Raw genomic sequence first — 55619 nt, 5'->3', positions numbered from 1 at the left:
CGACGCAGGCCGACCTGGAGAACGCGATCAAGGCAGCCAAGGCCGACGGCCGCTCGGCGATCCTGCTGCGCATCCAGCCGCGCGGCCAGCAGGCGGTCTACATGCCGGTTCGCCTGCGCTGATATTCAGCCAGAAGCGATCATGAGAAACGCCCGCCGGAGCGATCCGGCGGGCGTTTTCTTTTGCGGTGGTGGCTCTTCGAAGGCGGCTTTCGCGTCCTTTTCACCCAACCTTTCGTCATCGCGAGCCCGCAAAGCGGGAGAAGCGATCCAGAGCCGCTTAGACCGCGCCTGGATTGCTACGCGACCTTCGGTCGCTCGCAATGCCGAAGAGGGGGCTACGAAGCTCGATCGACAAAGCGGGATCCTCGCCCTCCCGTGGACGACGGATAGCCTGCAACGAAAAACGCCCGCCGAGGTCATCGGCGGGCGTTTTCGTTTTCATCGGGTGTCCGGCGTCAGTCGCCCGGCGTGCGAACCGCCGCAGGCGAGCGGGTCGGTGTCGGGCGCGGATTGGGAGCGTTCTGGCGCGTCCCCGCACCGTTGCCCAGCCCCTGCCCGGCGCGGAGGCCGGGATCGTCGCTGCGCGAGCGGCCGGTAGCGCGGTCGAGGAAGTCCTCGTTCGCCGCCGGGGGCGCCTGGGCTGGGCCGTAGTCCGGCATCTGCGGCTGGCCCGGACCCGAGCCCGGCCCCACCGAGCCGTCCTCGTAGCGCGGCTGGCCGTCCGGCGCCTGCGCGCCGTCTTCCGGCCGGACGATGTTGCCGTTCTCATCGACGTAGTAATAGTCGTTCGGATTGCCCTGCATCGCCTCGTCGTCGGGTTCGAGCTGCCATTCGGGAAGCTTCACTTCCGTCTGGAACTGCTCGACCGGACGCTTGGCCACCGCGACCTTCATGTAGTCCGAGAAGGCGCGCGCGGGGGCGTGACCGCCCGAGAGGCCGGGAACCGGACGCGCATCGTCGCGGCCCATCCACACGCCGGTGGTGATGCCGCTGGAGAAGCCGAGGAACCAGCCGTCCTTGTTCGAGCTGGTCGTGCCGGTCTTGCCCGCGACCGGACGGCCGATCTGCGCGGCGCGCGCCGTGCCGGTGGCCACGGTGGTCTGGAGCAGGTCGGTTATCCCGGCGGCAACATTGGGCGGCACCAGCACCTGCCCACGCGTGGACTTGTGCTCGTAGAGCACTTCACCCGAGGCCGCCGTCACCTTGACGATACCGTAAGGCTCGACCGAAGTGCCGCCTGCCGAGATCGCCGCGAAAGCGCGGGTCATGTCGATGACGTGGACTTCGGAAGTGCCCAGCACCATGGCCGGCTGGGTGTTGATCGGGGTGGAGATGCCGAAGCGGCGCGCCATCGAGGCGACGGTGCCGAAGCCCACTTCGTTGCCGAGCTGCGCGGCGATGGTGTTCTTGGAATAGGCGAAGGCGGTGCGGATATCGATCTGGCCGGCAAAGTTGCGGCCGGCGTTCTGCGGGCTCCAGCCGTTGATCGTCACCGGCTCGTCGACCACGCGGTCGTCAGGCGTGTATCCCGCCTCCAGCGCGGAGAGATAGACGAACAGCTTCCACGCCGAGCCGGGCTGGCGCAGCGCGGTGGTGGCGCGGTTGTAGTTCGAGTTCACGTAGTCCGTGCCGCCGACCATCGCCAGCACTGCGCCGTCGCGATCGAGGCTGACGAGTGCGCCCTGCGCGCCCTTGGGCGCATTGGCGGTGATCGCATTGGTCGCGGCCTGCTGCATCTTCGGGTCGAGCGTGGTCCAGACCTCGATCGGCTCGTTGGTGTCGGGCAGCAGCATGTCGAGCTGCGGCAGCGCCCAGTCGGTGAAGTAGCGGACCGCGTTCTGGCCCTTTTCCTTCACGACCTTGACGTCGGCGATATCGGCCTGGTCGGCTTCGGACTGCGAAATCGCACCGTTCTTGACCATCAGGCCCAGCACGACGGCGCCGCGATCCTTGGCCGCCTCGACGTCGGCGGTCGGCGAATAGTTCGAAGGCGCCTTCACGAGACCGGCGATGATCGCCGCCTCGCCGGTCGAAAGCTCGGTGGCCGGATGGCCGAAGAACTTGCGGCTCGCTGCGTCGATGCCATAGGCACCGCCGCCGAAGTAGACCTTGTTGAGATAGAGTTCGAGGATCTGGTCCTTGCTGAACTTGCGCTCCAGCGCCAGCGCCAGCACCGCCTCGCGCGCCTTGCGCGTGAAGGAGCGGCTGTTGTTCAGGAACACGTTGCGCGCCAGCTGCTGGGTGATCGTCGAAGTCGCCTTGGCGCGGCCGCCCGTCGTCGTCGAGACGTAGACGGCGCGCAGCAGGCCCAGCGCATCGACGCCGATGTGCTCGCGGAATCGGCGGTCTTCCACCGAGACCATCGCGCCCTTCATCACTTCGGGAATCTGGTCGTAGCTCAGCCATTTGCCGTAGCTCGGCCCGAGCGAAACCAGTTCGGTGCCGTCGCGCGCGCGCACGACGATCATCTGGCCGTTCTCGCCGCTCTTGAGCGAATTGTATTCCGGCAGCTCGCTCATCGTGAAAACGACGGCGGTGCCCAGGAAAATCACGCCCAGAACGACAAGTGCGCTGCCCCAGATCAGGACGCCGCGCACGATTCGGCGCCAGAGAGGTTTCTTCTTGGCAGGAGAGGAAGGCCCGCTGGTCGAGCGGCGCCGGCCGGAATCATTGGCCATTTTCTAGGTACAAATCCCTTTAACAGGCCGAACGGCCCGAGCGCTTCCTACACCGTGGACGCGGCTATTGTAACCCGGCGTTAACGGGGAAATGACGGTTGCGACACACTGACACTCTACAGCGTCGCGTAGAGCGCCAGCATCCGCTGCCAGGCCTTGTCCGCGGCGTCGGGGTCCCAGGCGGGAGAATCGGGCACGCACCATCCGTGGTCGGCGGGATAGACTTCCACTTCGGCCGCGCGCCCGGCCGCGGCAGCGGCGCTTTTCAGCTCGGTCTTCTGCGCGGGCTGCTTGGCATCGTCATTTCGGGCGATGGCGAAGAGGTAGGAGGCTTGGGTGCCGGCGAGCAGGCGGTGCGGGCTGTCCGGACGGTCGGTGACCAGCCCTGCCCCGTGGAACGAGGCCGCCGCGCGCACCCGGCCGGGCACCGCCGCCGCCGTGCGCACGGTGAAGGGGCCGCCCATGCAATAGCCGTTCGAGCCGATCCCACGCTTCGTGTCGACGGCCTTCTGGTCGTCGAGGAACGCCACGTAGGCCTTGGCGTCGCGGGTGATCGCCTCGGGCGTGAGTGCGGCGCGCAGGGGCTCGACCTTGGCCTGCCCTTCCGGCGTGCGGAACCCGGCGAAGCTCTCGAAGACCGGGGCGGGCTGTCCGCGATAGTAGGGATTGACGACCAGCACCGCATAACCCTCCGCCGCGAGGGTGCGGGCCATGATCTTCTTGGCCTCACGCAGGCCCGCGATGTCCGGCCAGAGGATCACGCCGGGATGGACGCCCTTGGCGGGGTGCACGAAGAAGGCATCGGCCACGCCGTCGGCGGTGGTGATCGAGACCATCCGCTCCTGCACGGAATTGGCGGGGTGCGTCTTCATGATCCCGGCACATCCGGCCAGTGCAGCACTGGCGCCGAGGGCCGTGAAAGCCCGCCGGTCGAGCCCGCGCCGGGCCAGGTTGGCGTCTTCGGCCTCCGCCGTGAAGTCATCGCACATCGAAAGGCGCTCCGGTCTCTGGAAAATCAGCTTGTTGCGGGCAAGGCTACCGGACCGGAAGCAGGATGGCGAGCCTTTCAGTTACCCGCGAAGTTCAGTTCCAGATTCACCGCATTGGGATCGACCAGGAAAATCTGCCGCAGGCCCAGCGTGGGATGCTCGGCCACGCGGTGGGCCAGCCCGAGTTCCTCGATCTTCGCCGCGGTCTCGGCAAAGCCCGTGCAGCGCAGGGCAAAGTGGTGGAGCGCATTGGTCGGCTGGCCGGGCCGGTAGGCGTCGTAGCGGTTTCCGGCGGTGGTGCGGTCCACGAGATGGACGATGGCGTTGCCCGCCGCATCGCGCATCCAGTACCCGGCCGTGCCCTTGCCGATTGTGGAATTCGCGCTGCGCGTCAGGCCGAGGACCTGTTCGTAGAACGAGGCCGTCGCCTCAAGGTCGTCGGTGAGGATGTTGACGTGATCGACGCCGTTGACGGGCATGGCCGCTCTCCCATGGTTAGAACCGAATGACAGACTCGTCATTGCGAGCGTAGCGAAGCAATCCAGAGTCGGTCTTAAACCGCCCTGGATTGCTTCGCTACGCTCGCAATGACGAAAAAAGGCTGGCGACAATCCACCAGCCCCACAAGCCTCAGCTGCGGAACACCACAGTGCGCGAACCGTTCAGCAGCACGCGGTCTTCGAGATGCAGGCGCACGGCTTCCGCCAGCACGCGGCGCTCGATGTCGCGGCCCTTGCGAACCATGTCCTCGGGCGTGTCCGAATGGGTCACGGCCTCGACGTCCTGATGGATGATCGGGCCTTCGTCGAGGTCGGCAGTGACGTAGTGCGCGGTCGCGCCGATCATCTTCACGCCGCGCGCATGAGCCTGGTGATAAGGCTTGGCGCCCTTGAAGCCCGGCAGGAACGAGTGGTGGATGTTGATGCAGCGGCCCGAGAGGAACGCCGCCATCTCGTCCGAGAGGATTTGCATGTAGCGCGCCAGCACCACCAGCTCCGCCCGCGTCTCTTCGACGAGCGCGCGAATCTGCGCTTCCTGCTCGGCCTTGCTATCCTTGGTGATCGGCAGGTGATGGAACGGGAAGTCCCCGATCATCAGCGAGTTGATCGCCTCGCGCGGGTGGTTGGAGACGATGCCGACGACTTCCATCGGCATCTCGCCGATGCGCTGGCGATAGAGCAGGTCGGCCAGGCAATGGTCGAACTTGCTGACCAGCAACAGCACGCGGCGCGGCCGGTCGCGACGCGTCATCGACCAGGCCATGCCGTATTCGTGGGCGATCGCGCCGAAGCCTTCACTGAACGCCTCGCGCTCAGAAGTGCCCGGATCGAAGGCGACCCGCATGAAGAACTTGTCTTCCTCGAGGTCGTTGAACTGCTGCGCCTCGATGATATTGCCGCCCGCCTGCGCGAGATAGCCCGTGACCCGGGCGACGATACCGGGACGGTCGGCGCAAGACAACGCGAGGATCAGCGGTTCAGCCATCGACAGGTCCTCAGGCAGCAGAGCGGTTGGAAAGCGCGGCCTCGGATTCGGCCATGAGCGCGGCGATGATGTCGGTCACCGGCTCTTCCTTGCTGACCATGCCGACCGACTGGCCGGCCATGATCGAGCCGTTCTCGACATCGCCGTCGATCACCGCGCGGCGCAGGGCACCGGCCCAGAAGTGCTCGATCTTGAGCTGGGCCTCGCCCATGTCGACCTCACCGGCGTCCAGCAGGCGCGCCACTTCGATCTGCTTCGCGGTGAATTCCTCGGTGCCCTTGTTCTTGAGCGCACGCACCGGGATCACCGGCAGGCGCGGGTCGACCTGCACCGAGGCCACGGCATCGCGGGCATTGGCGCGGAAGAAGGCCTTCTTGAAGTCCGGGTGCGCGATCGATTCGGTGGCGCAGGCGAAACGGGTGCCGAGCTGCACGCCCGATGCGCCCATTTCGAGGTATCCGGCCATCGCCTCGCCGCGGCCGATGCCGCCTGCCACGAAGACCAGGTGATCCTCGGCCAGCGCGGGCAGGATTTCCTGCGCCAGCACCGAAGTCGAGACCGGGCCGATGTGGCCGCCGGCTTCCATGCCCTCGATCACCAGCGCGTCCGCGCCCGAGCGCAGCAGCTTCTTGCCCAGCGCCAGCGTCGGCGCGAAGCAGATCACCTTGGCGCCCGATTCCTTGATCGCCTCGACGCTGCCCTTGGGCGGAATGCCGCCGGCCAGCACGACATGGCCGACCTTGTGCTGCGCGCAGACCGCGATCAGGTCGAACAGCTGCGGGTGCATGGTGATGAGGTTCACGCCGAACGGCTTGTCGGTCAGCCCGCGCGTGGCCGCGATCTCCTTGTCGAGGAGTTCGGGGTTCATCGCACCGCAGGCAATAACGCCGAAGCCACCGGCGTTGCTGATCGCCGAGACGAGGTTACGCTCCGACACCCAGGACATGGCGCCGCACAGGATCGCATATTCGGTACCGAGAAATTCGCGTCCGCGCGTCATCAGTGCGGAAGTCTTGGAGGTGGCCATCGATGCTCCCATAGCCGGCAATTCGAGAAAATGTGGGTGCGCCATAGATGGGCGCAGCCCCGCGCACAAGCGCCGCCGCCATCGGCCCTGTTCCCACTAACTAATCGCCTGATCCGATCACACTTACATCTTCGTATAGTTTCACCGATCGCTTTCCTCCGGCTAAGCCTTTCGCATAGCCGAGGAAATCGGCTCCGATACCGAAGAGACAAGGAGTGAGACCATGACCGAGACCCCACCCAGCGGCGGCAAGTGCCCCTTCGCCCACGGCGAGACCTCGCTCACTCCGACCCCGCTCACGACTGCGTTCGGCGCGCCGGTCGTCGACGCTTCCAACTCGCTGACCGCCGGTCCGCGCGGCCCGCTGCTGATGCAGGACGTCTGGCTTCTGGAGAAGCTGGCCAACCTCAACCGCGAAGTGATCCCCGAGCGCCGTATGCACGCCAAGGGCTCCGGCGCCTTCGGCACTTTCACCGTCACCGGTGACGTCTCGAAGTACACCCGCGCCCGGTTCCTCGGCGAAGCGGGCAAGCAGACCGAGATCTTCGCCCGCTTCACCACGGTGGCAGGCGAGCGCGGCGCCGCCGACGCCGAGCGCGACATTCGCGGCTTCGCGGTGAAGTTCTACACCGAGGAAGGCAACTGGGACATGGTCGGCAACAACACGCCGGTCTTCTTCGTGCGCGATCCCCGCCACTTCGCCGACCTCAACAAGGCGGTGAAGCGCGATCCGCGCACCAACATGCGCAGCGCCACCAACAACTGGGACTTCTGGACCCTGCTGCCCGAAGCCTTCCACCAGGTCACCTACGTCATGGGCGACCGCGGCATTCCCAAGTCCTATCGCCACATGGACGGCTTCTCCAGCCATACCTACTCGTTCTACAACGAGGCGGGCGAGCGCTTCTGGGTGAAGTTCCACTTCAAGACCCAGCAGGGCCACGCCCACCTGACCGACGCCGAAGCCGCCGCCGTCGTGGCCGGTGACCGCGAATCGCACCAGCGCGACCTCTACGACGCCATCGAGCGCGGCGATTTCCCGAAGTGGAAGGTCATGGTCCAGATCATGGCCGAGGAAGAAGCGGCGACTTGCGGCTTCCACCCGTTCGACCTCACCAAGGTCTGGTCGCAGAAGACCTACCCGCTGATCGAGGTCGGCGTGATGGAACTGAACCGCAACCCGGAGAACTTCTTCGCGGACGTCGAGCAGAGCGCCTTCTCGCCCTCGAACCTCGTCCCCGGCATCGGCGTCTCGCCCGACAAGATGCTCCAGGCGCGCCTCTTCGCCTATTCGGACGCCCAGCGTTACCGCCTCGGCGTCAACCACCACCAGATCCCGGTCAACGCCGCGCGCTGCCCGGTCTTCAACAACCACCGCGACGGCCAGGGCCGCGTCGACGGCAACTACGGCGGACTGCCGCACTATCACCCGAACTCGTTCGGCCAATGGCAGGGCCAGCCGGAATTCCGCGAACCGCCGATGAAGATCGACGGCAATGCGGACTTCTGGAACTTCCGCGAGGACGACCACGACTACTACAGCCAGCCGCGCGCCCTGTTCGAACTGTTCGACGCCGACCAAAAGCAGCGCCTGTTCGACAACACCGCCCGCGCCATGGGCGACGCGCCGGACTTCATCAAGCAGCGGCACATCGACAACTGCACCCGCTGCCACCCGGCCTACGGCGAAGGCGTGGCCAAGGCACTGGGCATGAGCGTGAACCCCGCGCTCTCGCCGGAACCCGAAACCGCCGACTGACCTTCCGGCCGTCGCTCCCCTCCCCCCTCTCGCGACGGCCTCGATCCCGCCCCCTTGCCCCCGAGGGGGCGGGATCTTTCTTTTGAAGAACAAGAGAAGTCCTGGGGCCCTTCGATAAACTCAGGAGATCCCCCAGACCCTCGGAATGTCGAGGTTGCGCGCGGTCCCTGCTCCGATTTCCTTGAGACATTTTTACCCGGGTAATTTGACTTGTGTTCCATTTTAATTTATCCGGGTAAAAATATTCTCAGGACCAACCGATGACCCAGACCTGCACCGCCTTCCTCGGCATGACCCGCATCGCGCGCGGCACCCCGGATGAACTCATCACCGCCTTGCGGAGCCGCGCGGACGGCGTTCTCGTATTCGACGATGCGGATGGCAGGGCCGTCGATCTCGACTGGCACGGTGTGTCCTCGCTGCCTCAGGACGAAGCACCTCGGCGCCGGGGCCGACCGAAACTGGGCGTCACCGCCCGCGAAGTGACGCTGCTGCCGCGCCAATGGGATTGGCTCGCCCGGCAACCGGGCGGCGCCTCGCAGGTGCTGCGCCGTCTGATAGACGAAGCGCGCAAGGCCGACGGCGGCCGCATGGCACGGCGCACGGCGCAGGAGCGCGCCTATCGCGTTCTATCTGCGCTGGGCGGCGACTTGCCCGGCTTCGAGGAAGCCTCGCGCCTGCTCTTCGCAGACAGGCTGGCTGAACTAGCCGAGGCCTTGGCCTCCTGGCCCACCGACATCAGGGACCATGTCCTCGAACTCGTAGAGCCGCGCGCCGAGGACTGATACGAAAAAGGCGGCGCTTACCGCGCCGCCTTCCCGTAATTCACGCTATCACGCCCGATCAGGCGGCAGCGTCGAGTCCGTAAGCCGTGTGCAGCACGCGCACCGCCAGTTCGGTCTCGTCGGTGTCGATCAGGACCGAAACCTTGATCTCGCTCGTCGAGATGGCGATGATGTTGATGCCGCGATCGGCCAGGGTCTTGAACATGGTCGAAGCGACACCGGCGTGGCTGCGCATGCCGACGCCGACGACGCTGATCTTCGCGACATTGCTGTCGGCGATCATGCGGTAGTAGCCGATCGCTTCCTTGCGCTCTTCCAGCAGCGCCTGCGCGCGGACGAGGTCGGCCTGCGGCACCGTGAAGGTGACGTCGGTCTCGCCTTTGTCCTTGGCGACGTTCTGGATGATCATGTCGACGTTGATGTTCGATTCCGCGAGCGGCGCAAAGATCGCGGCCACTGCGCCCGGACGGTCCGGCACGCGGGTAAGGGTAACCTTGGCTTCGTTCTTGTCGGCGGCGATGCCGGTGATCAGCTGGCGTTCCATATCGCTTCCTTCGAGTTCTTCATCGCTCACGATCATCGTGCCGGGCAGGGTGTCTGCGGCCGGGGCGTTCTCGTCGATGAACGACGACAGCACCTGGACGCGCACGTTTTCCTTCATCGCCAGCGAGACCGAGCGGGTCTGCAGGACCTTCGAACCGACCGAGGCCAGTTCGAGCATTTCTTCATAGGTCACCAGCGGCAGCTTGCGCGCCTTGGCGACGATGCGCGGGTCGGTAGTGTAGACGCCATCGACATCGGTGTAGATGTCGCAGCGGTCGGCCTTGACCGCCGCCGCCACGGCCACCGCCGAGGTGTCCGAACCGCCGCGTCCCAGCGTGGTGATGCGGTTGTCGGGCGAAACGCCCTGGAAACCGGGGATCACCGCGATTTCACCGGCGGCCATCGAAGCCAGCAGGGCCTCCGAATCGAAGTCCTCGATACGGGCCTTGGCATGGGCGTCGTCGGTCTTGATCGGCAGCTGCCAGCCGAGCCACGACCGCGCCTTGCAGCCCATCGCCTGAAGCGTGAGCGCCAGAAGGCCCGAAGTGACCTGCTCGCCGGAGGCGACGACCACGTCATATTCCGCCGGATCGTAGAGGGCATTGGCTTCGCGGCAGAAGTTCACGAGGCGGTCGGTCTCGCCGGCCATGGCCGATACGACGACCGCGACTTCGTGGCCCGCTTCCTGCTGGCGTTTGACAATGCCCGCCACGCGCCGGATTCGCTCGGTTCCGGCCATGGAAGTGCCGCCGAATTTCATCACGATACGTGCCAAGGTGCCACTGCTCCCCGTCGGTTGTTGCGCAAAGAAGAGATGCGCGTGTGGATAAGAGTTGGGCGCGCTGTTAGGGGGGAGCGATGGACAATGCAACTGCTTCGAACACGCCTTCTCGCGCAACAATCGATCCGAAAGAGGCTGCTCACTTCGGTGCACTGGCAGCGGAATGGTGGGATCCCAAGGGTTCCTCGGCCATGCTGCACAAGCTGAACCCGGTGCGCCTCGGCTTTATCCGCGCCGAGATCGACCGGCATTTCTCCACCGACTCGCGCATGTTGCGCCCACTTGCGGGCAGGCGCGCGCTCGACGCGGGTTGCGGCGCCGGCCTGCTCTGCGAACCCCTCGCCCGCCTCGGCGCAGCCGTGACCGGCGTGGACGCGGCGGCGGAAAACATCGCTGCGGCTTCCGCCCATGCCGAGGCGATGGGCCTCGCCATCGACTACCGCCACGGCGAACTCGGGCAGCTTGGCCTGTCCGGCTTCGACCTCGTCTGCTCGCTGGAAGTGATCGAGCACGTCACCGACAAGGCGCTGTTCATCGGCCAGCTTGCCGAAACGCTCGCCGACGGCGGGCTGATGCTCCTCTCCTGTCCCAACCGCACCCCGGCCTCGCGCCTGCTGCTGGTCGAAGCCGCCGAACGCCTCGGCAAAGTGCCGCGCGGCACGCACGACTGGAACGCCTTCGCCACACCCGACGAACTGCGCGATCTCGCGGATGGCGCGGGGCTGGTGCTGGGCGAACCCAAGGGCATCGCCTGGTCGCCCATGGCGGGGCTGCACCTTTCGGACGACCTTTCGCTGAACTTCATCGCGACGGCTACTAAGAAGAAGTAAGGGATGAGGCAGGGGTTAACACCCCTGCACCCCATTACTGTCGATGTCGCGCGCCACCGATCCGTCTGCGCACCCCTTGCGCCGGGAGACATATTGGCTGCGCCGCAAGGAGTGCGCTACCGATAGGTAGGGTGCTACGTAGACATTCCGAGGGACCGGGGGATCATCCCCCGGGACTTCCTCTTTTTCCTAAACTCTCAATCACCGCCCGAACCTGCGCCTCACGCTCCTCCCAAGAACCACCGACCCGCGAAAACGGCACTCCCGCCCGCACCAGCATGTCCTCAGCCAGAGCGGCAAAGCGCGCGCGCCTTTCGTCCGTTCCGAAGAACCGCGTACCGTCCTCCCGCCAGGGAACGTCGGGTGCAAAGAGCAGGTAGTGGTCTGCCTTGGGGTAGTTCAGCAGCACGTCCGGCACTTCGCCGAACAGCATCTGCGCCCAGGCGGCGGTCATAAGCTGGTCGGTATCGAGGAGCAGTATCGGCGGACGCGCCGCCATGGCCTTGCGGTTCTCCTCGGCTTGGCCCTCGGCAATCGCGAGCAGGTCCGCCATCGTCAGGTCGGTACCGTGTTCCTCGCAGTAGGTCCGACCGTACTCCGGCACCCAGGGATAGCCCAGCCGCTCCGCCAGCACCGACTTTCCGGTGCTTTCCGCGCCGTGGAGGCAGACGGTGATCACGCCTCCTGCGCCTTCTCCGCGGCGATCCATTCGCGCAGGCCGAGCACCGACATCGCCAGCAGCACCACGTAGAGCGCGGCGGTCGGCCACAATTCCTTGTAGAGATAGACCCCGATCGAGGCCGCATCGATCGCGATCCACAGAACCCAGTTCTCGATCCGGCGGAAGCCGAGCAGGATCTGTGCGGCGATGCTGGCCCCGGCGATGGCGGAGTCTGCGTAAGGCAGCGAGGCGTCGGTGAACTTGTGCATCACCCAGCCGAGATTGAGCGCCAGCGCCGCCGTGCCCATCAGCCAGAGCAGCCTTGCGAAATTGCCGAGCCGCCGCACCGGCACCCGGCTTTCCCCGCCGCCCGCGCGCACCCAGAGCGCCCAGCCCCAGACTTGCGCGGCGAAGAAGAACACTTGCAGCCCGGCCTCGCCGTAGAGCTTCGCCTCGCGGAACACGACGAAGTAGAGCGCCACCATCGCCATGCCGAACGGATAGTTCCACACGCTGCGCCGCACCAGAAGCGCGATATTGGCGAGGCCCAGGCCCGCCGCCACCCATTCCACCGTGTTCATGTGCCCCCGTTCATCCGCTTTCGGTCAGCCGAGCGCGGCTTCCCATTCCGGCTCCTTGAAGCCGACCAGCAGGCCGCCCGGATATTCGACGACCGGCCGCTTGATGCAGCTTGGGTTGGCCGCCATGATCGCCACCGCCTTGGCAGGGTCGATATCGGCCTTGTCCTCGTCCGGCAGCTTCTTGAAGGTTGTCCCGGCGTGGTTGAGCACTTTCTCCCAACCGGCCTGCGCCACCCACTTTTCGAGTCGCTCGGCCTCGGCGCCTTCCTTCTTGTAGTCGTGGAAGGTGTAATCGCTGCCACGCGCTTCCAGCCACTTACGCGCCTTCTTCACGGTGTCGCAGTTGGGGATGCCGTAGAATTCAAGGCTCACGATTCGGTTTCCCTTTCGAAGTGACGCACACGCGGCTCGTTGCAGGCGAAGGCGGTGTAGCTCTGGTAGTAGTGCTCGCGCCCCTTGGCCTGAACTTCGGCATGGGCGGCGACGCGGCGCCATGCAAGGGCCGCGGCCTCGTCCTGCCACTCGGACAGCGCGATCACTTCGCCATCCTCGCTGGTGTAGCTCTTGAAGGAGAGGAAGCCGGGCTGCGCGCGGGCGAGCGCATCCATGGCCTCGGCATCGGCGGAGTAGGCGGCCGCATCGATGTCGGCGCGCTTGCGATTGCGGAAGACTACCAGGAACATAGCCGCGCTCATGGGCCTTCGCGGATCGTTCCGCAAGCATGTGACTCGCACCCCCATGCTGGACAATCCGAAGATTGCGCGCCAAGGCGCGGGGCATGAGCGTGAACACTTTCGGCCGCCTTCTGCGATTCACCACCTGGGGCGAGAGCCATGGCCCTGCCATCGGCGCCGTTGTCGACGGGTGCCCGCCGGGCCTCGCCATCGATGAGAGCGTGATCCAGCCCTTCCTCGACGCGCGCCGCCCCGGCCAGTCGAAGTTCACCACCCAGCGGCAGGAGCCGGACCAGGTCCGCATCCTCTCGGGCGTGTTCGAAGGCAAAACGACCGGCACGCCGATCAGCCTGATGATCGAGAACGTGGACCAGCGCTCGAAGGACTACTCGGACGTCGCCAAGGCCTATCGTCCCGGTCATGCCGACTATGCCTATGACGCCAAGTACGGCTTCCGCGACTATCGCGGCGGCGGGCGCAGCTCGGCGCGCGAGACTGCCAGCCGCGTGGCGGCAGGCGGCGTGGCGCGGCTGGTGATCCCGGAAGCGACGATCCTGGCCTATGTCTCCGAGATCGGCGGCGACGCCATCGACATGGCAAACTTCGATCCGGCCGAGATCGGCAACAACCCGTTCTTCTGCCCCGACGCCGAAGCGGCGAAGCGCTGGGAGAAGATCGTCGACGAGGCACGCCTGGCCGGTTCCTCGGTCGGCGCGGTGGTCGAATGCGTGGCGACCGGCGTTCCCGCCGGTTGGGGCGCACCGCTCTACGGCAAGCTCGACGCCGATCTGGCCGCCGCGATGATGGGCATCAACGCGGTGAAGGGCGTGGAAATCGGCGACGGTTTCGCCGCCGCGCGCCTGACCGGCGAGCAGAACGCCGATCCGATGCACCCGGGTGCGAATGGCCCCGAATTCAGCGCCAACCACGCGGGCGGCATCGCCGGCGGCATCTCGACCGGACAGCCGGTGCTGGTGCGCGTGGCGTTCAAGCCGACCAGCTCGATCCTCACACCGCAGCCCACGATCAACCGCGAAGGCGAGGCGACCGAGCTGTTCACCAAGGGCCGCCACGACCCCTGCGTCGGCATTCGCGGCGTGCCGGTGGTGGAAGCGATGATGGCGCTGGTGCTGGCCGACCACAAGCTGCTGCACCGCGGCCAATGCGGCTGATCCGGTCCTGATTCTCGCTGCGGGGATCAGTCCAGAAGGCTGCGCACCCGTGCCGGATTGCCGACCACCGTGGCGCCTTCCGGCACATCGCGCGTGACGACGCTTCCCGCGCCGATCACTGCATGGTCGCCGACCGTGACACCGGGCAGGACGATGGCACCGCCGCCGATCCAGACATTGCGCCCGATCCGGATCGGGCGTCCCCATTCGCGACCCGTCGCGCGCTCGGCGGGATCGCGCGGGTGGTCGGCGGTGAGTATCTGCACGCCGGGGCCGATCTGAGTGCCGTCACCGATCACGACTTCCACCACATCGAGCACGACGCAGTTGAAGTTCAGGAACACGCCGCTGCCCAGGCTGATGTTGAACCCGTAGTCGCAATGGAACGGCGGCCGGATCACGCAATTCGCACCGACCGCGCCGAAACGCTCGCGTAGCAAAGCCTCGCGCTCCGCTGGAGGGAGCGGTCCGGCGTGGTTGAAACGGTGCATCCATTCCGCTGCCGCCTGCTGGTCCGCGGCAATCTCCGGATCGCTGGCATGATAAGGCTCGCCCGCGAGCATCTTCTGCTTTTCCGAGCGTGCCATGCCTGTCCTACCTTCGCTTTTTGAGAACCACGTAGATCGCACCCTGACCGCCGTGGCGGCGATGCGCGCCGCGAATCGCGACGATGTCATGCGCATGATCGCTGGCGCCCAGCCAGTCGGTGATCTTGGCGCGGATGGCGCCGCGCGCGGTGCCCCGGTCCATCGCGTCGACCGGCCGGGGTTTGCCCGTCACGATCAGCACCACGCGCGCGCCCATGGCCTTGGCCTGGGTAAGACCGTGCATCAGCCGCACATAGGCCTGGTCGAGGTTCGAGCCGTGGAGGTCGAGGCTGAAATCAGGCGCCAGCGTGCCCTTGGAAATGCGCTTTTCCCAAGACCCGTCGAGATGGAGCGGCGCATCCGCTTTCGGCTTGGCTGCCACCGGCTTGGGCGGAAGCGGCGCCGGTATGCGGCCCGTCACTTTCTTCGGCGGCGAGACCGGCGCCGAAACGACCGCCTTGGGGGCCGTGACCAATGCAGCGGCCTGTACGGCGGCACGGCGCTTTTCGAGCGGCGTCACCGTACGGGCGACTTGCGCCCACACTTCGGCTTCCTCCGCCGTCAGTCGCCGCCCCGGTCGCCGCATCCTATCTTACACCGAGGCGCGCGAGCGTGCCCTTGGGCACCAGGATCAGCGCCTCGCCCCGGCCGCTCATGCCGCCTGCGGTGTGCCGCGCCTGCTCGCCCGAGCCCCAGAAGGTGTCGAAGCGGTTGGCGCCCTTGATCGCGCCGCCGGTATCCTGCGCCACCCACAGCCCGGTCGCCTCGCGCCGGTCGAGGCGCAGCCAGACCGGCGCGCCCAGCGGCACGAAGCGCGGATCCGCCGCGACCGAGGCATGGGCACGCACCGGCACGCCCAGCGCGCCGAGCGGGCCGTCGCCCTTGAGTTCCTTGAAGAAGACCCACGACTTGTTCTCACGCATCAGCGCGGCGCCGTCGTTGGGATTGTCGTGGATGTACTGGATGATGCCCTGCATCGAGCCGGAATACTGTCCCCGTCCCGGACCGACGAGGCCGCGATCGCGCATGACCCCGCCGATGCCGGTATAGGGCAAGCCGTTCTGCCCGGCATAGCCGATCCGCATCACGCTGCCGTCCGGCGCACGCAAGCGGCCCGAACCCTGCACCTGCAGGAAGAAGAACTCGATCGGATCGGCGACCCAGGCGATCTCCAGCCCCTTGCCGGAGAGCACGCCCTGCTCGATCGCGGCGCGGTCGTAATAGGGCACGAAGACCCCGCTCACGTCGTAGCGTCCGAGCGGCATGCGTCCGCTGGACGTCGCTGGGGCATCGCCCGGCTTCGCGCGCACGAGGTCGTCCGGCATGGAATAGACCGGAACCGCATAGCCCGGCACCGGCAGACGGGACCCGGCGATTTCCGGTTCGTAGTAGCCGGTGGCGAAGCCTTGGCCGTTACCGATGCGCGCGGTCTCGAAATAGGTGGCGAAGAACTGCGCGGCGGGCTTGCCGCTCCAGCTTGCGGCGGCGGCGCAGGCCGCGCGCCAGTCTGCGGGACGGGTGAGGCCGCTGGCGTCGGTCCGCACGGTGACACGCGGGCAGCTTTCACGGAACGAGGCAAGCGCGGCAGCGGCATCGCTACCGCCAAGCGGGAGCGAGGAAACCGCGGGTCCGGCCTTCACCCCCGCCGCGACGGCGCTGGTCGACTGGGGCTGGGCCGGCTGCGTGGGCTGCGGCCTTTGCACAGGTGGCCGTGCCGGTGGGCGCGAAGGCCCCTTGGGCCCGGGCACGACCTGCACGCAGGCCGCCAGCAGACCCGGCAGAATGAAAGCGGACAATCGGCGCCATGGAAAGCGCCATGGCGAACACCGGCCCTGACGCCGCGACATGCTTGCTCCCCGCAAGATCGATCTCCGAAAGTCTGTAACGCCGGTAACAGCGCCAATAACAACGAGGCCGGACCTTTCGGCCCGGCCTGTCGACCCTTGTGGGATCATGGGTGCGAAATCAACCGCGCGGAGCGGTCAACCGGCGTCGGTTTCGTCGAGCAGCCAGTCGGGACCGGACGAGTTGAGCTGACGGCTGAAGGTCCAGACATCCACCGCCTCGATCGCATCGTTCAGCGAACCGGCGATCACATGGCCTTCGGCATCGCGCGTGACCGCAGCGATATCCGAACGGAAACGCAGGGTGATGCGGGCGTAGCCGTTTTCGGCGCCGGCCGAGACGATCGCCACGTCCTCGATGCGGATGAGGCGGTTGTCCATGGTTTCACCCGCCGCGACGCGGGCGTCGATGGCAGCCGCGAAGCTGTCGTAGACGTCGCCATCGCAAAGCGCGCGAAGCTCCGCCTTGTCGCCCTTCCAGAACGATTCCAGAATCAGGCGATAGGCACTGCGCGCACCTTCGAGGAAGGCATAGGCGTCGAAACGACGATCCGCGCTGGAGATTTCGGCGAGACCGCGCTCGACCGAGGGCGGCGCCAGCGGCATTTCGCGCAGGCGCTGGGGCTGACCGACACGGCCGCGCTCGTCGCTCTTTGCTTCAGCCTTGGCATCTGCCTTGGGAGCGGGGACGCGCGGCGCACCGGGTTGGCCCTGGCGGCCTTCGAAGCGCCCTTGGATCGGCTCTTCCTCATGCTCGGCACGGCGGCCGAGTACCGAATAGAGCCGCAGGCCGAGGAAGGCTGCGATCATGGCCAGGATCACGATTTCCGGTGTCACGTTCCTTTGTCCATCCTTGTGTTGGACGCTTCAGGGGCACGGGTGGAGCGTTTTCGCCATCCGCCCGAAGGCGCCATCATAGACCCAGATAGGTACGGTTTTCAAATGAACAACGCGTGAGCGCCGATTACCGCGTTTTATCCGGTGTTTTTCGGCCGATATCCGCAGCCGGATTTCCGCCTTGAAACCAGCAACGCTTCACATGCCGGGCTGTTCCGCCTGCGTCATCCGGTGCCAAACGGCCGCGACGAATCACCTGGACCGGATCCTTCGCTTGCCGGGATGCGCGCCGTTTTCGAACAATTTACGGTTGCTAGGGAGTTCCACAGGCCCGCAAAATGCTTTAGGCGCGCGGCCAGACTTTCCATGCGCAAGTCCCGATCGGGGGCATCCGCGTGTTTTAACGGGAACGAAGCAAATGGCCGACGAAGGCAACGTCATCTCCGACCTCAACCTCGGCAACGGCGAGGATTCCGCGCCGGCCGCCGGCATCATCTCGCAGTACGTGAAGGATCTCTCGGTCGAGAATCCGAACGCGCCGCAGAGCTTCTCGTGGCAGGACCAGCCGCAAATCGAAGTGCAGTTCAACATCGGCGCCCGCCAGATCGACGGCGAAGTGCATGAAGTCGAACTGAAGATCACTTGCGCCTCGAAGGCGGCGGAAGGCACTGCGTTCGCTGTCGAACTCGCCTACGGCGCGCTCGTCGGCATGCGCAACCTCGACGAAGGCCAGGCTCACGCCTTCCTCTACGCCGAAGCCCCGCGCATCCTGTTCCCCTTCGCCCGCCGCGTCGTGGCCGATGCCGTGCGCGATGCCGGCTTCCCGCCGCTGATGCTGGAACCGATCGACTTCAACGGTCTCTACATCCAGCAGCTTCAGGCGCAGCAGCAGGCCGACGCCACCCAGGGCGAGCCGGTCGGCCACGCCTGAACACTCGCCAGAAGACCTGCGTGAACCGCGTATGACGCGCGTTCCGGCACTCTCGGCCCACGCCTCCCATCCGGAGGCGTGGGCCGTTGGCTTATCTGGCCACCTCCTTTCGAAGCAGCATGCCATGACGGCGATCATCGGGAACTTGCGGGCATGAACCTTACCAAGGCGCTGGCCAGCGTCGGCGGCCTCACTCTTGCCAGCCGCGTGCTCGGCCTGGTCCGCGACAGCCTCTTCGCCCGCTTCGTCGGCGCCGGTTTCGCCTCGGACGCCTTCCTGATCGCCTTCCGCCTGCCGAACATGTTCCGCGCGCTCTTCGCGGAAGGGGCTTTCGCCTCGGCCTTCATCCCGATGTTCAACCAGAAGGTGGCCGACAAGGACGGACCGGGCCTTCCGGCGGGCATCACGTTCGCGGAGCAGGCCTTGGCCGTGCTCCTGCCGATCCTGATCGCCATGACGGTGGTGCTGGAAGTCTTCGCGTGGCCGGTGACCTTCCTGCTTTCGGGCAAGTTCAACGGCGTCAGCCACGAACAGTTCGCCTATGCCGTGCAATTGAGCCGGATCACGATCCCCTATCTGGCGCTCATCAGCCTCGTCTCTTTGCTGGGCGGCATCCTCAACTCGCTCAACAAGTTCTGGGTCAATGCCGCCGCGCCGATCCTGCTCAACCTCACGCTGATCGTGGCGCTGCTCGGCTTCCATTCGAGCGACGCGCTGGTGACGGCGCGCAACCAGGCCATCGGCGTCTCGATCTCGGGCGCGCTCCAGCTGCTCTGGCTCATGTGGGCCTGCCGTGCCAACGGCGTCTCGATGCGCCTGCGCATGCCGGTGTGGAATGCGGACGTGAAGCAGCTGATGAAGCTGATCCTTCCCGCCGCCGCCGGAGCCGGGGCCGTGCAGATCAACCTCGTGATCTCGACCGCCCTCGCCGCCTCGCTGCTGGCGCACGGCTCGGTGACCTATATCTACATGGCCGACCGCCTGAACCAGCTTCCGCTCGGACTGATCGGCATCGGCCTCGGCACGGTGCTGCTGCCGACGATCTCGCGCCAGCTCGGCGGCGGCGAGCACGCCGCGGCGATGGACACGCAGAACCGCGGCATGGAACTCGCCCTGCTGCTGACCCTGCCCGCCTCGGTCGCGCTGATCGTCTGCGGCCAGCCGATCGCCGCCGCGCTGTTCGGCTACGGCAAGTTCGACGCGGGCGACGTCGCCCGCACCGCCGAGGCGCTCGCCGCCTTTTCGATCGGCCTGCCCAGCTACATCCTCGTCAAAGTGCTGACCCCCGGCTTCTACGCCCGACAGGACACGAAGACGCCGGTGCGCTACGCGATGATCTCGATGGCGGTGAACCTGATCGGCAACCTCGCGCTGATCGTGCCGCTCCAGCACATGGGGCCTCCGCTGGCGACCGCCATCGCCTCCTCGGTCAATGTCGCCATGCTCTACTGGACCCTGGTGAAGCGCGGCCATTTCCAGGCCGATGCGCGTCTCAAGCGTCGCGCACCGCGCCTGGCGCTGGCCGCCGTGGCGATGGGTGTGGTGCTGTGGCTCGGTCAGGACCTGCTGACGCCCTACCTCCACGGCACCTGGCTGGTGCGCGGACTGGCCCTCGCCGGGCTCGTCTCGGCGGGAGGCGTGGTCTACGGCGCGGCGACGTTGGTGACCGGCGCCTTCACCCGTGCCGACCTCGCCCTGCTGCGCCGCCGCCGCGCCGCGTCCTGAGGCTTCCATCCCTATGCGTTTGTGGTATGAGCCCAGCCATGCAGGACCTTTCGCTCCCGAAGTCTGCCTTTCCTCGCCGCACCTGGCGATGGCGGAACGCCGCGCGCACGCCGCGCTGACCGCACCTGCATCCGCGCCTCTCGGGGCGCCGCCTCCACACTTCTGACAACTCACAACTCGCGAAGGACGCATCCATGCGTATCGTCTCCGGCATTCAGCCTACCGGCAACCTGCATCTCGGCAACTATCTCGGTGCGATCCGCAATTGGGTGAAGATGCAGGACGACGTCGCCGCCGAGGGCGGTGACAGTCTCTATTTCCTCGCCGACCTCCACGCGATCTCGATGCCGCACGATCCGGCGACGCTCTCCGCCAACACGCGCGAGATGGTGGCCGCTCTGGTCGCCTGCGGCGTCGATCCCGACCGCTCGATCCTGTTCAACCAGACCCAGGTGCCCCAGCACGCCGAACTGCAATGGCTGCTCAACGGCACCGCACGCATGGGCTGGCTGAACCGCATGACCCAATGGAAGGACAAGGCGGGCAAGAACCGCGAAGGCGCCTCGGTGGCGCTGTTCACCTACCCGGTGCTCCAGGCCGCCGACGTGCTGCTGTACCAGGCCACCCACGTTCCCGTGGGCGAGGACCAGAAGCAGCACCTCGAACTCGCCCGCGACATCGCGCAGAAGTTCAACAACGACTTCGCGCCCAAGAACGAGAACGGCGAAGAAACCCCGATCTTCACCCTGCCCGAGCCGATCATCCCGCCCGAAGCGGCCCGCATCATGAGCCTGCGCGACGGTTCCTCGAAGATGAGCAAGTCCGACCCCTCGGACATGGCGCGCATCAACCTCACCGACGATGCCGACACGATCATGCAAAAGGTCAAGAAGGCCAAGACCGACCCCGAACCGCTGCCTTCGGAGAAGGAAGGCCTCGAAGGCCGCGCCGAGGCGCGCAACCTCGTGGGCATTTACGCGGTGATGGCCGGAACCACGGTCGAGGCGGTGCTCTCGGACTTCGGCGGCGAAGGCTTCGGCAAGTTCAAGCCCGCGCTGGGCGAACTGCTGGTGGAGAAGCTGGCGCCGATCAATGCCCGCTTCGTAGACCTGCGCGGCGACCGCGACTCGCTCGACGCCATCCTGCGCAAGGGCTCGGAAAAGGCCCGCGCGCTGGCCGTGCCGACGCTGGAAAAGGCTTACGAGGCGCTCGGCCTGGTTCGCTGACGCAGGGAAAAATTCGTAGCGGAAAGTGTGCCTGGGGAACTGGTCAAGACCCAGGCGGCTTCCTACATCAGAATCCTGATCTCAAGCCGTGACTTACGGCTGAATGGCGCCAAGGTTCGCGAATCGTTTCGCCGCCGCCCTGCCTCCATTCAACCGCTATTCAGGGCATTGATATTAAGGCAGAGTCGCAAAGGAATCACAGGCCACGCTTGGGAAGGGCGTTTCGGGCCTGTCAGGTTCGTGGAGTGAAACCGATGACAGATTATCCCGGAACCCATCGCGGAAAGCTGAGGCTCGTTGCCGCAGCCGCCCTGCTGATGGCCCTCGCCGCCTGCGCAACGCCCTTCAAGGCCAACGTTTCGCGCTTCCAGTCGCAGCTTCCGGCACCGTCCGGCCAGACCGTCGCCGTCGTCGCCGACGATCCCAAGCTTGCTGGCGGCCTCGAATTCGCCACTTACGCCCGGCTGGTGAGCGATCATCTCCAGAAGGTCGGCTATACCCCGGTCGACAATCCCGCGCAGGCCACCCTGATCGCCCACTTCGACTACGGCGTCGACAGCGGCCGCGAGCGCGTTCGCTCGACGCCCGGCATGGGCGGCTACTGGGGCCCGTGGTATGGCGGCGGCTGGGGCGGCCGTGGTTTCTACGGTCGCGGCTTCGGCCGTGGCTGGGGCGGCGGCGGTTGGGGCTGGGGTGGCCCGTGGCGCTATGGCTGGTATGATCCGTTCTTCGACGGCGGCGTGGATTCCTACACCGTCTACACCAGCGGCATCACCCTGAAGATCGACCGCGCGGCCGACAACCAGCGCCTGTTCGAAGGCAAGGCCGAAGCCGTTTCGACCTCGAACCACCTCCAGTACCTCGTTCCGAACCTCGTCGAATCGATGTTCACGAATTTCCCGGGGAACTCGGGCGAGACGGTGCGCATTACGGTCGCGCCTGAAAAGAAGTAGTTACAAAAACGAGACGACTGGCTCCCCCTGTAAAGAGGGAGGCACCGAGGGGCGGGTCCGCTGAAATATGCGGGCCCGTCCTTTCTTTTTGCCGTTCCGACCCGTATCGCGGGCGCTCCGGTTGACCCCGGCCAACCGCACGGGGAATGCTCGCCGCCAATGAACACTTTCATGGCCATCCTGTCACAGCTCTTCTGGGGCGTGACCGTGGGCGCGCTTTCCGCAGCCTTTTCAACGCTCGCCAAAGGGCTGGCGGCGATCGTCGGGATTGGCGGCGTGGGCTGGTATTCGCTCAAGCGGCGGCGGGAGCGGCGTGGGCGAATCGGGCGGAAGGATTGAAGGTCAAAGGGAAGCAGCAGGGGTTAACACCCCTGCACCCCATTACCGTCCAGGTTACGCGGGCCAACGCCGTTGCGCACCCACGGATGCGTCGGGAGACTTATTGGCTGCGCCGCAAGGAGCGCGCGACGGATAGGCCGCGCGCGAGGTAGACATTCCGAGGGTCTGGGGGATCATCCCCCAGGACTTCCCCCTTAACTCCCCAAAGCAACAACCCCGCCGGTAGACCCGAACCCGCCCTCACCGCGCTCGGTCGATTCCAGTTCGTCCACGGTCAGCCAGGCCGCCCGCGTCACCGGTGCCAGCACGAGCTGCGCCACGCGGTCGCCGCGCAGGATCTCGAAGGGCTTGGCGCCGTGGTTGATGAGGATCACCTTCAACTCGCCGCGATAGTCGGAATCGATCGTGCCCGGCGCGTTGGGCACCGAAATCCCGTGCTTGAGCGCGAGGCCCGAGCGCGGGCGGACCTGGATCTCGAAGCCCGGCGGAATCGCCATGGCGAGGCCGGTGGCGACCGCGTGACGCGCGCCCGGTGCCAGAGTCACGTCCTCGGCCGAGACCACGTCCATGCCGGCAGCCCCGTCGGTGGCGTAGGCGGGAAGGTCCAGGCCTTCGCCGTGGGGCAGGATCTTGACGGGAACGGGGACATCAACGGGGGAGTGCATCTGCGAACCTTTCGACGAGGGCGCGCGCGACGTCCTCCTTGGGCATTTCCGGAAGACTGATCACATCGTCCGCGCGCACGATGTGGACCGCATTGACGTCCCCGCCCATCACATCGCCCGACACGTCGTTGGCAATGATCCAGTCGGCGCCCTTGCGTTTGCGCTTTTCGGTGGCGTAGCGGATGACATCCTGCGTCTCGGCGGCAAAGCCGATCACCAGCGGCGGGCGGTTCGGCCCGGTCGCGAGGGTGGCGAGGATGTCGGGATTTTCGGTGAGCAGCAGCGCCGGGGGGGCCGAGCCGCGCTTCTTGAGCTTCTGGTCGGCGGCCTGGGCGACGCGCCAGTCGGCGACGGCGGCGACCATCACCGCGATATCGGCGGGCAGCGCCTGCCGGACCGCCTCGGCCATCTGCAGGGCGCTTTCCACGTCGATGCGATCGACGCCCGGCGGGGTCGGCAGGTGGACCGGCCCGGACACGAGCGTCACCCGCGCCCCGGCCTCGGCGGCGGCGGCGGCAATTGCGAAGCCCTGCTTTCCGGACGAGCGGTTGGCGATGTAGCGCACCGGATCGATCGGCTCCCAGGTCGGCCCGGCGGTGATGAGAACATGGCGGCCGGAGAGCGGCCCCTCGAACGCCTCGCGCAGGGGGTGAAGCGAATCGGGATCGGTCGCGGGGGCGCTGCGCGCTTCGCCCTTGCGGGCGGCGAGCGCAGCTTCCTCCGGCGTGAAGCCGAGATCTTCGTGGCTGAAGGAAGCGTCGCAGAAGGTGATCGCCTGCCTGCTCTTGCTGCGCCCTTGCGAGACCATGCCGCCGGTCAGGCCGCCAAGGTCGATATCGCCGGAATCACGATGTTCGGATTCGTCGAAACGCGCGGATGCGAAAGGATCGCTCCCCGGCAGCGGCGCCACTTCCACCGGCCCGAGGCCAAGCGCCCAGGCAATGCGCTGCCAGATCGCCAGCGGATCGGGCAGGCGGCCGGGGCCGTACTCGCCGCAGGCCATCGTGCCTTCGTCCGGCTCCATCACGTCCACGCCCGCGTCGCGCAGGGTCTGGACGTTGCGGGTGGTGGCGGCGTGTTGCCACATGCGCACGTTCATCGCCGGGACCGCCATGACCGGCTTGTCGGTGGCGAGCAGCATCGTCGTCGCCAGATCGTCGGCGATGCCTGCGGCCATCTTGGCCATGAGGTCCGCCGTCGCCGGGCAGACGACCACGAGATCGGCCTCGCGACTGAGCTGGATATGCCCCATCTCGGCCTCGTTCTTGAGGTCCCAGAGCGTGGTGTAGACCGGCTTTTCAGACAGCGCCGCCAGCGCCATCGGCGTGACGAAATGCGATCCGCCCTCAGTCAGGACGCAAGTGACTTCGCCGCCTTCCTTGCGGATCTGCCGGACGAGTTCACAGGACTTGTAGGCCGCGATGCCGCCGCCGACGACCAGAAGAATGCGTGGTCCACTCATGGTGCGGGCTTGTGCAACAGCGGAACGGCGCACGCAATCTGTTTGCATGTGCCGGGCGGGGATAGCACCTGCGAAATCAGCGCATCGTGAGCATCCCCCACCCCACTCAGGCTGAGCCTGTCAAAGCCCGCTCAGCCTGCGCCCAACACTCCGCTCATCCTGAGCTTGTCGAAGGATGGCGTGCAAGGCGCCTCGCCGCCGGGGGCTTCGACAGGCTCAGCCTGAGCGGGGTGGTGTGTCAGTTGGAGAAACGCACCCTATAGGCGCCGTTATCCGAGCAATGTCCAGTAAGCCACGCCCCAGGCCACGGCACCGCCGATCAAGGCGGCCAGACCATGCCCGATCCACTGGCTGGGCTCGGGTCGGCGCGGGAAGATCAGATCGACTTCCGGCAGTGGCGCCTGTTCGGGCGCGCCGCCCTTGGGCGGGAACTTTTCCTCGATCCGCCGCACCAGCGCGGGCAGGCGCAGCAGGGTGCCGAGATCCTCGCGCAGGCGGTCGGCGATAACCGCCTCGGGGCCGAGTTCGTCGCGCAGCCAGCTTTTCACGAAGGGCGCGGAAACGTCCCACATGTTGATGTCGGGATCGAGCGCGGTCGCCAGCCCCTCGACCATGACCATGGTCTTCTGGAGCAGCAGCAGGTGCGGCTGGACCTGCATGTCGAAATCGCGGGTGATCGCGAAGAGCCCGTCGAGCATCTGGCCGACCGAAAGCTCGGACACCGGCTTGCCGCGCATCGGCTCGCCCACGGCCCGCAGCGCGGTCGCGAACTCTTCCACCGTGTGGTAGCTCGGAACGTACTGCGCCTCGAAGTGGATCTCGGCGACGCGGCGATAGTTGCCGGTGGTGAGGCCGTAGAGGATCTCCGCCAGCCAGAGCCGTGCCTGCCGGTTGATCCGCCCCATGATGCCGAAATCGATGGCGACGATCGTGCCGTCCGCCTCCACGAACAGGTTGCCCTGGTGCATGTCGGCATGGAAGAAGCCGCTGGAGATCGCCTGGGTGAGGAACGTCAGCACCAGCTTGTGCGCCAGCTTGGGCAGGTCATGCCCGGCCGCGCGCAGCCCGGCGATGTCGCTCATCTTGGTCGCGCCGATCCACTCGATCGTCAGCACCTGACCGTTGGTGCGGTCCCAATCGATGTGCGGCACGCGGTAGCCGTGAATGCCCTTCATCGCGTCGGACAGTTCGGAGGCCGAGGCCGCCTCGCGCCGAAGGTCCAACTCGCGCAGGGTCCAGCGCTTGAGATTGGCGACGACCGCGCGCGGGCGCAGGCGCGAAGCCTCGCCGCCCAGCGCTTCGAGGTGGGCCGCGGCCCACTCGTAAGTCTCCACGTCGCGCGCGAACTGCTCGCGAATACCTGGGCGCTGCACCTTGACCGCAACCGTTTGGCCGTCCGGCGTGACCGCCTTGTGGACTTGCGCGATCGAGGCCGCACCCACCGGGTTCTCGTCGATCGAGGCGAAGATCTGCTCCAGCGGGCGGCCGAAGCTACCTTCGATCACCTTGCGGATTTCGGAAAAGGCCACCGGCGCCAGACTGTCCTGCAAGGTCAGCAGATTGCGTGCGGGGCCTTCGCCGACCAGGTCCGGCCGGGTCGCAAGGGCCTGGCCGAGCTTGATCGCCGCCGGGCCGATTTCCTGGAAGGCACCGGCATAGTCCGGCTCGACCGGCTGGCGCGCGCCGAAGCGGGCGATCCGGCACAGGCGCTTGACCTGCGCCGGGGCGTTGCGGTCGTTCTCGATGCCGCGCAGCGCCCCATGGCGCGCGAGGACACGGCCCCATTTCAGGAGCCGCAGGATATGCGTGGTAGATCCGGTCACGGTGTAGTTCTCAGACCTTCCAGCCCGAGTGGATCGCGACGAGGCCGCCCATGATCGGCTCGACCTTGGTGTGCTTGAAGCCGGCTGCGCGGATCATCTTCTCGAATTCCGGCATCGGCGGGAAGCGGCGGATCGATTCGATCAGGTAGCGGTACGATTCGGCGTCACCGGCGATGGCCTGACCGATCTTCGGCACCAAGTGGTGCGAATAGGCATCGTAGACTTCCTTGAAGCCCGGCCATTCGGTGGTCGAGAACTCAAGGCAGAAGAAGCGTCCGCCGAACTTGAGCACGCGGTGCGCCTCGGCCAGGGCCTTGTCGATATGGGTGACGTTGCGGATGCCGAAAGCGATCGTGTAGGCGTCGAAGAACCGATCCCCGAACGAGAGCACTTCGGCGTTCTGGCGCGACCAGACGAGGCCATCGATGCCCTGCTCCATCGCCCGCTCGATGCCGACGTCCAGCATGTCCTGATTGATGTCCGACACGGTGATCGAGGCGCCCTGCGCCGCCATGCGGAAAGCGATGTCGCCGGTGCCGCCTGCCATGTCGAGGATCTGCTCGCCCTCGCGCGGCTTCACGCGGCGGACGAACTTGTCCTTCCAGAGCCGGTGCATGCCCACGGACATGGCATCGTTCATCACGTCGTACTTGCGTGCAACGCTGGAGAAGACGGCGCCGACGCGCCCTTCCTTCTCCTCGGGGCTGACCTCTTCGTAGCCGAAGGAAACCGTTTCGCTCATGGCGCAGTCCTCTAGCCTCCCGGCCGCGCCTGCGCCAGTCCGCTGATCCGGTTATTTTGCTCCCCGCGCGCCCTGGCTCACGGCGAATGCGGAAAGCACGATCCCACCCAGAATCAGCGCCATGCCCACGAGATGATAGCCTTGCAGCCGCTCGCCCAGCAACAACGCCGACAGCAGCGCCCCGAACAGCGGCATCAGCGTGATCGCCTGCCCCGCCCGCGCGGCGCCCAGTTCGCCCGTCGCCCGGTTGTAGATGAAATAGGCGACCACCGAAGGAAGCACTCCGACATAAGCGAAAGCGCCAAGGACCTGCGGGCTCCAGACGACCACCTGCCCCTGCGCCGCCTCCATGGCCGCCAGCGGCGCCATCGCCAGCGCGCCAATGGTGAAGGTCAGGAGAAGCAGGCTCGCGGCCGAGATCGGCGGCCGCTTGCGGAGAAACACCGTGTAGAGCGACCAGGCCGCGACCGCACAGAACACCAGCCCGTCGCCGGGTCCGAACTGCAACTGCATCAGCGCCGCCGGATCGCCCCGGAACACGATGGCGACAACGCCGAGCGTCGAAACCAGAACCCCGAGCACATGCATCCGTCCCGGCCGTCCCCCGAAAACGGCGAAATCCAGCGTCATGACTGCCGCCGGGATGGCCGCCTGCAGCAACAGCGCATTGGCGGCCGTCGTATAGTGCAGCCCCTTGTAGAGAAAGCCGTTGAAGCAGACGATCCCGAGGAAGCCCAGCGCCAGCACCCAGCGCCACCCGGCCATGGCCTCCGCCCGCTCCCTCCAGAGCTGCCGCGCGGCGAAAGGCAGCAGGACCAGCACCGCGATCACCCAACGCCCGAGCGCCAGCGTGAACGGCGGAATGTCGTCACGCACCGCTCGACCGGTGATCGAATTGCCGGCCCAGAACAGCATGACCAGACCCAGCATCAGAAAGGCGCGCGTGTGTGAGCGGTTGGTTTCCATGTGCTTCGATTGCTTCGGAAGGGGAGGGAAGGAAAGGAGAAATGCAGGGGGATCACCCCCCTGCACCCTGATACTGTCGGCGCCGCGCCCTGCACTATAGGTTGGCGCTCCCCTTGCGTCGGGAGACAAACCGGCTGCGCCGCAAGGAGCGCCCAACAGATAGGTCGTGCTCAACGCCGACATTCCGAGGGTCCGGGGGATCATCCCCCGGGTCTTCCCCTTTTTCTTCTCCTCCCGCCCCCCTATCTCCCTTCCACGATGCCAGAACTCCCCGAAGTAGAAACCACCGTCCGCGGCCTCGCCCGCTACCTGGAGGGCGAGCGGATCGCCCGCGTCACCCTGAACCGGCCGGACTTGCGCCGCCCGTTCCCGCCCGATCTCGTGCAGGTCCTCACCGGCGCGCGGGTCACGACGATGGGCCGCCGCGCCAAGTACGGTCTCGTCCATACCGACCGCGACCAGACGATGGTGTTCCACCTCGGCATGTCCGGGCGCTGGCGGATCGAGCCGGAGAAGCCCGAGAAGCACGACCATCTCGTGATCGAAACCGGCGCGGGCCATGTTCTCGCGCTCAACGATGCCCGGCGCTTCGGATCGGTCGATCTCGTGCCGACGGCCACGCTCGATTCGTGGGGCGCGTTCGCCACGCTGGGGCCAGAGCCGCTGGGCGAAGGACTGACCCCGGCCCATCTCAAGGCGGCGTTCGCGGGCCGAATCGCACCGATCAAGCAGATGCTGCTGGACCAGTCGGTGGTGGCGGGGCTCGGCAATATCTACGTCTGCGAGGCGCTGTTCCGTTCAGGCATCCGGCCGGACAAGGAAGCCGGGCTGGTGAGCCTGCCCGCCTTGCGCAAGCTGGTCCCGGCGATCCGCGAGGTGCTGTCCGAATCGATCGCGGCGGGCGGCTCGACGATCCGCGATTACGCCCAGCCCAACGGGGAACTGGGCTATTTCGCTACCGCCTGGCAGGTCTATGGGCGAGAGGGGCAGGACTGCACCTGCGGGGCGCCTGTAAGGCGATTCGTACAAGGTGGGCGGAGCACGTTCTGGTGCTCCCGCTGCCAGAGGTAGCGGGTAAGCCCGCGCGGGGCTTGAGCGTCGCCGCTCTGGGGCCGAAAACCCAGAAATAGGCGGTTTCATGCGCCTCTGCCGGGTTGACGAAACAGCCCTGCACCGTTAAGGGGCGCGCTTTCCGGCGAGTCCGCTCGCCTAGAGATTCGATCAGGCAATTGGGCCGCCATCACCGCTGTGGGGGGGCCAGACAGAGGAAATTCGATGGCCAATACGCCGCAAGCCCGCAAGCGCATCCGCCGTAACGAGCGCCGCGCGGAGATCAATACGAACCGCATCAGCCGCATCCGCACCTTCCTCAAGAAGGTCGAGACCGCGATTGCCGGTGGTGACAAGGGCGCCGCTTCGGCCGCTCTTAAGGAAGCCCAGCCCGAGCTGGCCCGCGGCGTGGCTCGCGGCGTGCTTCACAAGAACACCGCTTCGCGCAAGCTGTCGCGCCTCACCAAGCGCGTTTCCGCGCTCGGCTGATTACCCGGCAGACGCGCCTTCGGGCGCGTCCGACCGTACGGCAGTGGCCCGCGTTGCCACCTGAACCCTTGCCCCGAGCGGCGAGATTTCAGGTGGCAACGCGGGCCGCGCCCGTTTGGGCTTTGGAAAAGCCGCCGCCGAGGGATAGTCCTCTGCTCCGGCCTGTGCTTTTCCGCCCTTCCCCTGCGCCCCCAACCCTTCGAAGCGTCCTCCGGCGTCGTAGTGCCTCGACCGAGAGGCGCAGGTGCCGAATCGGTAAGCCGATTCGCCAACGGACATGGCTCGAAGGAACCGAATCGCGGCGCCGATTCGCCCGAAGGCGAATCTCTCGACCCAAGTCGAAAGCCGATTCGCTTTTCCGGAACCCTCGAATGAGTACGGAAGGGGAACGCAATCCCGCATCCTTCCCGGCCTGCCGGGACAGTACACGCGGCTGACTTCGGCACGCTCCGGGCAAACTCGCGGAAATGTTGCGATTCGCATGCAGGCGTGAAACGCCGACCTTCCAAAACATTGAATTTAAACAATTAAATTCGATCATGACGGAAATTGGGCACTCAAGGCGAGTCAACAGCCATAATTTTTTTTATTTGGGGAGGATCGTCTTGCACCGCGGTCAAACCCGTTCCTAAAAGAAGTCCACAGGCCGTGCGGAACCGGCCCGGGGAACATCGACAGCTACGAAGAACCTGCTGCAAGGCACGCTTTGCAGTTGGGGGATTTTTTGTCTCCGTATTCCCAGTCCCGGCTGAGGTTAGCCTCGTCCGGGGCTTGTCTTTCGCTGGGGTTCGCCCCGGATGAGCACCGGTTCCACGCACGGCATTCAACTTTCGCGGCCCGCTGGGTCACATTCGATAACGGCCGACGCAGGGGAGTTGGTGCAGTGTCAGGTTCAACAGCGGGCCGGTCTCCGGCAAGTCAGGGCGCAAACGGCGTGATTAAGAAATCGAAGGCGGTACGAGTGGCGATGGAAGAGGATCAGGAAGCCGTGAATCTGGCGGCAGACTGGGCTGACATCAGCCAGGGCCTGCGCAAGGACCTCGGCCAGCAGGCGCACAGCCAGTGGATCAAGCCGATCCAGCCGGGCAACTACTGCAAGGAAACGGGCACGCTCGACCTCTATCTCCCCACCGAATTCTCGGCGAACTGGGTCGCGGATCGCTTTGCCGACCGGCTGTCGCTGGCCTGGAAGATCGCCCGTCCCGACGTGCGCCATGTCCGCGTGCTCGTGCACCCCGGTCGCCGCCAGCTGCCCGAGCTGCGTCTGGGCGGCGGCAACGGCCGTCCGTCAAGCGCGCCTGCCAACGATTCGGCGCAGGGCTGGCCCAAGGACGGCGCCGCCGATTCGATCGCCGCAGTGCTCCAGGGCGAGGCTTTCGCCGCGCTCGGCCAGGGTCCGGTCGGCATCGACGCCTCGCAGACCTTCACGTCCTTCGTGACCGGCCAGAGCAACGTGCTCGCCTGCAATGCCGCCCAGCGCATGGCCGCCACCGAAACGCCGCAGTTCTCGCCGCTCTACCTCAAGGGCGCGACCGGCCAGGGCAAGACCCACCTGCTGCACGCGATCGGCCACGCCTATCTCGCGAACCATCCGCATGCGCGGATCTTCTACTGCTCTGCCGAGCGCTTCATGGTCGAATTCGTCCAGGCGCTGCGCCAGAACCAGATGATCGAGTTCAAGGCCCGCCTGCGCGGCTTCGACCTGCTGCTGGTGGACGACATCCAGTTCATCATCGGCAAGGCTTCGGCCCAGGAAGAACTGCTCTACACGATCGATGCCCTGCTCCAGGAAGGCAAGCGCCTGGTCTTTGCCGCCGACCGCGCGCCCCAGGCGCTCGACGGTGTCGAACCGCGCCTGCTCTCGCGCCTGTCGATGGGTCTCGTCGCCGACATCCAGCCGGCCGACATCGAACTGCGCCGCTCGATTCTCGAAAACCGCCTCGGCCGCTTCGCTTCGGTGGACGTGCCGGCGGACGTGATCGAGTTCCTTGCCCGCACCATCAACCGCAACGTGCGCGAACTGGTCGGCGGCCTCAACAAGCTGATCGCCTATGCCCAGCTTACCGGTCAGGCCGTGTCGCTCCAGCTCGCCGAAGAGCAGCTGACCGACATCCTCTCGGCCAACCGCCGCCGCATCACCATCGACGAGATCCAGCGCACGGTCTGCCAGTTCTATCGCATCGACCGCACGGAAATGAGCTCGAAGCGCCGTGCCCGCGCCGTCGTGCGTCCGCGCCAGGTGGCCATGTACCTTGCCAAGGTGCTGACGCCGCGCTCGTACCCCGAGATCGGCCGCAAGTTCGGCGGCCGCGATCACTCGACGGTCATCCACGCGGTGCGCCTGATCGAGGAACTGCGCACCCGCGATGCCGACATGGACGGCGACGTGCGCTCGCTGCTGCGCCAGCTGGAATCCTGAGGGCTACACCCAGGCATCCACAGAAGATCGACAGGCTTTTCCACAGGCGGTTCCGGTGCGAGACGATCTCGCCTTTATCGCAACCGCTTGTGGATCGCCTGCGAAAAGCGCGCCTGTCAGACGGGAATGCAAAATTTTAACCATTGCATAAACCTCGTGGTGTAGGTCTTCTGCCGATCCGGACATGTTCGGTCCGGCGGAAGAGGCACCAAGCATGCGCTTCTATCAGGCCACGACGTTCCTGTTTCCGCGCCGTTACGAATGGCGCATCCTCTTCGTCTGCTTCGCTGCGGTCCTGCTGCCCCCGCTCGCCTGCGCCGCCTATCAGGCCGCAACCGGGCAGTGGCAGCCGGAAATCCTGCTTGTCCTGCTGGGCGCCGCCCTGCTGAGCGCAGCGCTCGGCCTCGTGGCGATTCGCGCCCTGCTCCGCCCAATCGAGACCGCCACGCAATTGCTGCGCGCGGCCCAGGCGGGCGAGCGGGTGGGACCGGTGCCGGTCGGCCAGGCGGATCTGGTCGGGCGCCTGCTCCACGGCGTCACCGTGGCGGCCAGCGAATCGGCGGCGCGGGTCGAGCCTCTGGTCGAAACCACCGAGCGCGACGAACTGACCGGCCTGCGCAACCGGCGCGGCTTCCTCGATTCCGCCCGCCGCCTGCTCGTGGGCGACAGCAACGGCGTTCTGGCCATGGTCGACATCGACCGCTTCGAGGCGATCAACGACCGCTTCGGCCATGCCACCGGCGATGCGCTCCTGCGCGAAGTGGCGCTGCGGCTGGAGCACGGGGTGCGCCGCTCCGACATGGTCGGGCGCTGGGGCGGCGAGGAATTCGCGATCCTGTTCCCCGATACCCTGCTGGAAGAAGCCCGGATGGTGATGGAGCGCCTGCGCGCCAGCATCGCCCTCGACCCCAGCCTGCAGGGCGACGAATGGCCGGTGACATTCTCCTGCGGCCTCGCCCCGGTGCGCAGCTACGCCCATCTCGATCGCGCCACCCGCAATGCCGACGGCGCGCTCTACGCCGCCCGGAACGGCGGGCGGAACCGGGTGCAGATTTCCCGCGACGACTAGGGCCGATCGACCGCGCTTGCCCCTCGGGGGCGCTATGCTGTAGGTCATGGCCATGAGCGCTGCCCTTCCCGCCGCACTTCCTGCCGCCTATTCGCAAGCCGCCCTGCGCGGCATTCGCTGCCGCTGCCCGCGCTGCGGCGAGGGACGGCTGTTCCGCAAGTGGCTGAAACCGCTGGAACGCTGCCCGGTCTGCACGCTCGACCTGACCCCGCAGCGCGCCGACGACTTCCCGGCCTATATCGCCATGATCGTCACCGGCCACCTGATGGCGCCGCTGATCATCGCCCTGTCCAAGGACTTCCACCTCGGCCCGGCGGCCATGTTCGCGATCCTGATCCCGCTCGCCGTGGCGATGATGATCGGCATGCTCCAGCCCGCCAAGGGCGCGGTCATCGCCACGCAGTGGTGGTTCGGCATGCATGGTTTCCGCAAGGAGCGGCCAGAGTCGGCATCGCCATCTGCCTCACCATCGGCATCCCTGCCTGCCACCTCGCCGAGGCCGGTCGAAGCCGAGAACACCGAAAGCCGATGAACCTCTCTCCCGAACGCCTCCAGCGCTTCGCGCGCCATATCGTGCTGCCCGAAGTAGGCGGGGTCGGCCAGGTCGCCCTGGCGGACGCCCATGTGGTGCTTGTCGGCTGCGGCGGGATAGGCAGTCCTGCCCTTCAATATCTCGCCGCAGCCGGCATAGGACGGCTGACGCTGATCGACGACGACACGGTGGACGTCAGCAATCTGCAACGCCAGACGATTTATTCGCCATCGGATATCGGCAAGCCCAAGGCGGAAGCGGCGGCCGAATGGGTGCGGCGCTTTGATCTTGGCCTTGAGATCCTGCCATGCGTAACGCGTCTCGGGGGTGACAACGCGGCAGAGATTCTCTCCGGCGCCAGCGTGGTACTGGACGGGTGTGACAACTTCGCGACTCGGCTCATGGTGTCAGATTCCTGTGTGAAACTCGGCATTCCCCTCACGTCCGCGGCGGTTGGTCGCTTCCAGGGCCAGGTTGCCAATTTCGCCGGACATCTGGCGAATCAGGCCTGCTACCGCTGTTTCGTGGGCGATGCCTTCGATGCGCAGGACTGCGATACCTGCGCGGCGGACGGCGTGCTCGGGGCCATGGTCGGCATGGTCGGCACTTTTGCGGCGATGCATGCCATGCGCGTGCTGCTGGCGGGCAAGTCCGCGCTGGGCGAGCCGCAGTTCGGCACGCTCCACCTGATCGACGGCATGGCCCCGTCGATGCGCCCGCTCAGGATCGCCAAGGATCCCGGCTGCTCCGCCTGCGGCATGGCAACCGCGGGAGAGGCCGCGGTTCAGGCCGATCTGCCGTCGTAACTGTAGACCGAGAGTCCCGCGAGCAGTTCCGGCGCGAACAGGCGCATGTTCACGCCCATCCGGTCCAGCGCCGGATCGACCGAGCTCCAGTGCGTGGTGCACCCGCAATCAGGGCAGTGCCAGAAGGTCAGCATTTTGTCGCCGGTCTGGTAGCCGCTGACTTCGCCCTCGATCCGCACTTTCGCCGGGCTGTGATAGGACCACAAGGCGCCCAGCCGGTGGCAGACCGAGCAGTTGCAGTCGCAGACCTCGCGCGGCTGATCCGCCAGTTCCAGCGTGACCGCGCCGCAGTGGCAGCTTCCCCGATGAATCATGCGCCGAGCACCTCGTCCACCCATGCCGTGACCAGTTCGGTCGCCGGGCCATGGCGTGCCTCGTCGAACCAGATCGTGCCTTGCGAGGGTTCGAGGTTCAGTTCCAGCGTCTCCGCCCCGAACTCCCGCGCATTGCGCACGAAACCCGCCGCCGGATAGACCGCGCCCGAGGTGCCGATGGAGACGAACAGGTCCGCCCGCTCCAAGGCCTCGAAGATCTCGTCCATGCGATAGGGCATCTCTCCGAACCAGACGATATCGGGCCGCAGCGCCGCAGCGCCGCATTCGGGGCAGGCCGGACGGTCGATCAGCGCCCCCGTCCACGGCACGCGCTCGTCGCAGGCGGTGCACCAGGCATTGAGGTGCTCGCCGTGCATGTGGAGCACCCGTTTGGCCCCTGCCCGCTCGTGCAGGTCATCCACGTTCTGGGTGACGATCAGCAGTTCTCCCGGCCATTCGCGGTCCAGCCTTGCCAGCGCGTGATGGGCGGCATTGGGCGCCTTGGTCTGGATCGCTTCCCGCCGCATGTCGTAGAAGCGCAGCACCAGATCGGGATCGCGGGCGAACGCCTCGGGCGTCGCCACGTCCTCGACGCGGTGTTGTTCCCACAGCCCTCCTCCCCCATCTTTGGCATCCCGAAAGGTATCGATGCCGCTTTCGGCGCTGACGCCCGCGCCGGTGAGGATGACGATGTTGCGGATGTCCTTCATCCCGGCCATGAGACCAGCCTTCAACGGAGACGGCAAGTGGCACGAATCGGAATTATCGGCAGCGCGGGGCGCATGGGACAGGCCATCGCACAGGCCATCACGGCAGCAGGCGAAGAGCTTTCCGGCGGGATCGGCCGCGACGGCGACCTTGGCGCACTGGCCGCGCATTCCGATGTGCTGATCGACTTCTCCACCCCCACCGCGCTCGAAGCCAACCTCGATGCGGCGGTGGACGCGGGCATTCCCATCGTCGTCGGCACGACCGGGCTGGAGGAACGCCACCACTGGCTGATCGATTCGGCCGCGCAGCACATTCCCGTGCTCCAGACCGGCAATACCTCGCTGGGCGTCACCCTGCTCGCCCACCTCGTGCGCGAAGCCGCCAGCAAGCTGGGCGAAGACTGGGACATCGAGATCGTCGAGACCCATCACCGCATGAAGGTGGACGCTCCCTCCGGCACCGCGCTGCTGCTGGGCGAAGCGGCTGCCAAGGGCCGCGAAGTCAGCCTCGCCGAAACCGCCGTGCGCGGCCGCGACGGCATCACCGGCAAGCGCGAGAGCGGGACCATCGGCTTCGCGGCTTTGCGCGGCGGCACCGTGGCGGGCGATCATACCGTGCACTTCCTCGGCGACAGCGAGCGCCTCTCGTTCTCGCACCTCGCCGAAAACCGCACGATCTTTGCCAAGGGCGCGGTCAAGGCCGCCCAGTGGCTCCAGCACAAGCACGCCGGCCGCTACACCATGCCCGAGGTGCTGGACCTTTGAACAAGGCCGAGATTTTCGAATTCTTCCGCCGTCTCGCCGAGCTTAACCCCTCGCCCGAGACGGAGCTGGAATTCGGCAACAACTACCAGCTTCTCGTCGCGGTGGTGCTGTCCGCACAGTCGACCGACGTGGGCGTCAACAAGGCCACGCGGGCGCTGTTCCGCGAGGTGAAGACGCCCGCGCAGATGGTCGAACTGGGCGAGGAAGGCCTCAAGCAGCACATCAAGACCATCGGCCTGTTCAATTCCAAGGCCAAGAACGTCATCGCGCTCTCCGAAATCCTCGTCGCACGCTACCAGGGCGAAGTGCCGGAAGACCGCGACGCACTGGTCGAACTCCCCGGCGTCGGCCGCAAGACCGCCAACGTCGTGATGAACTGCGCCTTCGGGGCCGAAACCTTCGCGGTGGACACGCATATCTTCCGCGTCGGCAACCGCACCGGCATCGCCAAGGGCAAGACTCCGCTGGCGGTGGAGAAGCAGCTCGAAAAGCGGGTGCCGCAGCCGTTCCGGGTGGGATCGCACCACTGGATGATCCTCCACGGCCGCTACATCTGCAAGGCGCGCACGCCCGAATGCTGGCGCTGCCCGGTGGTTGACTTGTGCGACTACAAGGACAAGGTTCTGGAGAAGGGTGCGAAGAAAGCCGCCTGATCGGGAGTTTACCCATGGCCCTCCGTCGCTTTGTCCTGATGCTCTCACCGCTGGCGCTGGCCGCCTGCTCCGATCACGAACCTTCCCCGCCACCACCTCCCAGTCCCGCCGCCGAAGCCGTGGGCTCCGCTCAGGACTGCCTGCCGCTCACGCAATTCTCCAACACACGCATCCGCGACGACTGGACCATCGACTTCATCGGCGGCGCAGGCAACCGCGTCTGGCGGGTGACTCTGCCGAACCGCTGTCCGGGGCTGAAATCGGCGGACAGCTTCACTTACGCGACCTCGCTCTCGCAGCTCTGCCAGCAGGATATCATCTATCCGCTCAACCGCGTGGGTAGCGAATTTCAGCGAGGGACCGGGTGCGGGCTGGCGCCGTTTACGCCGGTTAAGCTCAAGCAATAAAGGAAGACCCGGGGGCCCTTCGACAAGCTCAGGAGATCCCCCGGACCCTCGGAATGTCGGCGTTGCGCCCGACCTATCCGGTGTGCGCTCCCTGCGGCGCAGCCAATAAGTCTCCCGACGCCGCCATGGGCGCACTACGCAGTTGGTCCGCCTGACCTGGACGGTAATGGGGGTGCAGGGGGGCTTTGCTCCCCTGCTTGTTCCCTTCAACCTTCGTACTGCTCCGGATCGATATTCAGCCCGCGGCGACCTTCCGAGGAGGTATGCGACGGTGCATGCGGCATTTCCTCGTCCGGATCGACCAGCGGCTGGAGCATGCCTTCGCTGCGGGTGATGACTGCCGTCGCCACCGCATTGCCGACCACGTTCGTCGCCGAGCGGCCCATGTCGAGGAAGGTGTCGATGCCCAGCAGCAGCGCGATGCCCTCGACCGGCAGGCCGAACTGCGTCAGCGTCGCCGCGATCACCACGAGGCTGGCGCGCGGCACTCCGGCGATGCCCTTGGAGCTGACCATCAGCGTCAGCAGCATCAGGATCTGCGTGCCGATGGGGACGTGGATGCCGTAAGCCTGCGCGATGAAGATCGACGCGAAGCTCATGTAGATCATCGAGCCGTCGAGGTTGAAGCTGTAGCCCAGCGGCAGGATGAAGCCCGAGATGCGGCGCGGCACGCCGAAGCGGTCGAGCTGTTCGAACAGCTTGGGCAGGCTCGCTTCCGACGAGGCGGTCGAGAACGAGAGCAGCAGCGGCTCGCGGATGTAGCGGAACAGGGTGACGATCCGCCCGCGCAGGAACACGCCGCCGATCAGGAACAGCAGGACCCAGAGCAGCAGCATCGCGAAGTAGAACTCGCTGACCAGCACGCCGTAAGTGATGATGATGCCGAGGCCCTGTTTGGCGATCACGCTGGCGAGCGCGCCGAACACCGCGAAGGGTGCGAAGCGCATCACGTAGTCGGTGATCTGCAGCATCAGTTCGGACAGTGCCTCGCTCACCTTGACGATGATCGCGCCCTTCTCGCCGATGGCGGTGAGGCCGACGCCGACGAAGACCGAGAAAACGAGGATCTGCAGGATGTTGTTCTGCGCCATCGCATCGATGGCACTGCTCGGGAAGATTTCGAGGATGAAGTGACGCAAGGTCAGTTCACCCGTTTCCAGCTTGCCGAGGTCCGAGCCGGTGGTGAGGCCCGCCCCGACGCCCGGCTTGAACAGGTTGACCAGTACGAGGCCGAGGCCCAGCGAGATCAGGCTGGCGGTGATGAACCAGCCCAGCGCCTTGCCGCCGATGCGGCCCAGCGCGGCGCTGTCGCCCATGCCGGAGATGCCGGTGACGATCGTCGCGAAGACCAGCGGCGCGATGATCATCTTGATCAGCTTCAGGAAGACGTCGGGCAGCAGCCTGAAATAGTCGGCCCATTGCACAAGGCGCGGATCGTCCGCCGGGATGGTCGCATGCAGCAGCCAGCCCACGGCGATGCCCAGCACCATGCCGATAAGAATGTAAAGCGTCAGGCGCCTGCCCATTGTCACCTCGCAATAAAATTGCCGGCGAGACTAACAGCGTGACCGGTCCGGTCAACGTCGTCCGCCGGACTTATCCGTCTGTTCAGAATGCTGTTCGGAGCGCCGATCAGGAGGGGGCGAGCGCCGCCTCGGTCACGCGGCGATAGATGCGCACGAGCATGTCGAGGTCGGGAATCGCCACGGCCTCGTCGCGCTTGTGCATCGTCGCGTTGGAGAGGCCGAACTCGATCACCGGCGACAGGTCCTTGAGGAAGCGCGCGTCGGACGTGCCACCGCTGGTCGAAAGCTCCGGTTCGACGCCGGTTTCCGCGCGGATCGCCTCCGCCAGCATCGTCGAGAAAGCGCCCGGCTCGGTGAGGAAGGCTTCGCCCGAGATCACCGGGCGGGCGGTGCCGCCGTGGCGCTCGGCAATCTCGGTGACGCGGCGCGACAGGCTCTCGCCGGTGTGCAGGTCGTTGAAGCGGATCGAGATGCGGGCCGAAGCCTTTGCCGGGATCACGTTCGTCGCGGGATTGCCGACGGTGAGGTCGGTCACTTCGAGGTTGCTGGCCTGGAACCAGTCGGTCCCCTCGTCCAGCACGATCGCGTCGAGTTCGGCCAGCATGGCGACCAACCGGGGAATCGGATTGTCGGCCAGATGCGGATAGGCGACGTGGCCCTGCACGCCCTCGACTTCCAGCCAGATATTGACCGAGCCGCGGCGGCCGATCTTCATCATGTCGCCGAGGCGGTGCACCGAGGTCGGTTCGCCGACGAGGCAAAGGTCGGGGATTTCGCCCACCGCGCGCATGTGGTCGATCAGCGCGAGGGTGCCGAAGCGGGCCGGGCCTTCCTCGTCGCCGGTGATGATGAAGCTGATGGTGCCCAGGTCCGCCGGGATCTGCGCGGCGGCAGCGACCATGCAGGCGATCGAGCCCTTCATGTCGACCGCACCGCGACCATAGAGCAATTCGCCGCGCACTTCCGGTGCGAAAGGCGCGCTCGACCAGCCCTCGCCCGGCGGAACCACGTCGAGGTGGCCGGCGAAGGCGAAGTGGCGCGAGCCTTCCGGGCCCTTGCGGATCGCGAAGAGGTTCTCGACCGGACCGTCGGGCGCCTCACCCGCCAGGAAGCGGTGAACCGCGAAGCCGAGCGGGGCGAGCTGGCCTTCCAGACAGTCGAACACCGCGCCGGTGGCGGGCGTGACGCTGGGGCAGGCAAGCAGGGCTTCGGCGAGCGCGAGTACGGGCTGGGTCATGCGGCGGGCCATTGCACAGGTCCGCGCCCAAGACCATAGCCGAGACACAGGCTTTCAAGGAAGCGAACCATGCCCAGACTGGATATCGAGGCGATCCCGCAGTCCAACCGCACCGGCTATCCGCCGCCGTTCGATGCCGCCGTCGAGGGGCGCTGGTGGCGGCGCCTCGCCCCCGCAGGCGGGCTGACGGAACTGACCGCCAGCCATGTCGTGTTGAAGCCCGGCGCCTGGTCCAGCCAGCGCCACTGGCACCGCGGGGAGGACGAGCTGCTGGTGATGCTTTCCGGCGAGGCCGTGCTGATCGAGGACGGCGGGCGCACCGCGATCCGCCCCGGCGACGTCTGCGCATGGCCGAAGGGCGCCGAGAACGGCCACCACCTCGTGAACGAGACGGAGACCGACTGCACGTTCATCGCCATCGCCGCCGGAAAGGATACCGGCGGGTCCTATCCCGACATCGACATGCTCTGGAACGAGCAGGGCTATGCCCACAAGGACGGCACGCCCTACCCCTCCAGACGGCCGGGATAAGGTTTACCGGATCGGGGTTTCGTACTGCTCGATCACCCAGTCCTCGGACTCGGCGGCGTTGATCCACTGCTGCATCCACTCGTGCTCCCACACGGCCTGCATATAGGCCTGCGCGAAGCCGGGAACGCCGATGCCATACGTGAGGAAGCGGCTGACGACCGGCGCATAGATCACGTCAGCCGCGCCGAAGGTGCCGAACAGGAACGGTCCGCCCTTGCCGAAGCGGGCGCGGGCCTCGGCCCAAAGCGTCAGGATGCGCACGATGTCCGCGCGCACGTCCTCGCCCAGCGCGACACCCTCCACGCGGCTGCGGATGTTCATCGGGCAGGCGCGGCGCAGCGGCATGTAGCTGGAGTGCATTTCCGCGACCATCGAACGGGCCATGGCGCGCGCGGCATCGTCCTTGGGCCAGAAACGGTCGCGCCCGACCTTGTCGGCGAGATACTCGATGATCGCGAGACTGTCCCACACCACCGCCTCACCGTCCCACAGGATCGGCACTTTGCCGTGGCTCGGCGCGAGATCCTCGGAACTGCGGGCGGCTTCCCAGTCGTCGCCGAACAGCGGGACGGTGATCTCCTCGAAGGCCAGACCCGACTGCTTGCAGGCCAGCCAGCCGCGCAGCGACCAGCTCGAGTAGTTCTTGTTGCCGATGATAAGCTTCACTGCGCAGTTCCCCGTAGGCCGAGTATCGGGCCTATCGGTTCAGCCTGGCAAAGTCGAGGATGAACAGCGTCGCAAGATGTCGCAGTAGGGAAGAATCAAAGCAGGGGAGCAAAGCCCCCCTGCACCCCAAATACCGTCTAGGTCAGGCGGGCCAACAGCGTCTTGCACCCATGGCTGCGTCGGGAGACTTAATGGCTGCGCCGCAAGGAGCGCGCACCGGATAGGTAGCGCGCGGCGTAGACATTCCGAGGGTCTGGGGGATCATCCCCCAGAACTTCTCTCTACTTAGAAAAGCCGCGTCAGATAGAAGAACAGCGCCCCGACGATAGCGCTGGCCGGGATCGTCACGAACCACGCGACGATCACCCGGCTCGCCACCGACCAGCGCACTGCGCTGGCACGGCGAGCCGCACCGGTGCCGACGACGGCGCCGGTGATGGCGTGGGTGGTCGAGACCGGGATGCCCATGGCGCTCGCGCCGAAGACGACGATCGAGCCTGCGGTGGAAGCGCAGAAGCCGGAGTGGTGATTCAGCTTGGTGAGCTTCGACCCCATGGTCTTGATGATCTTCCACCCGCCCGAGAGCGTACCGATGGAAATCGCCGTGTAGCAGGCGAGCACGACCCATTCGGGAACGTGGAAGCCGCCTTGGAGGTGTCCTGTCGAGTAGAGCAGCACCGCGATGATGCCCATGGTCTTCTGCGCGTCGTTGCCGCCGTGGCTGATCGAATAGGCTGCCGAGGAGAACAGGTGCAGCGTCTTGAAGATGCCGTTGGAGGCGCGCGGGGTGGTGCCCTTGAACACCCAGGAGGTAAGCAGCATCATGGCCATCGCCAGGATGAAGCCGAGCACCGGCGAGGCGACGATGGCGATCACCGTCTTCACGGTGCCTTCGTATTCGACGACGCCCGGCCCGGCGGCGGCGATACCCGCGCCGAGGAGACCGCCGATCAGCGCATGGCTGGAGGACGAGGGGATGCCCTTGATCCAGGTCAGCACGTTCCAGAACATCGCGCCCACCAGAGCGCCGAACACCACGGCGGGCGTCACCGCGTCCTTGTCGATGATGCCCTTGCCCACCGTCTCGGCGACGTGGAGGCCCATGATCCAGTAGGCGGCGAAGTTGCCGAAGGCGGCGAACAGCACCGCGACGACCGGCGACAGCAAGCGCGTGGCGACGACGGTGGCGATGGCGTTGGCAGCGTCGTGAAGGCCGTTCAGGAAGTCGAAGGCGAGCGCCAGCGCGACGAGGCCGAACAGCAGCGGCAGGGCAAGGGTATGCTCCATGTCGAGTGCCCGCCGGTCAGGCGTGATCGATCACGAGACCGTCGATCTCGTTCGCGACGTCCTCGAAGCGGTCGACCACGCGTTCGAGGCGCTTGAACATTTCCTGCCGCACGATGAAATGCAGCGCATCCCTGCCGGTGTCGGCCTTGAACACGCGCTTCAGGCCGCGTGCGTGGATCTCGTCGGCATGACCTTCCATGCGCACGAGGCGCTCGGTGAGTTCGTGCAGGCGGTGGCCGTTGTCGGCGATCTTGCGCAGCAGCGGCATGATTTCGGCGGTAAGGCGCGCGGCGTCGACGATGATGGCGGCCATGTCGATCATTTCCGGCTCGAACTCGGCGACCTCGTAAAGGTTCACCGCGCTCGCGACCTGCTGCATCTCGTCGATGGCATCGTCCATCGTGGTGATGAGGCTGGTGATCGACGAGCGATCGAACGGCGTCAGGAACGTGCGGCGGACGGTCTGGAGCACTTCGCGGGTGATGTTGTCCGCGTCGTGTTCGCGTTCCTCGATCTCGCGGATGTGCTGGCCGCGGCCGGGGCCGCCCTGCGCCAGACGCGCGAGCGCGTCGGCACCGGCAACCAGCGTGGCAGCCTGCTGCTCGAACAGATCGAAGAAATTGCCCTGCTGCGGAAGCAGCTTCTGGAACCAGGCAAACATTGTATTGATCCCTGTCTTGTCGGCCATGCGGTCAGCCATCGCGCCGATCAGGCGCGCGGGGCTGGCCGCAGCGCGGAACTCGCGCGCACCGAAGGACCGGATGAGCGCGCGAAGATCCTCTTCGTCGACCGCCTTAGCGGCGTCGGCGAGAGAGAACCAGCGGCGTTCGCGCTGATGCTGTTCGTCCCACGAGTCAAGCTCTTCGGTGACGGCGAAGGGGAATACATCCACATCCGCCCATACCGAAGCGCCCGAAGCGCGCTGCTTGCGGTAGCGATAGGACCCCAGCGGGATCGGGCAGGCCGCACCCAGCACACCCGCTTCCTCCTCCGCTTCGGCGGCGGCGGCGGCATGGGGCAGATAGCCCTTCATCAGTCCGCCCTTGGGAATGACCCAGCGCCGCGTGCTGCGCGACGTGATCAGCAGGATCTGAATCGGCGCATCCACGGCAGGGCCGATAGTGCGATAGGGAAGAACGGCGATCTGGCGCATGGCGAGAGTCCTTTCTTCTCATTGGCGCGACCGAGCGCCCCTAGGGGAACCGCGCTCGTCACGCAATCGTCACATTCGCAGTTTTCCGGATGTTCCGGGCGGCAACCGGGCAGCAGCGCCATGATTGCGCATCAAGCTGCGAATATCAAAAGGGAAAACGATCATTCCGGAGGCATCCGGGGCTGAGAGTCCGTTTGAAAATTCGCTGAGGGCGAATTTCGCGGCACCGGCCTACGCCCCCACCCTACCACCCGCAGGATAATACCAATGGGTGGTAGGGTGGGGGCGTGGGCCGGTGCCGCAGCAAAATGCCCATACGGGCATTTTGCAAAAGAGCTTAGATCAGCGAATCACCAAAGACCGCCGCGCGCAGTTCCGCGATACCGAGGCCCTTCTCGGACGAGGTGACGAGAACTTCCGGGAAGGCCGCGGGATGCTTGCGGGCTTCGGCGATCGTCTCGGCGTGAACCTTTTCCAGTTCGCTCGCCTTGATCTTGTCCGCCTTGGTCAGGACGATGCGGTAGCCGACGGCGGATTCGTCGAGCATCTTCATCATCTCGGCATCGACATCCTTCACGCCGTGGCGCGAATCGACCAGCAGCAGCGTGCGCTTCAGCACGACGCGGCCGCGCAGATAGTCGCGCACCAGGCGGCGCCAGGTCTCCACGACCTTGGGCGGCGCCTTGGCGAAGCCGTAGCCCGGCATGTCGACGAGGCGGAACTGCATCGGCTCCCCCACCTCGAAGAAGTTCAGTTCCTGCGTGCGGCCCGGCGTCACCGAGGTGCGCGCGATCGCCTTGCGGCCGGTCAGCGCGTTCAGCAGCGACGACTTGCCGACATTCGAGCGACCGCAGAAGGCGATCTCGGGCGCGTCGGGATCGGGCAGGAACTTGAGCGCAGGCGCGCTCTTCAGGAACGTCACCGGTCCTGAAAAGAGCTTGCGCGCCTGCTCGGCCAGTTCAGCCTGTGCGGCCTGTTCTTCGGTCATGATATGTCTCAGGCCTTGCTCTTGCCGCGCTCGGCGGCGCGTGCCTTGTCCTGCGCTTCCTTCTCGGCCATCGCCTTGAGCTGCGGATGGCGGCTGTAGAGGAACTTCTGCTGGGCGATGGTCAGCAGGTTCGAGGTGATCCAGTAGACCAGCAGGCCCGATGCGAACGGCGCCATGATGAACATCATGAACCAGGGCATCAGCGCGAAGACCTGCTGCTGCGCCGGGTCCATCTGGGCCGGGTTCAGCTTGAACTGCAGGTACATCGTCACGCCGAGCAGCAGGGCCAGCACGCCGATCGCCAGGAAGCTGGGCGGCGTGAACGGCAGCAGGCCGAACAGGTTCAGGATGTGCAGCGGATCGGGAGCGGAAAGGTCCTTGATCCAGAACACGAAGGGCTGGTGGCGCATCTCGATCGCCAGCATCAGCACCTTGTAAAGCGCGAAGAACACCGGGATCTGGAGGAACATCGGCAGGCAGCCGGCGAGCGGGTTCACCTTCTCCTGCTTGTAGAGCGCCATGATCTCAAGCTGCTGCTTCTGCTTGTCGTCCTTGTAGCGCTCCTGGATCGCCTTCATCTTCGGCTGGATCGCGCGCATCGCGGCCATCGAGGCGAAGCCGCGCTGGGCGACCGGGAACATGATGCCGCGCACGATCGCGGTCAGCAGGATGATGGCGACGCCGAAGTTGCCGACGAGGCTGAACAGCTTGGTCAGCAGCCAGAAGATCGGCTTCTCGAACCAGCGGAACCAGCCCCAGTCGATGGCGAGGCCGAAGTTGGCGATGCCCTGCGCTTCATAGGCGTCGAGCACCTTGTGCTCCTTGGCGCCGGCGAAGAGCTTGGTCTCGCGGGTCAGAGCCTGGCCCGGCTGGACCACCGACTTGTCGTAGACGACATCGGCGCGGAAGATGCCGTTACCCTGTGAGCGGAACGCGCCCTGGGCCTTGGCATTGACGGGGATGACGGCCGACATCCAGTAGACGTCGGTGAAGCCGATCCAGTCGGCATTGCCCGGCTGCGGCATCGTGCCGTCCTTGGCGAGCGCATCGTACTTGGGGCCGAAAGTGACCGAGCCGTCGAAGGCGCCGATACCGCCGGTGCGCAACGTCCAGGCATAGGCTGCGGCGGTGCGGTCGGTGCGGTTGACCAGCGCGAAGGGCTGGACCGCCACCGCGCCGGTGCCGCGGTTCTGGATCTGCTGGTCGGCCGTGACGAGGTAGTTGTCGTCGACCTTGAAGGTGATCGAGAAGATCTGGCCCTTGCCGTTGTCCCAGGTGAGGACGACGGGCGTGGACGGCGTGAGCTTCGCGCCCTGCGGCGCGGTCCAGACCGTCTGCGCGGTCGGCGCGGCGATGCCATCGCCGACCCAGCCGAACTGGGCGTACTGCTGCGCCGGGGTGCCCGAGGGCGAGAACATGCGGACCGGGCCGGAGTTCTTCTCCACGGTCTCGCGGTGACGGTTGAGCACGAGATCGTCGAGCAGCGCGCCGGTCAGGTTGATCGAGCCGGAGACGCCGGGCGCAACGATGGGAATGCGGCCGGGGGCGGCAAGCGCGGTCTTGAGGTCCTTCTGCTCCAGCGCCAGATCGGCGGCGTCGCGCAGACCACCTTCGCGGGTGGGCTTGCCGGCGGAATCCCCCGAGTTGCCCGATGCCGGAGCGGCCTGCTCGACCGGCTGCGGCTTGTTCGCCTGCGGATAGAAGTACCCGACCCCGGCTTCCCAGCCGAAGAGCACGAGCGCGGTCAGAACGACCGCGATTATGATGTTGCGCTGCTTATCCACGAAGGCTTTTTCCTGTCGTATTTCGCGTCAGTGGCAGCGACTTGGCTGCCCGATTTCATTCAGTCGGGGACCGGGTCGTAGCCGTGCCCGCCCCATGGTTGGCAGCGCAATATACGCTTGAACGCCAGCCAGCCACCCTTAATCGCACCGTGCTTGCGGACCGCTATGATGGCGTACTGCGAGCAGGACGGGGCATAGCGGCAGGTCGGCGGCATCAGTTTCGAGGGACCGAGCTGCCAGGCCCGCGCCACCAGAATCAGCAGCAACCCCGGCAGCGAGACGAGGAAGGCGAGCGCCTTTTTCACGTCCCCGAAACCTTTGGGCCTGCCACCTTGGACGCGCCATTCTTTGCAGAACCGCTCTTGCCGCCCGGCCCACGCTTGCGGCCGCGATGGCTGCGCGGCGGATCGCCCTTCCCCGCCTGGGCGCGGCCGAGCGCGGCCAGCAGCTCGTCCCGCAGCAGGGTGAAGTCCCGCTCGACGCCGTTCTCGCGGCCGATCAGCACGTGATCGGTATCGGCAAGCCCGTGCTCCGGCAGCATCTCGCGCAGCAGCGCCCGGAAGCGCCGCTTCATGCGGTTGCGCACCACGGCATTGCCGATCTTCTTGGTGACGGTGATGCCGACGCGCATGCCCTGCCCGCCGTTCGCCTTGGCAAGCAGCACGAATCCCGGCCGCGCGACCCGCAGGCCGGCGTTGGCGGCGACGAAGTCGGCCCGCTTCGTCATCGTGGAGTAAGGGCTGGCGGTCATCGCGTCAGAGATAGGGTCTGCGGCCCGGACTGCAAACATCGCAAGTCACGAGCGCCAGGACCACAAACGGCGGCGGCCCGTGCCGCCACCCGAATCCCCGAGGTACGGGAACTCGGATGGCGACACGGGCCGCGTGCCGCATCCCAGCCCAAATCCGGTTAGGGATTCGGGCTTGGAAGACTTAGGCCGAAAGCTTCGAACGGCCGCGAGCGCGGCGCGCACGAAGCACCTTGCGGCCACCGACAGTCGCCGTACGGGCGCGGAAGCCGTGACGGCGGGCGCGGACAAGGCGGCTGGGCTGGAAAGTGCGCTTCATGACGGTCCTCGAAATTCAAATGCGGCCCCGGAGGACCCGAACAAACAGGGTCGCCCCAAGAGGTCGACCGCAAAACTGAAGCGCGCCGTTACGAGAGCGGGGCGCGAGAGTCAAGGGAAAGGCGCATTCGCAGCACCCGGGAAACGCTTTCCCTGCCGCGAAATGGACTCAACCGATTGCCCTTGCTCATGCGAGTACCCCCAATGCCCCGCCGCGTCCACCCAAGCGCCCCTAACGGACGACGCGGCCTGCCCCCGGTCCATGCTAACCTTGCGGCGAAAGCCCGTTTCCGGCGGTGAAGGAGCCATTCAAGGTGAACACGGCGAATCGATGACGAAGGACGAGCGAATCGGCGTGCTGGTGGGATGGTCCTCGCGCGACCTCGGCCCCAACGTGATGCTGGAACTCCAGACCTTCGAGCGGGATAGCTGGGAAGCCGGCGAGGAACCCGACACTTCGCGATTCTTCCTGACGCGGAACCAGGCAACGCTCCTGGCGAATCACCTGCTGCAGGTCAGCGGCGCGCAGCGACCGCCAAAACGCAGGAGTTGGCTGGCATCGCTGTTCGGATAGACCCACAGGCGTCACGCCGATCGAGCGAGACCCAGCGCGCCATTTCGGCGCCGTCGAACCAGCGCGCCGATTCGAACGGGACCGCGTTGGTCATGCCGTAGAAGGCCGAGGCTTCCGCCTCGCTCATGCCCATCTGCCGGTAATAATCGAGATAGCGGCGATTCTCCGGCGAATTCGCCGCATAGTCCCGCGGCGAACGGCCGGTATCATCCAGCCAGGCATGGACCGCGAACTCCGAGCCGGGATCGGCGTAGCGACGGACTCCGGCAAGGAACAGCTCGACCGCGCCCGAGCGCACCGAGCCGCCGGTCGGCACATGCGTGGCGATGCCACGCGCGCGAATCAGGCGCCCAAGACGCAAGTTGGCGAGATCGTCCTCGGTGCCGGGGCACTCGATCATCTCAAGCTGCACGATGCCCGGATAATCGCGCAGGAGCGCCGCGAACTGCGCCGGGCTGCGCGAATCGGTGGCATCGACCAGCGCCGCATGGGCGGCATCGATCACGCGAAACGGACCGTAAGCGGCGATGCCGCGCGGAATGGCCGCCGGGCCGCTCTGCCAGAAAGCCGCCTGCGACAGACCGGCGCGATCGCTCTCGATCGCGGCCTGCTCCACGTAACTGGGATCGGCCAGCCCCGGATCGCCTTCGACGAGGCCCGAGTCCGTCTCCACCAGCTCGTAGGAAATCCTGCCCTCCGCAGCCTGCGCGGGCAGGACCGGAAGCAGGGTCGCCAGAGCGAGAAGAGTGGCAAGCGAGCGCATATCCATGGAATGCGACCTATCTGCTTACACAAGTCGTTAGAGCTAAGGTTAAAAGACTTTAACCTTCTGGACAACGAGAATTACTTCAGCTTAGTTTGGTTATATAACGCAACTATCCAAATATAAGTTCGAATAGGCAAGGAACAGCCTTCGTGGTCGCCCTCGTTTCAACTGTCGCCTACTTGGGATTGGAAGCGCGCACGGTTGAAGTCCAGTGTCAGGTCGCCCCCGGAATGCCGGGGTTCGCGCTCGTCGGCCTGCCGGACAAGGCCGTCGGGGAAAGTCGCCAGCGGGTAAGCGCCGCGCTAACCGCCATGGGTCTGGCACTGCCGCCCAAGCGGATCACAATCAACCTCTCTCCGGCGGACCTGCCGAAGGAAGGCTCGCATTACGACCTGCCGATCGCGCTAGCCCTGCTGGCGGCGATGGGGATCGTCGATTCAGAGCAACTGGCGGATTTCGTCGCGGTGGGCGAACTGGCGCTGGACGGCCGGGTAATCCCCTCACCCGGCGTCCTGCTGGCCGCGCTCCATGCCAGCGAACGCGACCTCGGATTGATCTGCCCGGCCGCGCAAGGCAGCGAGGCACGCTGGGCCAGCGGCGTGCCGGTGGTGGCGACGCCGAACCTGATCAGCCTACTCAATCACCTGAAGGGCACGCAAGTCCTGCCTCCACCCGAGCAGGGCCGCGCCGATCCACCCGAACGCGGCCCCGACCTGCGGCAGGTAAAGGGGCAGGAAGTCGCCCGCCGCGCGCTGGAGATCGCCGCCGCCGGATCGCATAACCTGCTGATGAGCGGGCCGCCCGGCGCCGGAAAATCGCTGCTCGCCTCGTGCCTGCCCGGGATCCTGCCCGAACTGACCGCCGCCGAGGCGCTGGAAGTCTCGATGATCGCGTCGGTCGCGGGAACCCTGGAGGAAGGCCGGATCAGCCGCGCCCGCCCGTTTCGCGCGCCGCATCACTCCGCCTCGATGGCGGCGCTGACCGGGGGCGGCCTCAAGGTGCGGCCCGGCGAAGTCTCGATGGCACACCTTGGCGTGCTGTTCCTCGACGAACTGCCGGAATTCCAGCGCGCCGTCCTCGATTCGCTGCGCCAGCCGCTGGAGACCGGCGAAGTCACCGTGGCCCGCGCCAATGCCCACCTGACCTATCCTGCGCGAGTCCAGCTGGTCGCCGCGATGAACCCGTGCCGCTGCGGCTTCCTCGCCGATCCCGCCCTTGCGTGCTCGCGCGTACCCAAGTGCGCGGCGGATTCTCAGGGCAAGGTTTCCGGCCCGCTGCTCGACCGGATCGACCTGCACGTCGAAGTCGATCCGGTGCGCGCCATCGATCTTGCGCTACCGCCGCCCAAAGAGGGCAGCGCCGAAGTCGCCGACCGTGTCGCCCGCGCCCGCCTGATCCAGACCGCCCGGCTGGAAGGCACACGGAAACGGACCAATGCCGAACTCGACGGCGACCTTCTCGAAATCCATGCAACACCGGACGAAGCGGGACGGAAACTGCTGATGCAGGCGGCGGAGGCGATGCACCTCTCGGCCCGCGGCTACACCCGCATCCTACGCGTCGCCCGTACGATCGCCGACCTCGCCGGAGTGGAGCAAGTCACGCGCCTCCACGTCGCCGAGGCGCTGAGTTACCGCAGGCGCCCTCCAAGCGGCTGATCGAAGCTGCGGGAGGCGCTGCATTAAATGACTGAAATCGTCACCGAAACGGCCCGATCTGTTCTTTGTCCGGGCGCGATAATGACACAAGAATAGCGCCATGCTTTTGATGGCCTCGATCCTGCTCGCCACTTCGGCCCCGACCTCCGTCGCAAAAGGGCCTTCGCCCTCGGCATCTGCCGTGGAGTCATGCGCCTTGCCCGAGGGCTGGTCGGAAGTCGCAAGCCGACAGCCTCGATACGTCGTCTTCGGGGAACTGCATGGCACGCAGCAGGGTCCTGCCTTCATCGGCAACCTAGCCTGCGCATTGGCCTCGCAAAAGCAACGCATTCTCGTCGGTGTCGAATTGGATCCTACTGCCAATGTCGCTTTGCAGGACGCCTGGAAACTGCCACCCGGTCAGTTCGGGCAAGCCCTTGTCCGCGCAGGTTGGCAGGCGCGACAGGACGGTGTCGCCAGCCAGGCCATGTTTGCCTTGCTGGTTCGACTGCACAAGTTGAAGGAAGCAGGCCTTTCTATCGCCGTGATCGCATTCGACAGCGACGACGCCCAGGAGAGGCGTTTTTCCGATCTTGCCGGATATGGCCCTCGCGAAGCCGTACAGGCGGAAAACATCCATGAGGCGGCAACACGCGGCAGTTACGATCGGGTGCTGGTTCTGACCGGCAATGCCCATGCCAGAAAGTCGCGTTATGGAGAGGGACCGGAAAGCTTTGACTTCATGGCCGCTCGACTCGCTTCACATGCCCCGGTGGTCAGTCTCGATACCCGTTACGCAACGGGAACCGCGTGGTACTGCCAAATCAAAAAGGGTTTGCGTTTAGATCCCGGACAAAAGATCACAAATGATGCCGTCGAATGCGGCGACCATCCCGCCAAGGGCGAGATCGATCTGAAACGGACGCCGTTCATCGGGCTCGGCGCCTTTCCGGGAGAACAACCAGACTCCCGTTATGACGGCTTCTTATGGCTCGGCCCTATCAGCGGTTCCCCACCGCTATTGCCGGGCGGTTAGGAAATCGCCTCGTTTGGAGGCGGGCGCTTACTTTCCCTAGCCTCTTGCCCCTCACCGCCGCCAAGGGCATCGCGTATGGCATGACCGCGAAGCCCCATGCCCCACCGACTACATTCCCCACGAACGACCGCACCGCTCTCCTCGCCGGTCTTTCCATCGTCGTGGCGCAGGCCTCGATCAATCTCGGCGCGGCTTTCGCCAAGAGCCTGTTTCCGCTCCTTGGTCCGGAGGGCGTCGCGGCGCTGCGCACGACGATCTCGGCGGTGATCCTGCTCGCCATCGCCCGCCCGTGGCGCAGCCGGATCACGGCGCGGCAACTGCGCTGGCTGCTTGTCTACGGTCTCGTGCTGGGGGGCATGAACCTGATGATCTACTGGGCCTTCCGCCGCATTCCCATCGGCATCGGCGTCGCCATCGAGATCTGCGGGCCGCTCGGCGTGGTCCTGGCCACCTCGCGTTCGCTGCGGGACTTCCTCTGGCTCGCCCTCGCGCTGGGCGGTCTTGCCCTGCTGATCCCCTGGCCGGGCCGCGCCCAGCCGCTGGACCTTGCCGGGATCGCCTTCGCCCTCGCCGCGGCCGCCTGCTGGGCGCTCTATATCCTCTGCGGCAAGCGCGCCTCCGAAGTGGGCAGTACGACGGCGGTTTCCGTGGGAATGACAGTCGCCTGCCTCGTCACCGTGCCGTTCGGCATCGCCTCGGCCCCGGCAAGCCTGCCGCTCCATGCGCTCGCCCTCGGTCTCGTCGTCGCGCTGCTGTCAAGCGCCCTGCCCTATATGCTGGAAATGCGCGCGATGACGCAGCTTTCCAGCCGGATCGTCGGCCTGCTCAGTTCGATGGCGCCCGCCCTCGGCGCGATCGTCGGCTTCTTCGTACTGGACGAGCGACTCACCGGGCTGCAATGGCTGGCCGTGGCCATGATGATCGCGGCAAGCGCCGGTTGCTCGCTCGGCGCCAAGGCCCCAGTCGCCAAGGCCCGCGACGATGTGATGGCTTAGCCGTCGATATCGAGCTGTCGCAGCACTTCCGCAATTACCCGCGGATCGCTGGCGAAGCCGAGGTGCGAGCAGCGGATCGCCACTGCCCGGTCGCGCTCATGCGGCCAGCCGCAAGCCGAGCGCGGATGGATCACCCCGTCGCGCGGGCTCCACAAGGCGATCGTCGGCACCGGCGGCTTCTCGGAGAAATCGCAGTCGATCGGCGGCGCATTCACAGAGTGACCGGTAACGACCTGATAGGCCCGCCACGCGTTGTTGGCGCGCGGATCGCCGGAGAACGGCGTGCCCATCGTCACCACTTTGCCGACGCTGGCAGGCTGTCGCCGCGCAATTTCGCGCGCAAACAGGCCGCCGAGACTCCATCCGACCAGCGTGACCGGCACCCGGTGTCGCCGCGCCAGCGAACCGACCCGGCGCATCAGGAACTCGAAGTTTTCCCGGTTCGGCCCGAAATTGAAGCCGAGACCCCATTCGTGAACCTCGTGCCCGGCCTGCGTCAGCGCCTCGGCCATTGGCCGCATCCGGTTGGGATGCGCGCCGAAGCCCGGCAGCAGCATGACCGGCTGGGGATGGAGCGCTTTCTCGATCCCCAGCAGCTTCCTGCCGCCGCGCCGCAGCGAAGCGAGTTCGGCGAAGAACAGGCGCAAGGGCGGCTTGCGCACCCCTTCCGGATGCGGCTCGCGCGCCAGCGCCGCGCGGCGCGCGATTGCGCTGCGCATCATGTCTAGCTGTCGCGGGGCCGGTCCGTTCACTTCAGTCCTTCAGGTTACGAGCAATCATACTACGGGCAGTCACCTGACCGCGAGGTGACCAGGTGCATGGCCATCTTCATCTGTCCCATCGGCGCGGGACCGCCGGACATGTCCATGTCCACATTGATATCGGAGCCCTGCTCGCTCACGGTGCCGGCCAGCTTGATGCTCGCCTGCCCCTGTTCGTTGGACTTGCAATCCATCTGGGCATCGAGCCTGCCGCCATCAACATCGAAGCGCGAATAGGTGCACTCACGCCCCTTGCCGATATCGTCGAACATGTCGCGGTAGCCCTTTTCGGCTTCGGCCTTGGTCAGACAGAACGTGTTGACCTGCCCCTTGGCCATCGCCGTCTTCATCTGCTCGGCGGCCTCGCTGGACAGGCCGGGCATTTCCATCTTCGTGATCTCGACCTTCTGCGTGTACTGCCCCGGCTTCGGGCGCTGAAGCTGCGCGGCTTCCTGCTTCACGTCGTCCATCGACCTGGCTTCGCCGCTCTTCTGCTCCTTCGAGCACGCCGCCAGAGCCAGCGCCAGACACACCACCGAAACCGCCGTGATCCGCTTCATAGAATCGAGACCTTTCGCACCAAGTTGAAGGGCAGACGAAGTACCATCGACGGCCCCTTCCCGCGAGTCCTCACCTCGAGTCATTGCGGGCGCGGGCGATATACCCCATATGTTCTCGCATGGCAGAGCTGATCATCCGCCGGGGCCTTGAGGAACCGGATACTTCGGGCACGTTCGTCCCCCACAAGCCCGAGCGTCCCGACAAGTCGATGCCGGGCAGGCCGTTCAAGGTCGTTTCGGAATACGAACCGAACGGCGACCAGCCGACCGCCATCGCCGATCTCGTCTCCACGGCGGGAGACGGCGAGAAGACGCAGGTGCTGCTGGGCGTCACCGGCTCCGGCAAGACGTTCACCATGGCCAAGGTGATCGAGGAACTGCAACGCCCGGCGCTGATCCTGGCGCCGAACAAGATCCTCGCCGCCCAGCTCTATGCGGAGATGAAGGACTTCTTCCCGGAGAACGCGGTCGAATACTTCGTCTCCTACTACGACTACTACCAACCGGAGGCCTACGTCGCCCGGTCGGACACCTACATCGAGAAGGAAAGCTCGGTGAACGAGGCGATCGACCGCATGCGCCACTCGGCCACGCGGGCGCTGCTGGAGCGCGACGACGTGATCATCGTCGCCTCGGTCTCGTGCCTCTACGGCATTGGCTCGGTCGAGACCTATTCGGCGATGATCTTCGACCTCAAGACCGGGGACACGCAGGACCAGCGCGAGATCATCCGCAAGCTTGTCGCGCTTCAGTACAAGCGCAACGACGCAGCGTTCACCCGCGGCACCTTCCGCGTGCGCGGGGACAACCTGGAACTCTTCCCCAGCCACCTTGAGGACACCGCCTGGCGCATCTCGTTCTTCGGGGACGAGATCGAGGAAATTGCCGAGTTCGATCCGCTCACCGGCAAGAAGGGTTCGGCGCTCGAAAAGGTGCGGGTCTATGCGAACTCGCACTACGTGACGCCGGGACCGACGATGAAGCAGGCGAGCGAGGCGATCCGCTTCGAACTGACCGAGCGCCTGAAGGAACTGGAAACCGAGGGGCGCCTGCTGGAAGCCCAGCGGCTGGAGCAGCGCACCAATTTCGACCTTGAGATGATTGCCGCTACCGGCTCCTGCGCGGGCATCGAGAACTACTCACGCTTCCTGACCGGCCGCATGCCGGGCGAGCCGCCGCCGACCCTGTTCGAATACCTGCCGGACAATGCCCTGCTGTTCGTGGACGAAAGCCACCAGACGGTGCCGCAGATCGGCGCGATGTCGAAAGGCGACCACCGCCGCAAGATCACCCTTGCCGAATATGGCTTCCGCCTGCCGAGCTGCATCGACAACCGCCCGCTGCGCTTCAACGAGTGGGACGCGATGCGACCGCAGACCATCGCCGTCTCGGCCACGCCGGGACATTGGGAGATGGACGAAGCGGGCGGCGTCTTTGCCGAACAGGTGATCCGCCCCACCGGCCTGATCGACCCGCCGGTGGAGATCCGCCCGGTCGAGGATCAGGTGCAGGACTGCATCGTCGAGTGCAAGGCGGTGGCGGAAAAGGGCTATCGTACCCTCGTCACCACGCTCACCAAGCGCATGGCCGAAGACCTCACCGAGTTCATGCACGAGGCGGGCGTGCGCGTGCGCTACATGCACAGCGATGTGGAGACGCTGGAGCGTATCGAACTGATCCGCGACCTCCGCATGGGCGTCTACGACGTGCTGGTGGGCATCAACCTGCTGCGCGAGGGCCTCGACATTCCCGAGTGCGGGCTGGTCTGCAT

Annotated in this window: 59 protein-coding genes (1 of these 59 only partly in view); 25 read left to right on the top strand and 34 right to left on the bottom strand. The window is 66.1% G+C overall.

Annotated elements, in window-relative coordinates; genetic code table 11:
- Nucleotides 1-122, top strand: the end of a protein-coding gene (locus V7066_RS02620; protein WP_334181725.1) for a Do family serine endopeptidase. 1414 nt of this gene lie to the left of the window's left edge; 122 of the gene's 1536 nt are visible here — the last part of the coding sequence; its start codon lies off the left edge, out of view; the stop codon is at nt 120-122.
- Nucleotides 123-457: 335 nt separating this feature from the next.
- On the opposite strand, the gene V7066_RS02615 is transcribed toward V7066_RS02620, so the two are convergent.
- From V7066_RS02615 to V7066_RS02595, 5 genes are all read right to left on the bottom strand, one after another.
- Nucleotides 458-2680 carry a transglycosylase domain-containing protein gene (locus tag V7066_RS02615; RefSeq protein ID WP_334181681.1) on the bottom strand — a complete coding sequence of 741 codons (2223 nt, stop codon included), beginning with the start codon at nt 2678-2680 and terminating at the stop codon, nt 458-460.
- A gap of 116 nt (nt 2681-2796) precedes the next feature.
- A complete protein-coding gene (locus tag V7066_RS02610; RefSeq protein WP_334181680.1) occupies nt 2797-3669 on the bottom strand; it encodes a dienelactone hydrolase family protein in 873 nt (290 codons plus the stop codon).
- Between the two features lie 77 nt (nt 3670-3746).
- Nucleotides 3747-4148 carry a VOC family protein gene (locus V7066_RS02605; protein WP_334181679.1) on the bottom strand — a complete coding sequence of 134 codons (402 nt, stop codon included), beginning with the start codon at nt 4146-4148 and terminating at the stop codon, nt 3747-3749.
- 151 nt (nt 4149-4299) lie between these two features.
- Nucleotides 4300-5154, bottom strand: coding sequence for a formyltetrahydrofolate deformylase (gene purU, locus V7066_RS02600; RefSeq protein ID WP_147219442.1), 855 nt, complete (start codon nt 5152-5154; stop codon nt 4300-4302).
- Nucleotides 5155-5164: 10 nt separating this feature from the next.
- A complete protein-coding gene (locus V7066_RS02595; RefSeq protein ID WP_334181678.1) occupies nt 5165-6181 on the bottom strand; it encodes an NAD(P)H-dependent flavin oxidoreductase in 1017 nt (338 codons plus the stop codon).
- A gap of 223 nt (nt 6182-6404) precedes the next feature.
- Here V7066_RS02595 and V7066_RS02590 point away from each other — a divergent pair, with 223 nt between their 5' ends.
- Together V7066_RS02590 and V7066_RS02585 are read left to right on the top strand one after the other, a co-directional pair.
- Nucleotides 6405-7940 (top strand): catalase, encoded by a 1536-nt coding sequence (locus tag V7066_RS02590; protein WP_334181677.1) that lies wholly within the window; start codon nt 6405-6407, stop codon nt 7938-7940.
- Between the two features lie 260 nt (nt 7941-8200).
- Nucleotides 8201-8725, top strand: a complete 525-nt coding sequence (locus V7066_RS02585) for a DUF2239 family protein (RefSeq protein ID WP_334181676.1) — start codon at nt 8201-8203, stop codon at nt 8723-8725.
- Between the two features lie 58 nt (nt 8726-8783).
- Here the strand turns inward: V7066_RS02585 and V7066_RS02580 are convergent, their stop codons facing one another.
- Nucleotides 8784-10043: an aspartate kinase gene (locus V7066_RS02580; protein ID WP_442947292.1), complete on the bottom strand. Its 1260-nt coding sequence runs from the start codon at nt 10041-10043 to the stop codon at nt 8784-8786.
- Between the two features lie 83 nt (nt 10044-10126).
- On the opposite strand from V7066_RS02580, the gene ubiG reads away from it, so the two are divergent.
- Nucleotides 10127-10879, top strand: a complete 753-nt coding sequence (gene ubiG, locus V7066_RS02575) for a bifunctional 2-polyprenyl-6-hydroxyphenol methylase/3-demethylubiquinol 3-O-methyltransferase UbiG (RefSeq protein WP_334181675.1) — start codon at nt 10127-10129, stop codon at nt 10877-10879.
- A 163-nt stretch (nt 10880-11042) separates the two neighbouring features.
- Here the strand turns inward: ubiG and V7066_RS02570 are convergent, their stop codons facing one another.
- The 4 genes from V7066_RS02570 to V7066_RS02555 are packed head-to-tail and all read right to left on the bottom strand — an operon-like array spanning nt 11043 to nt 12804.
- On the bottom strand, nt 11043-11558 hold the full coding sequence (locus V7066_RS02570; protein ID WP_334181674.1) for an ATP-binding protein: 516 nt from the start codon (nt 11556-11558) through the stop codon (nt 11043-11045).
- A complete protein-coding gene (pnuC, locus tag V7066_RS02565) occupies nt 11555-12121 on the bottom strand; it encodes a nicotinamide riboside transporter PnuC (RefSeq protein ID WP_334181673.1) in 567 nt (188 codons plus the stop codon). Before pnuC ends, V7066_RS02570 begins: the two co-directional genes overlap by 4 nt.
- 24 nt (nt 12122-12145) lie before the next feature.
- A complete protein-coding gene (locus V7066_RS02560) occupies nt 12146-12493 on the bottom strand; it encodes an arsenate reductase (protein ID WP_334181672.1) in 348 nt (115 codons plus the stop codon).
- A complete protein-coding gene (locus tag V7066_RS02555; protein ID WP_147219627.1) occupies nt 12490-12804 on the bottom strand; it encodes an antibiotic biosynthesis monooxygenase family protein in 315 nt (104 codons plus the stop codon). Before V7066_RS02555 ends, V7066_RS02560 begins: the two co-directional genes overlap by 4 nt.
- 95 nt (nt 12805-12899) lie before the next feature.
- Between V7066_RS02555 and aroC the strand changes: the two genes are divergently transcribed.
- Complete coding sequence (gene aroC / locus V7066_RS02550; protein WP_334181671.1) at nt 12900-13967, top strand: chorismate synthase; 1068 nt, start codon at nt 12900-12902, stop codon at nt 13965-13967.
- 26 nt (nt 13968-13993) lie between these two features.
- On the opposite strand, the gene V7066_RS02545 is transcribed toward aroC, so the two are convergent.
- The 4 genes from V7066_RS02545 to V7066_RS02530 form a co-directional block, all read right to left on the bottom strand.
- Nucleotides 13994-14554, bottom strand: coding sequence for a sugar O-acetyltransferase (locus tag V7066_RS02545; RefSeq protein WP_334181670.1), 561 nt, complete (start codon nt 14552-14554; stop codon nt 13994-13996).
- A 7-nt stretch (nt 14555-14561) separates the two neighbouring features.
- Nucleotides 14562-15140 carry a Smr/MutS family protein gene (locus tag V7066_RS02540; RefSeq protein WP_334181669.1) on the bottom strand — a complete coding sequence of 193 codons (579 nt, stop codon included), beginning with the start codon at nt 15138-15140 and terminating at the stop codon, nt 14562-14564.
- A gap of 1 nt (nt 15141) precedes the next feature.
- Entirely contained in the window at nt 15142-16401 is a 1260-nt protein-coding gene (gene mltA, locus V7066_RS02535; RefSeq protein WP_442947291.1) for a murein transglycosylase A, read from the bottom strand.
- Between the two features lie 135 nt (nt 16402-16536).
- On the bottom strand, nt 16537-17235 hold the full coding sequence (locus V7066_RS02530; protein WP_334181667.1) for a Tim44/TimA family putative adaptor protein: 699 nt from the start codon (nt 17233-17235) through the stop codon (nt 16537-16539).
- A gap of 418 nt (nt 17236-17653) precedes the next feature.
- On the opposite strand from V7066_RS02530, the gene secB reads away from it, so the two are divergent.
- The 5 genes from secB (at nt 17654) to V7066_RS02505 (ending at nt 22409) form a co-directional block, all read left to right on the top strand.
- Nucleotides 17654-18166, top strand: a complete 513-nt coding sequence (secB, locus tag V7066_RS02525; RefSeq protein ID WP_334181666.1) for a protein-export chaperone SecB — start codon at nt 17654-17656, stop codon at nt 18164-18166.
- A 153-nt stretch (nt 18167-18319) separates the two neighbouring features.
- Nucleotides 18320-19891 (top strand): murein biosynthesis integral membrane protein MurJ, encoded by a 1572-nt coding sequence (murJ, locus tag V7066_RS02520; protein WP_334181665.1) that lies wholly within the window; start codon nt 18320-18322, stop codon nt 19889-19891.
- Nucleotides 19892-20085: 194 nt separating this feature from the next.
- On the top strand, nt 20086-21117 hold the full coding sequence (gene trpS, locus V7066_RS02515) for a tryptophan--tRNA ligase (protein WP_334181664.1): 1032 nt from the start codon (nt 20086-20088) through the stop codon (nt 21115-21117).
- Between the two features lie 254 nt (nt 21118-21371).
- Complete coding sequence (locus tag V7066_RS02510; protein WP_334181663.1) at nt 21372-22070, top strand: DUF4136 domain-containing protein; 699 nt, start codon at nt 21372-21374, stop codon at nt 22068-22070.
- Nucleotides 22071-22241: 171 nt separating this feature from the next.
- On the top strand, nt 22242-22409 hold the full coding sequence (locus V7066_RS02505; RefSeq protein WP_334181662.1) for a hypothetical protein: 168 nt from the start codon (nt 22242-22244) through the stop codon (nt 22407-22409).
- Between the two features lie 194 nt (nt 22410-22603).
- On the opposite strand, the gene dut is transcribed toward V7066_RS02505, so the two are convergent.
- From dut to V7066_RS02480, 5 genes are all read right to left on the bottom strand, one after another.
- Nucleotides 22604-23074 carry a dUTP diphosphatase gene (dut, locus tag V7066_RS02500; RefSeq protein WP_334181661.1) on the bottom strand — a complete coding sequence of 157 codons (471 nt, stop codon included), beginning with the start codon at nt 23072-23074 and terminating at the stop codon, nt 22604-22606.
- On the bottom strand, nt 23058-24536 hold the full coding sequence (locus V7066_RS02495) for a bifunctional phosphopantothenoylcysteine decarboxylase/phosphopantothenate synthase (RefSeq protein ID WP_334181660.1): 1479 nt from the start codon (nt 24534-24536) through the stop codon (nt 23058-23060). Before V7066_RS02495 ends, dut begins: the two co-directional genes overlap by 17 nt.
- 269 nt (nt 24537-24805) lie before the next feature.
- Entirely contained in the window at nt 24806-26359 is a 1554-nt protein-coding gene (ubiB, locus tag V7066_RS02490; protein WP_334181659.1) for a 2-polyprenylphenol 6-hydroxylase, read from the bottom strand.
- Between the two features lie 10 nt (nt 26360-26369).
- Nucleotides 26370-27101: a class I SAM-dependent methyltransferase gene (locus V7066_RS02485; RefSeq protein ID WP_334181658.1), complete on the bottom strand. Its 732-nt coding sequence runs from the start codon at nt 27099-27101 to the stop codon at nt 26370-26372.
- A gap of 51 nt (nt 27102-27152) precedes the next feature.
- Entirely contained in the window at nt 27153-28067 is a 915-nt protein-coding gene (locus V7066_RS02480) for a DMT family transporter (RefSeq protein ID WP_334181657.1), read from the bottom strand.
- A gap of 258 nt (nt 28068-28325) precedes the next feature.
- Between V7066_RS02480 and mutM the strand changes: the two genes are divergently transcribed.
- From mutM to V7066_RS02450, 6 genes are all read left to right on the top strand, one after another.
- Nucleotides 28326-29138, top strand: a complete 813-nt coding sequence (gene mutM / locus V7066_RS02475; protein ID WP_334181656.1) for a bifunctional DNA-formamidopyrimidine glycosylase/DNA-(apurinic or apyrimidinic site) lyase — start codon at nt 28326-28328, stop codon at nt 29136-29138.
- Nucleotides 29139-29342: 204 nt separating this feature from the next.
- A complete protein-coding gene (rpsT, locus tag V7066_RS02470) occupies nt 29343-29606 on the top strand; it encodes a 30S ribosomal protein S20 (RefSeq protein ID WP_147221613.1) in 264 nt (87 codons plus the stop codon).
- Nucleotides 29607-30573: 967 nt separating this feature from the next.
- Entirely contained in the window at nt 30574-32025 is a 1452-nt protein-coding gene (dnaA, locus tag V7066_RS02465) for a chromosomal replication initiator protein DnaA (RefSeq protein WP_334181723.1), read from the top strand.
- Between the two features lie 214 nt (nt 32026-32239).
- Nucleotides 32240-33094, top strand: coding sequence for a GGDEF domain-containing protein (locus tag V7066_RS02460; RefSeq protein WP_334181655.1), 855 nt, complete (start codon nt 32240-32242; stop codon nt 33092-33094).
- Nucleotides 33095-33146: 52 nt separating this feature from the next.
- Nucleotides 33147-33626, top strand: a complete 480-nt coding sequence (locus tag V7066_RS02455; protein ID WP_334181654.1) for a DUF983 domain-containing protein — start codon at nt 33147-33149, stop codon at nt 33624-33626.
- Entirely contained in the window at nt 33623-34432 is an 810-nt protein-coding gene (locus V7066_RS02450; RefSeq protein WP_334181653.1) for a HesA/MoeB/ThiF family protein, read from the top strand. The genes V7066_RS02455 and V7066_RS02450 overlap by 4 nt, the downstream gene beginning before the upstream one ends.
- Here the strand turns inward: V7066_RS02450 and V7066_RS02445 are convergent.
- Together V7066_RS02445 and V7066_RS02440 are read right to left on the bottom strand one after the other, a co-directional pair.
- Complete coding sequence (locus V7066_RS02445; RefSeq protein ID WP_334181652.1) at nt 34411-34746, bottom strand: GFA family protein; 336 nt, start codon at nt 34744-34746, stop codon at nt 34411-34413. The genes V7066_RS02450 and V7066_RS02445 overlap by 22 nt on opposite strands.
- On the bottom strand, nt 34743-35456 hold the full coding sequence (locus V7066_RS02440) for an NAD-dependent deacylase (RefSeq protein ID WP_334181722.1): 714 nt from the start codon (nt 35454-35456) through the stop codon (nt 34743-34745). Before V7066_RS02440 ends, V7066_RS02445 begins: the two co-directional genes overlap by 4 nt.
- Nucleotides 35457-35492: 36 nt before the next feature.
- Here V7066_RS02440 and dapB point away from each other — a divergent pair, with 36 nt between their 5' ends.
- Genes dapB through V7066_RS02425 form a run of 3 tightly spaced genes read left to right on the top strand, consistent with a single transcriptional unit; the run spans nt 35493 to nt 37281 of the window.
- A complete protein-coding gene (gene dapB, locus V7066_RS02435; RefSeq protein ID WP_334181651.1) occupies nt 35493-36221 on the top strand; it encodes a 4-hydroxy-tetrahydrodipicolinate reductase in 729 nt (242 codons plus the stop codon).
- Complete coding sequence (gene nth, locus V7066_RS02430; protein WP_334181650.1) at nt 36218-36874, top strand: endonuclease III; 657 nt, start codon at nt 36218-36220, stop codon at nt 36872-36874. The genes dapB and nth overlap by 4 nt, the downstream gene beginning before the upstream one ends.
- A gap of 14 nt (nt 36875-36888) precedes the next feature.
- Nucleotides 36889-37281, top strand: a complete 393-nt coding sequence (locus tag V7066_RS02425) for a hypothetical protein (protein WP_334181649.1) — start codon at nt 36889-36891, stop codon at nt 37279-37281.
- Between the two features lie 206 nt (nt 37282-37487).
- On the opposite strand, the gene V7066_RS02420 is transcribed toward V7066_RS02425, so the two are convergent.
- Nucleotides 37488-38807, bottom strand: a complete 1320-nt coding sequence (locus V7066_RS02420; protein WP_334181648.1) for a dicarboxylate/amino acid:cation symporter — start codon at nt 38805-38807, stop codon at nt 37488-37490.
- Nucleotides 38808-38913: 106 nt separating this feature from the next.
- Nucleotides 38914-40044, bottom strand: a complete 1131-nt coding sequence (dapE, locus tag V7066_RS02415) for a succinyl-diaminopimelate desuccinylase (RefSeq protein WP_334181647.1) — start codon at nt 40042-40044, stop codon at nt 38914-38916.
- A gap of 69 nt (nt 40045-40113) precedes the next feature.
- Here dapE and V7066_RS02410 point away from each other — a divergent pair, with 69 nt between their 5' ends.
- Nucleotides 40114-40575 carry a cupin domain-containing protein gene (locus V7066_RS02410; RefSeq protein WP_334181646.1) on the top strand — a complete coding sequence of 154 codons (462 nt, stop codon included), beginning with the start codon at nt 40114-40116 and terminating at the stop codon, nt 40573-40575.
- A gap of 3 nt (nt 40576-40578) precedes the next feature.
- On the opposite strand, the gene V7066_RS02405 is transcribed toward V7066_RS02410, so the two are convergent.
- The 8 genes from V7066_RS02405 to rpmH all read right to left on the bottom strand — a co-directional run bounded on the left by V7066_RS02405 (nt 40579) and on the right by rpmH (nt 47520).
- The gene (locus tag V7066_RS02405) at nt 40579-41241 is read right to left on the bottom strand and encodes a glutathione S-transferase family protein (RefSeq protein WP_334181645.1); all 663 of its coding nucleotides are present in this window, start codon (nt 41239-41241) and stop codon (nt 40579-40581) included.
- A 285-nt stretch (nt 41242-41526) separates the two neighbouring features.
- Entirely contained in the window at nt 41527-42528 is a 1002-nt protein-coding gene (locus tag V7066_RS02400; RefSeq protein ID WP_334181644.1) for an inorganic phosphate transporter, read from the bottom strand.
- A gap of 16 nt (nt 42529-42544) precedes the next feature.
- Nucleotides 42545-43681 carry a DUF47 family protein gene (locus V7066_RS02395; RefSeq protein WP_334181643.1) on the bottom strand — a complete coding sequence of 379 codons (1137 nt, stop codon included), beginning with the start codon at nt 43679-43681 and terminating at the stop codon, nt 42545-42547.
- 337 nt (nt 43682-44018) lie between these two features.
- Nucleotides 44019-44669, bottom strand: a complete 651-nt coding sequence (yihA, locus tag V7066_RS02390) for a ribosome biogenesis GTP-binding protein YihA/YsxC (protein ID WP_334181642.1) — start codon at nt 44667-44669, stop codon at nt 44019-44021.
- Between the two features lie 8 nt (nt 44670-44677).
- Complete coding sequence (gene yidC, locus V7066_RS02385; protein ID WP_334181641.1) at nt 44678-46453, bottom strand: membrane protein insertase YidC; 1776 nt, start codon at nt 46451-46453, stop codon at nt 44678-44680.
- Between the two features lie 59 nt (nt 46454-46512).
- A complete protein-coding gene (gene yidD / locus V7066_RS02380) occupies nt 46513-46758 on the bottom strand; it encodes a membrane protein insertion efficiency factor YidD (protein ID WP_442947290.1) in 246 nt (81 codons plus the stop codon).
- Nucleotides 46755-47204 (bottom strand): ribonuclease P protein component, encoded by a 450-nt coding sequence (gene rnpA / locus V7066_RS02375; RefSeq protein WP_334181640.1) that lies wholly within the window; start codon nt 47202-47204, stop codon nt 46755-46757. The genes yidD and rnpA overlap by 4 nt, the downstream gene beginning before the upstream one ends.
- Before the next feature lie 181 nt (nt 47205-47385).
- A complete protein-coding gene (rpmH, locus tag V7066_RS02370; RefSeq protein WP_086494189.1) occupies nt 47386-47520 on the bottom strand; it encodes a 50S ribosomal protein L34 in 135 nt (44 codons plus the stop codon).
- A 330-nt stretch (nt 47521-47850) separates the two neighbouring features.
- Here rpmH and V7066_RS02365 point away from each other — a divergent pair, with 330 nt between their 5' ends.
- On the top strand, nt 47851-48093 hold the full coding sequence (locus V7066_RS02365) for a hypothetical protein (RefSeq protein ID WP_334181639.1): 243 nt from the start codon (nt 47851-47853) through the stop codon (nt 48091-48093).
- Here V7066_RS02365 and V7066_RS02360 read toward each other — a convergent pair.
- The gene (locus tag V7066_RS02360; RefSeq protein WP_334181721.1) at nt 48035-48856 is read right to left on the bottom strand and encodes an alpha/beta hydrolase; all 822 of its coding nucleotides are present in this window, start codon (nt 48854-48856) and stop codon (nt 48035-48037) included. The two genes, V7066_RS02365 and V7066_RS02360, sit on opposite strands and share 59 nt — an antisense overlap.
- A gap of 152 nt (nt 48857-49008) precedes the next feature.
- Here V7066_RS02360 and V7066_RS02355 point away from each other — a divergent pair, with 152 nt between their 5' ends.
- The 3 genes from V7066_RS02355 to V7066_RS02345 all read left to right on the top strand — a co-directional run bounded on the left by V7066_RS02355 (nt 49009) and on the right by V7066_RS02345 (nt 52527).
- Entirely contained in the window at nt 49009-50517 is a 1509-nt protein-coding gene (locus V7066_RS02355) for a YifB family Mg chelatase-like AAA ATPase (RefSeq protein ID WP_334181638.1), read from the top strand.
- Between the two features lie 100 nt (nt 50518-50617).
- Nucleotides 50618-51532 (top strand): hypothetical protein, encoded by a 915-nt coding sequence (locus tag V7066_RS02350; protein ID WP_334181637.1) that lies wholly within the window; start codon nt 50618-50620, stop codon nt 51530-51532.
- Nucleotides 51533-51612: 80 nt separating this feature from the next.
- The gene (locus tag V7066_RS02345) at nt 51613-52527 is read left to right on the top strand and encodes an EamA family transporter (RefSeq protein WP_334181636.1); all 915 of its coding nucleotides are present in this window, start codon (nt 51613-51615) and stop codon (nt 52525-52527) included.
- On the opposite strand, the gene V7066_RS02340 is transcribed toward V7066_RS02345, so the two are convergent.
- Complete coding sequence (locus tag V7066_RS02340; protein WP_334181635.1) at nt 52524-53249, bottom strand: esterase/lipase family protein; 726 nt, start codon at nt 53247-53249, stop codon at nt 52524-52526. The genes V7066_RS02345 and V7066_RS02340 overlap by 4 nt on opposite strands.
- Nucleotides 53250-53308: 59 nt before the next feature.
- Nucleotides 53309-53848 (bottom strand): DUF3617 domain-containing protein, encoded by a 540-nt coding sequence (locus V7066_RS02335; protein WP_334181634.1) that lies wholly within the window; start codon nt 53846-53848, stop codon nt 53309-53311.
- Between the two features lie 119 nt (nt 53849-53967).
- Here V7066_RS02335 and uvrB point away from each other — a divergent pair.
- On the top strand, nt 53968-55619 hold a 1652-nt coding region (uvrB, locus tag V7066_RS02330), incomplete at its 3' end, for an excinuclease ABC subunit UvrB (RefSeq protein WP_334181633.1).

The sequence above is a fragment of the Novosphingobium sp. genome (assembly GCF_036820275.1).
Classification (GTDB): Bacteria; Pseudomonadota; Alphaproteobacteria; order Sphingomonadales; family Sphingomonadaceae; genus Novosphingobium.
This window is presented reverse-complemented; position numbering and strand designations above follow the sequence as displayed.

Excerpts from the sequence above, each read along its gene's own strand:
- dut (WP_334181661.1), bottom strand. The coding sequence starts at position 23,074 with ATGCACTCCCCCGTTGATGTCCCCGTTCCCGTCAAGATCCTGCCCCAC.
- V7066_RS02450 (WP_334181653.1), top strand. The coding sequence starts at position 33,623 with ATGAACCTCTCTCCCGAACGCCTCCAGCGCTTCGCGCGCCATATCGTG.
- V7066_RS02335 (WP_334181634.1), bottom strand. The coding sequence starts at position 53,848 with ATGAAGCGGATCACGGCGGTTTCGGTGGTGTGTCTGGCGCTGGCTCTG.
- V7066_RS02545 (WP_334181670.1), bottom strand. The coding sequence starts at position 14,554 with ATGGCACGCTCGGAAAAGCAGAAGATGCTCGCGGGCGAGCCTTATCAT.
- V7066_RS02400 (WP_334181644.1), bottom strand. The coding sequence starts at position 42,528 with ATGGAGCATACCCTTGCCCTGCCGCTGCTGTTCGGCCTCGTCGCGCTG.
- V7066_RS02605 (WP_334181679.1), bottom strand. The coding sequence starts at position 4,148 with ATGCCCGTCAACGGCGTCGATCACGTCAACATCCTCACCGACGACCTT.
- V7066_RS02395 (WP_334181643.1), bottom strand. The coding sequence starts at position 43,681 with ATGCGCCAGATCGCCGTTCTTCCCTATCGCACTATCGGCCCTGCCGTG.
- ubiG (WP_334181675.1), top strand. The coding sequence starts at position 10,127 with ATGGACAATGCAACTGCTTCGAACACGCCTTCTCGCGCAACAATCGAT.
- murJ (WP_334181665.1), top strand. The coding sequence starts at position 18,320 with ATGAACCTTACCAAGGCGCTGGCCAGCGTCGGCGGCCTCACTCTTGCC.
- V7066_RS02360 (WP_334181721.1), bottom strand. The coding sequence starts at position 48,856 with ATGCGCTCGCTTGCCACTCTTCTCGCTCTGGCGACCCTGCTTCCGGTC.
- V7066_RS02455 (WP_334181654.1), top strand. The coding sequence starts at position 33,147 with ATGAGCGCTGCCCTTCCCGCCGCACTTCCTGCCGCCTATTCGCAAGCC.
- yihA (WP_334181642.1), bottom strand. The coding sequence starts at position 44,669 with ATGACCGAAGAACAGGCCGCACAGGCTGAACTGGCCGAGCAGGCGCGC.
- V7066_RS02420 (WP_334181648.1), bottom strand. The coding sequence starts at position 38,807 with ATGGGCAGGCGCCTGACGCTTTACATTCTTATCGGCATGGTGCTGGGC.
- purU (WP_147219442.1), bottom strand. The coding sequence starts at position 5,154 with ATGGCTGAACCGCTGATCCTCGCGTTGTCTTGCGCCGACCGTCCCGGT.
- rpsT (WP_147221613.1), top strand. The coding sequence starts at position 29,343 with ATGGCCAATACGCCGCAAGCCCGCAAGCGCATCCGCCGTAACGAGCGC.
- V7066_RS02350 (WP_334181637.1), top strand. The coding sequence starts at position 50,618 with ATGCTTTTGATGGCCTCGATCCTGCTCGCCACTTCGGCCCCGACCTCC.
- V7066_RS02615 (WP_334181681.1), bottom strand. The coding sequence starts at position 2,680 with ATGGCCAATGATTCCGGCCGGCGCCGCTCGACCAGCGGGCCTTCCTCT.
- V7066_RS02440 (WP_334181722.1), bottom strand. The coding sequence starts at position 35,456 with ATGAAGGACATCCGCAACATCGTCATCCTCACCGGCGCGGGCGTCAGC.
- V7066_RS02495 (WP_334181660.1), bottom strand. The coding sequence starts at position 24,536 with ATGAGTGGACCACGCATTCTTCTGGTCGTCGGCGGCGGCATCGCGGCC.
- V7066_RS02590 (WP_334181677.1), top strand. The coding sequence starts at position 6,405 with ATGACCGAGACCCCACCCAGCGGCGGCAAGTGCCCCTTCGCCCACGGC.
- V7066_RS02610 (WP_334181680.1), bottom strand. The coding sequence starts at position 3,669 with ATGTGCGATGACTTCACGGCGGAGGCCGAAGACGCCAACCTGGCCCGG.
- V7066_RS02555 (WP_147219627.1), bottom strand. The coding sequence starts at position 12,804 with ATGTTCCTGGTAGTCTTCCGCAATCGCAAGCGCGCCGACATCGATGCG.
- V7066_RS02485 (WP_334181658.1), bottom strand. The coding sequence starts at position 27,101 with ATGAGCGAAACGGTTTCCTTCGGCTACGAAGAGGTCAGCCCCGAGGAG.
- V7066_RS02445 (WP_334181652.1), bottom strand. The coding sequence starts at position 34,746 with ATGATTCATCGGGGAAGCTGCCACTGCGGCGCGGTCACGCTGGAACTG.
- V7066_RS02505 (WP_334181662.1), top strand. The coding sequence starts at position 22,242 with ATGGCCATCCTGTCACAGCTCTTCTGGGGCGTGACCGTGGGCGCGCTT.
- V7066_RS02365 (WP_334181639.1), top strand. The coding sequence starts at position 47,851 with ATGACGAAGGACGAGCGAATCGGCGTGCTGGTGGGATGGTCCTCGCGC.
- V7066_RS02425 (WP_334181649.1), top strand. The coding sequence starts at position 36,889 with ATGGCCCTCCGTCGCTTTGTCCTGATGCTCTCACCGCTGGCGCTGGCC.
- V7066_RS02340 (WP_334181635.1), bottom strand. The coding sequence starts at position 53,249 with ATGATGCGCAGCGCAATCGCGCGCCGCGCGGCGCTGGCGCGCGAGCCG.
- V7066_RS02410 (WP_334181646.1), top strand. The coding sequence starts at position 40,114 with ATGCCCAGACTGGATATCGAGGCGATCCCGCAGTCCAACCGCACCGGC.
- V7066_RS02480 (WP_334181657.1), bottom strand. The coding sequence starts at position 28,067 with ATGGAAACCAACCGCTCACACACGCGCGCCTTTCTGATGCTGGGTCTG.
- aroC (WP_334181671.1), top strand. The coding sequence starts at position 12,900 with ATGAGCGTGAACACTTTCGGCCGCCTTCTGCGATTCACCACCTGGGGC.
- V7066_RS02510 (WP_334181663.1), top strand. The coding sequence starts at position 21,372 with ATGACAGATTATCCCGGAACCCATCGCGGAAAGCTGAGGCTCGTTGCC.
- mltA (WP_442947291.1), bottom strand. The coding sequence starts at position 16,401 with ATGTCGCGGCGTCAGGGCCGGTGTTCGCCATGGCGCTTTCCATGGCGC.
- V7066_RS02585 (WP_334181676.1), top strand. The coding sequence starts at position 8,201 with ATGACCCAGACCTGCACCGCCTTCCTCGGCATGACCCGCATCGCGCGC.
- V7066_RS02345 (WP_334181636.1), top strand. The coding sequence starts at position 51,613 with ATGACCGCGAAGCCCCATGCCCCACCGACTACATTCCCCACGAACGAC.
- dnaA (WP_334181723.1), top strand. The coding sequence starts at position 30,574 with ATGGAAGAGGATCAGGAAGCCGTGAATCTGGCGGCAGACTGGGCTGAC.
- mutM (WP_334181656.1), top strand. The coding sequence starts at position 28,326 with ATGCCAGAACTCCCCGAAGTAGAAACCACCGTCCGCGGCCTCGCCCGC.
- V7066_RS02460 (WP_334181655.1), top strand. The coding sequence starts at position 32,240 with ATGCGCTTCTATCAGGCCACGACGTTCCTGTTTCCGCGCCGTTACGAA.
- rnpA (WP_334181640.1), bottom strand. The coding sequence starts at position 47,204 with ATGACCGCCAGCCCTTACTCCACGATGACGAAGCGGGCCGACTTCGTC.
- V7066_RS02595 (WP_334181678.1), bottom strand. The coding sequence starts at position 6,181 with ATGGCCACCTCCAAGACTTCCGCACTGATGACGCGCGGACGCGAATTT.
- rpmH (WP_086494189.1), bottom strand. The coding sequence starts at position 47,520 with ATGAAGCGCACTTTCCAGCCCAGCCGCCTTGTCCGCGCCCGCCGTCAC.
- V7066_RS02540 (WP_334181669.1), bottom strand. The coding sequence starts at position 15,140 with ATGCGGCGACCGGGGCGGCGACTGACGGCGGAGGAAGCCGAAGTGTGG.
- dapE (WP_334181647.1), bottom strand. The coding sequence starts at position 40,044 with ATGACCCAGCCCGTACTCGCGCTCGCCGAAGCCCTGCTTGCCTGCCCC.
- secB (WP_334181666.1), top strand. The coding sequence starts at position 17,654 with ATGGCCGACGAAGGCAACGTCATCTCCGACCTCAACCTCGGCAACGGC.
- pnuC (WP_334181673.1), bottom strand. The coding sequence starts at position 12,121 with ATGAACACGGTGGAATGGGTGGCGGCGGGCCTGGGCCTCGCCAATATC.
- trpS (WP_334181664.1), top strand. The coding sequence starts at position 20,086 with ATGCGTATCGTCTCCGGCATTCAGCCTACCGGCAACCTGCATCTCGGC.